This is a genomic window from Curvibacter sp. GW821-FHT09D12, assembly GCF_059416245.1.
Genome location: NZ_JBWKOU010000003.1, coordinates 1 through 57,671, shown reverse-complemented (window position 1 = coordinate 57,671; position 57,671 = coordinate 1). Strand labels below are relative to the sequence as shown.

Annotated in this window: 48 protein-coding genes and 1 pseudogene (1 of these 49 running past the window's edge); 6 read left to right on the top strand and 43 right to left on the bottom strand. The window is 66.1% G+C overall.

The annotated features are described in order from the left end of the window. Positions 1-2,965, top strand: the 3' portion of a protein-coding gene (locus AC07PT_RS05230; RefSeq protein ID WP_494656007.1) for a PAS domain-containing hybrid sensor histidine kinase/response regulator. 1,406 nt of this gene lie to the left of the window's left edge; 2,965 of the gene's 4,371 nt are visible here — the last part of the coding sequence; the start codon falls outside the window, past its left edge; the stop codon is at positions 2,963-2,965. A 20-nt stretch (positions 2,966-2,985) separates the two neighbouring features. Here the strand turns inward: AC07PT_RS05230 and AC07PT_RS05225 are convergent, their stop codons facing one another. From AC07PT_RS05225 to AC07PT_RS05160, 14 genes are all read right to left on the bottom strand, one after another. Next, positions 2,986-3,366 (bottom strand): response regulator transcription factor, encoded by a 381-nt coding sequence (locus AC07PT_RS05225; protein ID WP_492345411.1) that lies wholly within the window; start codon positions 3,364-3,366, stop codon positions 2,986-2,988. A 12-nt stretch (positions 3,367-3,378) separates the two neighbouring features. Then, positions 3,379-4,890, bottom strand: coding sequence for a sensor histidine kinase (locus AC07PT_RS05220; RefSeq protein ID WP_494656006.1), 1,512 nt, complete (start codon positions 4,888-4,890; stop codon positions 3,379-3,381). Beyond that, positions 4,887-7,493, bottom strand: a complete 2,607-nt coding sequence (locus tag AC07PT_RS05215) for an MHYT domain-containing protein (protein ID WP_492345409.1) — start codon at positions 7,491-7,493, stop codon at positions 4,887-4,889. Before AC07PT_RS05215 ends, AC07PT_RS05220 begins: the two co-directional genes overlap by 4 nt. Further along, positions 7,490-8,896, bottom strand: a complete 1,407-nt coding sequence (locus tag AC07PT_RS05210) for a sensor histidine kinase (RefSeq protein WP_494656005.1) — start codon at positions 8,894-8,896, stop codon at positions 7,490-7,492. The genes AC07PT_RS05215 and AC07PT_RS05210 overlap by 4 nt, the downstream gene beginning before the upstream one ends. Positions 8,897-9,128: 232 nt before the next feature. Continuing rightward, complete coding sequence (locus tag AC07PT_RS05205; RefSeq protein WP_494656004.1) at positions 9,129-9,833, bottom strand: DUF2894 domain-containing protein; 705 nt, start codon at positions 9,831-9,833, stop codon at positions 9,129-9,131. Further along, positions 9,830-10,501 carry an OmpA family protein gene (locus AC07PT_RS05200; RefSeq protein ID WP_492345406.1) on the bottom strand — a complete coding sequence of 224 codons (672 nt, stop codon included), beginning with the start codon at positions 10,499-10,501 and terminating at the stop codon, positions 9,830-9,832. Before AC07PT_RS05200 ends, AC07PT_RS05205 begins: the two co-directional genes overlap by 4 nt. After that, a complete protein-coding gene (locus tag AC07PT_RS05195; RefSeq protein ID WP_494656003.1) occupies positions 10,501-13,482 on the bottom strand; it encodes a DUF802 domain-containing protein in 2,982 nt (993 codons plus the stop codon). Before AC07PT_RS05195 ends, AC07PT_RS05200 begins: the two co-directional genes overlap by 1 nt. Further along, a complete protein-coding gene (locus AC07PT_RS05190; RefSeq protein ID WP_492345404.1) occupies positions 13,479-14,306 on the bottom strand; it encodes a DUF3348 family protein in 828 nt (275 codons plus the stop codon). The genes AC07PT_RS05195 and AC07PT_RS05190 overlap by 4 nt, the downstream gene beginning before the upstream one ends. Positions 14,307-14,475: 169 nt before the next feature. Beyond that, positions 14,476-16,041, bottom strand: coding sequence for a methyl-accepting chemotaxis protein (locus AC07PT_RS05185; RefSeq protein WP_494656002.1), 1,566 nt, complete (start codon positions 16,039-16,041; stop codon positions 14,476-14,478). Positions 16,042-16,187: 146 nt separating this feature from the next. Continuing rightward, on the bottom strand, positions 16,188-16,412 hold the full coding sequence (locus AC07PT_RS05180; RefSeq protein WP_492345402.1) for an HNH endonuclease: 225 nt from the start codon (positions 16,410-16,412) through the stop codon (positions 16,188-16,190). 63 nt (positions 16,413-16,475) lie between these two features. Then, complete coding sequence (gene ilvD / locus AC07PT_RS05175) at positions 16,476-18,227, bottom strand: dihydroxy-acid dehydratase (protein ID WP_494656001.1); 1,752 nt, start codon at positions 18,225-18,227, stop codon at positions 16,476-16,478. Positions 18,228-18,344: 117 nt separating this feature from the next. Then, positions 18,345-20,081: an ABC transporter ATP-binding protein gene (locus AC07PT_RS05170; protein ID WP_494656000.1), complete on the bottom strand. Its 1,737-nt coding sequence runs from the start codon at positions 20,079-20,081 to the stop codon at positions 18,345-18,347. A 25-nt stretch (positions 20,082-20,106) separates the two neighbouring features. Next, positions 20,107-20,967: an ABC transporter permease gene (locus AC07PT_RS05165; RefSeq protein WP_494656272.1), complete on the bottom strand. Its 861-nt coding sequence runs from the start codon at positions 20,965-20,967 to the stop codon at positions 20,107-20,109. A gap of 130 nt (positions 20,968-21,097) precedes the next feature. Further along, on the bottom strand, positions 21,098-22,096 hold the full coding sequence (locus AC07PT_RS05160; RefSeq protein WP_494655999.1) for an ABC transporter permease: 999 nt from the start codon (positions 22,094-22,096) through the stop codon (positions 21,098-21,100). A gap of 282 nt (positions 22,097-22,378) precedes the next feature. Here AC07PT_RS05160 and AC07PT_RS05155 point away from each other — a divergent pair, with 282 nt between their 5' ends. Together AC07PT_RS05155 and ssuD are read left to right on the top strand one after the other, a co-directional pair. Then, positions 22,379-23,992: an ABC transporter substrate-binding protein gene (locus AC07PT_RS05155; RefSeq protein ID WP_494655998.1), complete on the top strand. Its 1,614-nt coding sequence runs from the start codon at positions 22,379-22,381 to the stop codon at positions 23,990-23,992. Between the two features lie 121 nt (positions 23,993-24,113). Continuing rightward, positions 24,114-25,241, top strand: coding sequence for an FMNH2-dependent alkanesulfonate monooxygenase (ssuD, locus tag AC07PT_RS05150; RefSeq protein ID WP_494655997.1), 1,128 nt, complete (start codon positions 24,114-24,116; stop codon positions 25,239-25,241). A 79-nt stretch (positions 25,242-25,320) separates the two neighbouring features. Here the strand turns inward: ssuD and AC07PT_RS05145 are convergent, their stop codons facing one another. The 20 genes and pseudogenes from AC07PT_RS05145 to AC07PT_RS05050 form a co-directional block, all read right to left on the bottom strand. Beyond that, positions 25,321-25,764 (bottom strand): lysozyme inhibitor LprI family protein, encoded by a 444-nt coding sequence (locus AC07PT_RS05145; RefSeq protein WP_494655996.1) that lies wholly within the window; start codon positions 25,762-25,764, stop codon positions 25,321-25,323. Next, positions 25,752-26,495, bottom strand: coding sequence for a LysM peptidoglycan-binding domain-containing protein (locus AC07PT_RS05140; protein WP_494655995.1), 744 nt, complete (start codon positions 26,493-26,495; stop codon positions 25,752-25,754). Before AC07PT_RS05140 ends, AC07PT_RS05145 begins: the two co-directional genes overlap by 13 nt. Before the next feature lie 349 nt (positions 26,496-26,844). Continuing rightward, on the bottom strand, positions 26,845-27,111 hold the full coding sequence (locus AC07PT_RS05135; protein WP_494655994.1) for a hypothetical protein: 267 nt from the start codon (positions 27,109-27,111) through the stop codon (positions 26,845-26,847). Next, on the bottom strand, positions 27,098-27,373 hold the full coding sequence (locus AC07PT_RS05130) for a hypothetical protein (protein WP_494655993.1): 276 nt from the start codon (positions 27,371-27,373) through the stop codon (positions 27,098-27,100). The genes AC07PT_RS05135 and AC07PT_RS05130 overlap by 14 nt, the downstream gene beginning before the upstream one ends. After that, positions 27,363-28,070 (bottom strand): helix-turn-helix transcriptional regulator, encoded by a 708-nt coding sequence (locus AC07PT_RS05125; RefSeq protein WP_494655992.1) that lies wholly within the window; start codon positions 28,068-28,070, stop codon positions 27,363-27,365. Before AC07PT_RS05125 ends, AC07PT_RS05130 begins: the two co-directional genes overlap by 11 nt. A 177-nt stretch (positions 28,071-28,247) precedes the next feature. Beyond that, positions 28,248-28,522, bottom strand: a pseudogene (locus AC07PT_RS05120) (ribbon-helix-helix domain-containing protein). Continuing rightward, the gene (locus AC07PT_RS05115; protein WP_494655990.1) at positions 28,519-28,929 is read right to left on the bottom strand and encodes a hypothetical protein; all 411 of its coding nucleotides are present in this window, start codon (positions 28,927-28,929) and stop codon (positions 28,519-28,521) included. The pseudogene AC07PT_RS05120 and the gene AC07PT_RS05115 overlap by 4 nt, the downstream one beginning before the upstream one ends. A gap of 212 nt (positions 28,930-29,141) precedes the next feature. Next, a complete protein-coding gene (locus tag AC07PT_RS05110; RefSeq protein ID WP_494655989.1) occupies positions 29,142-30,026 on the bottom strand; it encodes a F0F1 ATP synthase subunit gamma in 885 nt (294 codons plus the stop codon). Next, entirely contained in the window at positions 30,023-31,588 is a 1,566-nt protein-coding gene (locus AC07PT_RS05105; RefSeq protein WP_494655988.1) for a F0F1 ATP synthase subunit alpha, read from the bottom strand. Before AC07PT_RS05105 ends, AC07PT_RS05110 begins: the two co-directional genes overlap by 4 nt. Beyond that, on the bottom strand, positions 31,585-32,376 hold the full coding sequence (locus tag AC07PT_RS05100) for a F0F1 ATP synthase subunit B family protein (protein WP_494655987.1): 792 nt from the start codon (positions 32,374-32,376) through the stop codon (positions 31,585-31,587). The genes AC07PT_RS05105 and AC07PT_RS05100 overlap by 4 nt, the downstream gene beginning before the upstream one ends. A gap of 9 nt (positions 32,377-32,385) precedes the next feature. After that, complete coding sequence (locus AC07PT_RS05095) at positions 32,386-32,637, bottom strand: F0F1 ATP synthase subunit C (RefSeq protein ID WP_494655986.1); 252 nt, start codon at positions 32,635-32,637, stop codon at positions 32,386-32,388. 23 nt (positions 32,638-32,660) lie between these two features. Continuing rightward, entirely contained in the window at positions 32,661-33,332 is a 672-nt protein-coding gene (gene atpB, locus AC07PT_RS05090; protein ID WP_494655985.1) for a F0F1 ATP synthase subunit A, read from the bottom strand. After that, positions 33,329-33,625, bottom strand: coding sequence for an N-ATPase subunit AtpR (locus AC07PT_RS05085; protein ID WP_492345388.1), 297 nt, complete (start codon positions 33,623-33,625; stop codon positions 33,329-33,331). Before AC07PT_RS05085 ends, atpB begins: the two co-directional genes overlap by 4 nt. A 13-nt stretch (positions 33,626-33,638) precedes the next feature. Beyond that, on the bottom strand, positions 33,639-33,941 hold the full coding sequence (locus AC07PT_RS05080; protein WP_492345387.1) for an AtpZ/AtpI family protein: 303 nt from the start codon (positions 33,939-33,941) through the stop codon (positions 33,639-33,641). Beyond that, positions 33,938-34,414, bottom strand: coding sequence for a F0F1 ATP synthase subunit epsilon (locus tag AC07PT_RS05075; RefSeq protein WP_492345386.1), 477 nt, complete (start codon positions 34,412-34,414; stop codon positions 33,938-33,940). Before AC07PT_RS05075 ends, AC07PT_RS05080 begins: the two co-directional genes overlap by 4 nt. Then, a complete protein-coding gene (atpD, locus tag AC07PT_RS05070; protein WP_494655983.1) occupies positions 34,411-35,832 on the bottom strand; it encodes a F0F1 ATP synthase subunit beta in 1,422 nt (473 codons plus the stop codon). The genes AC07PT_RS05075 and atpD overlap by 4 nt, the downstream gene beginning before the upstream one ends. Before the next feature lie 173 nt (positions 35,833-36,005). Continuing rightward, complete coding sequence (locus AC07PT_RS05065; RefSeq protein WP_494655982.1) at positions 36,006-36,602, bottom strand: 1,2-dihydroxy-3-keto-5-methylthiopentene dioxygenase; 597 nt, start codon at positions 36,600-36,602, stop codon at positions 36,006-36,008. Positions 36,603-36,618: 16 nt separating this feature from the next. Then, positions 36,619-37,458: a MetQ/NlpA family ABC transporter substrate-binding protein gene (locus tag AC07PT_RS05060; protein ID WP_494655981.1), complete on the bottom strand. Its 840-nt coding sequence runs from the start codon at positions 37,456-37,458 to the stop codon at positions 36,619-36,621. A gap of 41 nt (positions 37,459-37,499) precedes the next feature. Continuing rightward, complete coding sequence (locus tag AC07PT_RS05055) at positions 37,500-38,162, bottom strand: methionine ABC transporter permease (protein ID WP_492345382.1); 663 nt, start codon at positions 38,160-38,162, stop codon at positions 37,500-37,502. Continuing rightward, positions 38,155-39,042, bottom strand: coding sequence for a methionine ABC transporter ATP-binding protein (locus AC07PT_RS05050; protein WP_494655980.1), 888 nt, complete (start codon positions 39,040-39,042; stop codon positions 38,155-38,157). Before AC07PT_RS05050 ends, AC07PT_RS05055 begins: the two co-directional genes overlap by 8 nt. A gap of 231 nt (positions 39,043-39,273) precedes the next feature. Here AC07PT_RS05050 and AC07PT_RS05045 point away from each other — a divergent pair, with 231 nt between their 5' ends. Beyond that, the gene (locus AC07PT_RS05045) at positions 39,274-40,101 is read left to right on the top strand and encodes a MetQ/NlpA family ABC transporter substrate-binding protein (RefSeq protein WP_494655979.1); all 828 of its coding nucleotides are present in this window, start codon (positions 39,274-39,276) and stop codon (positions 40,099-40,101) included. A gap of 10 nt (positions 40,102-40,111) precedes the next feature. After that, the gene (locus AC07PT_RS05040) at positions 40,112-41,356 is read left to right on the top strand and encodes an acyl-CoA dehydrogenase family protein (RefSeq protein WP_494655978.1); all 1,245 of its coding nucleotides are present in this window, start codon (positions 40,112-40,114) and stop codon (positions 41,354-41,356) included. Positions 41,357-41,467: 111 nt separating this feature from the next. Here AC07PT_RS05040 and AC07PT_RS05035 read toward each other — a convergent pair whose 3' ends face one another. The 9 genes from AC07PT_RS05035 to AC07PT_RS04995 all read right to left on the bottom strand — a co-directional run bounded on the left by AC07PT_RS05035 (position 41,468) and on the right by AC07PT_RS04995 (position 56,881). After that, positions 41,468-41,845 (bottom strand): hypothetical protein, encoded by a 378-nt coding sequence (locus AC07PT_RS05035; RefSeq protein ID WP_494655977.1) that lies wholly within the window; start codon positions 41,843-41,845, stop codon positions 41,468-41,470. Between the two features lie 374 nt (positions 41,846-42,219). Beyond that, entirely contained in the window at positions 42,220-42,756 is a 537-nt protein-coding gene (locus AC07PT_RS05030; RefSeq protein ID WP_494655976.1) for a hypothetical protein, read from the bottom strand. 17 nt (positions 42,757-42,773) lie between these two features. Continuing rightward, a complete protein-coding gene (locus tag AC07PT_RS05025; RefSeq protein WP_494655975.1) occupies positions 42,774-43,196 on the bottom strand; it encodes a glucosaminidase domain-containing protein in 423 nt (140 codons plus the stop codon). A 212-nt stretch (positions 43,197-43,408) separates the two neighbouring features. Next, positions 43,409-43,864, bottom strand: coding sequence for a hypothetical protein (locus tag AC07PT_RS05020; RefSeq protein ID WP_494655974.1), 456 nt, complete (start codon positions 43,862-43,864; stop codon positions 43,409-43,411). A 394-nt stretch (positions 43,865-44,258) separates the two neighbouring features. Then, on the bottom strand, positions 44,259-45,923 hold the full coding sequence (locus tag AC07PT_RS05015) for an ABC transporter substrate-binding protein (protein WP_494655973.1): 1,665 nt from the start codon (positions 45,921-45,923) through the stop codon (positions 44,259-44,261). Positions 45,924-46,029: 106 nt separating this feature from the next. After that, the gene (locus AC07PT_RS05010) at positions 46,030-47,385 is read right to left on the bottom strand and encodes an LLM class flavin-dependent oxidoreductase (RefSeq protein ID WP_494655972.1); all 1,356 of its coding nucleotides are present in this window, start codon (positions 47,383-47,385) and stop codon (positions 46,030-46,032) included. Positions 47,386-47,516: 131 nt separating this feature from the next. Further along, positions 47,517-52,172: a response regulator gene (locus tag AC07PT_RS05005; RefSeq protein ID WP_494655971.1), complete on the bottom strand. Its 4,656-nt coding sequence runs from the start codon at positions 52,170-52,172 to the stop codon at positions 47,517-47,519. An 84-nt stretch (positions 52,173-52,256) separates the two neighbouring features. Continuing rightward, positions 52,257-55,736 carry a PAS domain-containing hybrid sensor histidine kinase/response regulator gene (locus tag AC07PT_RS05000; protein WP_494655970.1) on the bottom strand — a complete coding sequence of 1,160 codons (3,480 nt, stop codon included), beginning with the start codon at positions 55,734-55,736 and terminating at the stop codon, positions 52,257-52,259. Beyond that, the gene (locus tag AC07PT_RS04995) at positions 55,736-56,881 is read right to left on the bottom strand and encodes an FIST signal transduction protein (protein WP_494655969.1); all 1,146 of its coding nucleotides are present in this window, start codon (positions 56,879-56,881) and stop codon (positions 55,736-55,738) included. Before AC07PT_RS04995 ends, AC07PT_RS05000 begins: the two co-directional genes overlap by 1 nt. 389 nt (positions 56,882-57,270) lie before the next feature. On the opposite strand from AC07PT_RS04995, the gene AC07PT_RS04990 reads away from it, so the two are divergent. Continuing rightward, positions 57,271-57,582 (top strand): hypothetical protein, encoded by a 312-nt coding sequence (locus tag AC07PT_RS04990; protein WP_494655968.1) that lies wholly within the window; start codon positions 57,271-57,273, stop codon positions 57,580-57,582. Positions 57,583-57,671: the final 89 nt, after the last annotated feature.

Below are 57,671 nucleotides of genomic sequence, written 5' to 3'. Positions count from 1 at the left end.
GAGCCCCGCGCAAGTCGACGCCGTCGTGCAGCGCATCGTGTCCGAGAACGGCCTGGAGTTCGAAAACCAGCGCCGCAACAAACAGGGCGAGGTGCGTGAATTCTGGATCTCCATGCGCCCCCTGCAACTGGACGGGCGGGCCTGCCTCACCGGCGTCTGGATGGACGTGACCGAGCGCAAGAACACCGAGCGGGAACTGCAACGCCATCGTGAGCAATTGGAACAGCGGGTGATCGAGCGCACGGCCAGCCTGGAGGAGGCCAGCCGGCGCCTGTCAGAGCAGACCTTGCAATTGCGCTCGGCCAACAGCGAGCTGCGCGGCATCTTCGACCACGCCACCGCGGGCATCGTGATCCTGCAGTCGCGCCGGGTGTTGCGCTGCAACCGCAAGGTCGAAGAGATTTTCGGCTACCCCCCGGGGGCGCTGCTCAACCAGAGCACCCGGTTGTGGTACGGCAGCGATGCCGACTACGAAGCGGCAGGCCAGTTGATCGAGCGCCAGCTTGATCAACTGGGCCCCCATGTGCGCGAGCAGGAAATGCGCCGGCGCGACGGCAGCCGTTTCTGGGCCCGCCTGACCAATGCGCGCATCGACATTCCCGAGTTCCCCAACGCCATCATCGGCATCATCGAAGACGTGACGGCCGAGCACCGCCATGCCGAAGAGCTGCGCCGCGCCCGCGACATGGCCGAAAGTGCCAACCGCGCCAAGAGCAGCTTCCTGGCCAACATGAGCCACGAGATCCGCACGCCCATGAACGCGATCATCGGCCTGGCCCACCTGGTGCGCCGCGCCCCCTTGAGCGAACGCCAGGCGCAGCAGCTGGACAAGCTGTCGGATGCGGCCATGCACCTGCTGTCCATCATCAATGACATCCTCGACTTCTCGAAGATCGAGGCCGGCAAGATGACCCTGGACCCGACCGACTTCCAGCTCGAACGCGTGGTCTCCAACGTGTTTGCGCTGGTCACCGAAAAAGCCGAGGCCAAGGGGCTGGAGCTGGTGGCCGAAATCGGCAGCCTGCCCCGCATGCTGCATGGTGACGGTGTGCGCCTGGGCCAGGTGCTGCTCAACTTTGCCAACAACGCCGTCAAGTTCACCGAGCATGGCAGCGTGCGCCTGCGCGGCAGCGTGCTGCCCGACCGGGGCGATGGCCACCAGTGGCTGCGCTTCGAGGTGAGAGACACCGGCATCGGCATCACCGCCGATCAGCAAACCCGCCTGTTCAACGCCTTCCAGCAGGCCGACGTTTCCACCACGCGGCTGTATGGCGGGACCGGCCTGGGCCTGGCCATCAGCCGGCGCCTGGCCGATTTGCTGGGCGGCCAGGTCGGTGTCAGCAGTCAACCGGGCCAGGGCAGCACCTTCTGGCTCGAAGCGCCCTTCGAATCAGCCCCCGACAGCCCTGTCAACGGCATCATGCCCCTGCCACCGCGCAGCCGCGTGCTGGTGCTTGATGACATGGAAGAGGCCCGCGAAGCCCTGGGCGACCTGTTGCAGGGCTTGTCCGCCCGGGTCGATCGGGCCAGCTCGGGCGCCCTGGCCCTGGAGATGGTGGCCCAGGCCGACGCGCAAGGCGACCCCTACCTGATGGTGTTCTCCGACTGGCTCATGCCCGGCCTCAATGGATCGCAAACCTGCGAACGCATCCAGCAACTGCCCTTGCGCCAGCAGCCCGTGTGCATCCTGGTCAGCGGCAGCAGCGGCTGCCCCAGCGAGGTCAAGGATGACGGCATCTTTGCCGCCTTCATCCCCAAACCGGTGTTGCCCGCCTTGCTGGCCGACACCATCTCGGCCACCCTGGCCCAGGGTCGTGGCAACCTGGGCACAGCGCCTCACCCGGCCCAGGCCCAGCCCCGGTTCGCCCCCGGCCACCGCCTGCTGCTGGCTGAAGACAATGCCATGAACCAGGAAGTGGCCCTGGAACTGCTCAAGGACCTGGGCTTTGCCGTGGACCTGGCCTGCGATGGCCTGCAGGCCCTCGAGCAGGCCCGGCACCAGGCCTACGAACTGGTGCTGATGGATGTGCAGATGCCGGTCATGGATGGCCTGGAGGCCACGCGCCAGATCCGCCAGTTGCCCGGCTGGGCCAGCACCCCCATCCTGGCCATGACGGCCAATGCCTTTGCCGAAGACCGTGCCGTGGCGCTGGCCGCCGGCATGAACGACCACATCCCCAAACCCGTGGACCCGACCCTGCTGGCCCAGACCCTGGCCAAGTGGCTGCCCGCAGCCCTGCGGGCGCCAGACAAGGCAGACACGCCGCCCGTGTCCAGCCCCGGCACCGCCTCGATGCCGGCGCTGGGCGATACCGAGTTGCGCCAGCGCCTGCACCTGGTCGAAGGCCTGCAACTGGACGCCGGCCTGCGCTCGATGCGCGGTGACCAGCAGCGCCTGCGCAACTTCCTGCTGCGTTTTGCCACCGAACATGGCCAGGACCTGCTGAAGCTGCGCGACGAAATTCAGCAAGGCGAGCACGAGGCAGGCCAGCGCAGGCTGCACACGCTCAAGGGGCTGGGGGGCATGCTCGGACTGGAGCGGGTCCAGCGCCTGGCCCAGGCTGCCGAGCAAGCGTTCAAACATTCGCCCGAAGCCGCCCCGGACATTGATGCGGCCAACACCCAGGCCGTGCTCCTGGCACTGCAACAGGCCCTTGATGAAAGCTGCCAATCCATTCTGCAACGCCTGGGCCCGGACGGGACGGCCAGCACGCCAGCCCCCAGTCCGCTGCCCCAGGCCCCCGCCGGCTCGCTGACCCATCTGGCGGAGCCATTGGCCCATTGGCGCCGACAACTGGCCAGCGACGACCTGGACGCGGCCGAAGCCTTCGAGGCCCTGCGCCCTGCCCTGCAGCAAGCCGATCCGGCCCTGACACGGCAGTTGGCGCAAGCCATGGAGGCCTTTGACCTGGCCGAAGCCCTGGCCCTGCTGGAGCGCCACCCCAAGCCGCCGCCACCGGGCTGAAACCCACCGGGGCCGCCGCCTCAGCCCAGGGCCAGCACCCGCTGCACCCGCGCCAGCATGTCGTCCGGATCGAAGGGTTTGGTGGCGTAGTCGTCCGCCCCGGCCTCCAGGCCGCGCAAGCGATCGGCCTCCTGCCCCTTGGCCGTCAGCATCAGGATGTAGACCCCGGCCAGCGCCGGGTTGGCACGCACCTGCTGGCACACCTCGTAGCCACTGAGCTCGGGCATCATCACATCCAGCAGCACCAGGCGCGGCCGATGCGCCTCGATCAAGTCCAGCGCCTCGCGCCCATTGCACGCGCTCAACAGGCCGATCCCCTGGTCCTCCAGATCGACCAGGCTCTCCTCCAGCAGCATGCGGATATGGGGCTCGTCATCCACAATCAATACGGTGGTTTCCATCGTGTTCCTTGTTCAATTCGCGGCCTCGTGGCCAGGCCATTCCATCCCGACCCGAAACCAGAAACGGCTGCCCTGGCCCGGCACACTGTCCACGCCCAGTTCGCCCCCCATGCGCTCCACCAGGTACTTGCAGACGGTCAGGCCCAGGCCCACGCCTTCGTGGCGACGCCCGCGCTCGCCATCGCCCTGCTCGAAGCTGGCGAAAATGCGCGCCATGTGTTCGGCCGGAATGCCCTCGCCCTGATCCTGGACGCTGAACACCAGCCGGGGGGCACCGGCCGCGCCGTCTTGCAGGGCGGCCTCCACCGTGATCAGCCCCTGACTGGAGAACTTGACGGCATTGCCCAGCAGGTGGCGCAGCACCTGACGCAGGCGATTGACCTCCCCGAGGGCCCCCGCCTCCAGCTCCGGATCGATCCGGGTTTGCAACTGCAGGCCCTTGGCCTGTGCCGCCGGCCGCTCGGCCGCCACCACCGCCTGCAGCAGGTCAACCACGCTGAAGGCACTCAGGCGCCGCGGCCCGTCGTCGTCGCCACGCGATATTTCCAGGATGTCATTGAGCATGCCGTGCAAATGACGGCCTGAGTTCTGGATGCTGCGCGCAAACTCCAGGCTATCGGGTTCCTGCAAGCGCAGCGCCAGCAGGTCCGAAAACCCCAGGATCGCGTTCATCGGGGTGCGCAGTTCGTGGCCCATGTTGCGCAAGAAAGCGTTCTTCGATCGGTTGGCGCTCTCGGCCCGGTCCAGGGCCCCACGCAGTTGGTCGGTCAGCAGCGCGTTCTCCAGCACCACGGCGCCATGGGCCGCCAGGGTGACCAGCAGTTTGAGGTGGTTGGCCTGAAACACCACCGCCTGGCGGCTGCCCACCAGCAAGGCGCCCAGTTCTGCGCGCGGGGTGACCATGGGGGCCACCATCAGACTCCCCTCGCCCAGGGCCGCGGGCAAGGCTTCGCCCGCGTTCACGATGTCGGCCTGGCGCATGGCACAGGCGCGCTGCGCCACCTCGCCGCCCCAGGGCGCGGCCGCGGGCGTGTGCAGGCCTTGCTCGGGGCCCAGGCCCTGCGCCAGCAGGTTGGCATCGGTGCTCAGCAGCAAGACCTCCAGCGGCAGGCCCGGGATCAGGCGCGCAGCCTCGTGGCGCAGCGCCTGCAACACCTCACGAGCCGGCATGTGGTGGTTGATCACCTCGTGCACCCGGAACAGCAGATTGATCTCGCGGTACTTGGCCAGCGCCTCCTCCACCAGCAGCCGGCGCTCTTCCTCCTGCATCAGCAAACCATTCATGGCCGCGGCGAGCGCGGGCGCATGCAAAGGGGCCGCCAGCCACAAGCGCTCGGGCAGCAGGCTGTCCAGCGGCACCCGTGGCCAGGCGCAGGCCGGCTCAGCCTGGCCGATCTGTCCTGCAACGGCTTCGCCCTGCTCATCCATCACGCACCAGGCGCTGTCCAGTGCCTGGGCCACACGGCCCAGCGCCTGGCCCAGCGCCGGCCGGTTCAGGGCGCGGCGGGTGGCGCGGGCGATCATGCGTCAGGCAGGGCCGGCACAGAACCGGTCACCACGAGGTACACCCGCTCGCCCTCCCGCGCCGCCTGCATCGACGAGGCCACATGCAGGGGGTCTTCAGAGGACGAGAACACCACCATCATCTCCGGCAAGGCCGCCGCCCGCTCACCACGCTGCACCTCGGGGCCCAGCACCTCCACCTGGTAACCCTTGGCCCGCAGCATCTGGGTCACGGCCACCACGGGTGCTTCGCCATCGTCCACCAGCAACATGCGCTTGGTGGATTCGCGCCGTCGCAGCAGGCCATCGATTTCGGGCAGCAGCACTTCCATGTTGATGGGCTTGGACAAGTAGCTGTCCGCCCCCACCGCACGGCCACGGGCGCGGTCATCCACGATGCTGAGGATGATGATGGGGATCTTGTTGGCCTCAGGCATGGAGCGCAACACCGCGGCCACCTCGAAGCCGCTCATGCCGGGCATCATCACGTCGAGCAGAATCAGATCGGGCGGCGCCTGCTTCACCTGCCGAATGGCCTGCAGGCCATCGGCGGCCTCGTGCACCCCGTAGCCCACGGCCTCCAGCTCCAGCCTCAGCAAGGCACGGATGTTGGTCTCATCGTCCACCACCAAAATGGTGCGCGGGCCCTCGCTCAGGGCAGCCAGGGCGCTGGCCGGCGGGGCGTCGGGTGCCTGCGCCGCGCCCCCAGCCAAGGCCTCATCGGGCAGGGGCAACGCAAAGTAGAAGGTGCTGCCCTGGCCGATCTGGCTTTCCACCCAGATCTCGCCCCGGTGGTGTTCGATCACCTGCTTGCTGATGGCCAGGCCCAGCCCGGTGCCTCGTGGTTTGTCGGTCAGGGTATTGCCGACCTGGCGGAAGCGCTCGAACAGCTGCTGTTGATCAAAATCGCTGATGCCGCAGCCCTGATCGGCCACCGCCACCGTGAGGCGCCCGCCCTCCAGGCGCGCCCAGCAACGCACCTCGCCGTGTTCAGTGAACTTGGCGGCATTGGACAGCAGGTTGATGATCACCTGCAGCAGGCGATCCGGATCGCCGCGCAGCAGCGGCAAGGGGCGGGCCACCTCCAGTTGCAGGGGCAGCGCCCGCGGCTGGTAGAGGGCGGCCGTGGCATCCACCGCCCGTTGCAACAAGGCGCCCATGTCCACGGGTTCATCACGCCATTCGATCTTGCCCGCTTCGATCTTGGTCAGGTCAAGCACGTCGTTGATCAGATTGGTCAGACGCTCGCCCTCGGACACGATGATGTCGAGCTGCGACTGGATCTTCTCGACCACCGAGATCACCTTGCTGTCCTCGGGGTTCAGCGCCGGCAGCACGCTGCGCTGGAACTGCTTGCGGATCACCTTGGCAAAGCCCAGCACCGAGGTGAGCGGGGTGCGCAGTTCGTGCGACACATTGGCGATGAAATCGGTCTTCATGCGCGACACCTCCACCTCATGGGTGATGTCACGGAAGGTGATGACCAGACCTTGCGGCCCCGGCTGGGCCAGGCCGCTGTCCTGGCCCAACACGGTGGCAACCACCCGTGCAACCCGGCTGTCCAACACCGCCACCTCGGCCGTCAGGGAGGCACTGGCGCGCGGCGTGTCCAAGGCCCGCCCCACAAAATCGGCCACTTCGTCGCCAAACAGGGCGCTCACGGGCTGGCCCGCCACGGGTGAGCCGCTCTCATCGTCCAGGCCATACAAGGCCAGCAGGGCCGGGTTCACCTGGGTGATGCGGCCCTGGCCGTCGGTCACCAGCAGGCCATCGCCCATGTTGTCGAGCACCGCGGTCACCTTGCGCAGCATGGCCTGCATGGCCTCCGCACGCTGACGGGCCATCGAGATGCGGGCCGAGGCCACCAGAAAGGCCAGGCCGCCGAGCAGCAGCAGCACGGTCAACAAGCCCACCACCGTGGCCAGGGCGGTCGGGTCGGTGAACCCGGAGACACCCGAGGCCCCCGCCGGGCCGGGCAGAAAATATGCACCCGCCATGGCGGTGTAATGCATGGCCGAGATGGCCAGGCCAAGCACCGCCCCGCCGGCCAAGGAGCCCAGGAAAGGGTGCCGCCCCAGACGCGTGCCCAGCAGCCGCTGGCGCAGCCACAGCGCCCCGATGGCCAGCAACACCGCCGCCACGATCGACAGCATGAACAGCCCGCTGTCATAGCGCAGCACCCCGTCCAGGCGCATCGCGGCCATGCCCAGGTAGTGCATCAGGCCCACGCCTGCCCCCATCACGCTGCCCGCCAGCCATAAAGTGGCCGGGCCCGCACGGTCGCGTGCGGCAACCTGCAGGGCCACGGCCGCAGCCGCCACCCCCGGCAGCACCGACAGTGCCGTCAACCAGGGCTCATACTGAATACCGCAGGCCAGGCGCAGGGCCGTCATGCCGATGAAATGCATGGCCCAGGTGCCCAGGCCCAGCATCAGCGCCCCCAGGGCGATCCACCGAGGGCGGTGAGTCTTCTGGTTGGCCATCTCCAGCGCGCAGCAGGCCGCAAAGACTGCCAGCAGCACCGAGACCAGCACCTGGGTGGGCTGGAAGTGCATGTCGTAGGCCCGCAGCACCTCGTCGGGTGAGGTGATGAAGCTCAGGGGCAAGACGGTAGACAGGTTCATGAGACGCCTTCGGTGTGAAGCTGTACGGGAGTGGTCTGGCCGAGGGCGTCGGCGCGTGGGCCGCCTTCTGCCGGCTCAGCCTGTGGATCCAGCGGCAATTGCAGGACAAAGCAAGCACCGCCCTGCTCGCGGTTGTGCGCCGTCAGCTGGCCCGCATGCCGGTGCACGATGCCCCAGCTGATCGACAGGCCCAGGCCCATGCCCTGCCCCACCGCCTGGGTGGTGAAAAAGGGGTCGAAGATGCGGCCCAGGTGCTCGGCCGCGATGCCGGGCCCGGTGTCCTCAAAACGCAGTTCGACACGCGCCTCGTCCAGCCGGCGTGTGGCAATGCGGATGCAGCCAGGCCCCTGCAAGGCCTGCACGGCATTGGTCAGCAGGTTCATAAACACCTGATTCAGCTGCGGGGCGATGCAATGGACCAGCGGCATCTCGGGTGCGGGTTCCAGCTGCACCTCGCAGCCCGGCGGAAACTGGCCGGCCATCAGGCGCAGGGTGGCCTGCAGGCCTTCGTGCAGGTCGGCCCAGGCCCAGTCCTCGCGACCGAAGCGCGAGAAGTTCTTCAGGTCGGCCACGATGCGGCTCACCCGGTCAAGCCCGTCGCGGCTTTCGTCCAGCATCAGCGCCAGATCCTCGCGCAGGTAGGGCAAATCCTTGTCTTGGCACAGGCGCAGGTAGTCGGCCCGGGCCGGGCTCGCCGCGGCCTGCTGGCACACCGCATCACCGGCCTGCAACAGGGCCAGCACATCGTCGACATAGCCCTTGAGCGTGCCCAGGTTGGAGCGCACAAAGCTGATCGGGTTGTTTATTTCGTGCGCCACACCGGCCGCAAACTGCCCCAGCGAGGCCATTTTTTCGGACTGCAGCAACTGCAGCTGCGCCTGCTCCAGGCGCTGGTTGAGTTCACGCTGGCGGGCCAGGGCTTCGGACAGGCTTTGCGTGCGCTGCTGCACGGCGGCCTCCAGGCTGTCGTTGCGCAACTGCAGTTCGTCGCGGCCCTGCTTGAGCTCCAGCTGGGTGCGCACCCGGGCCATCAGGATGGGCGAGCGAAAGGGCTTGGTCAGGTAGTCAACCGCCCCCAGCGTCAGGCCCACCCGCTCGTCGTTCTCGTCGGTCATGGCGGTCACGAAGATGACCGGGATCTCACAGGTTGCCGGGTCGGAGCGCAGGCGCCGCAACACCTCGTAGCCATCCATGTCGGGCATCATGATGTCGAGCAGGATCAGGTCGGGCCGCGGGCTGGCGGCAGCCAGTGTCAGCGCCAGGGCGCCGGAATCGGCCTCCAGCACCTGGTAGGCCGGGCTCAGCAGGCCACGCAGCAGGATCAGGTTGACGCGCTGGTCGTCCACCAGCAGAACCACCGGGGCAGCAGGTCGCGTCGCAGGCTCACAGGTGCTCGAGGTCATCAGGGTCTCCGTGGGCTGGCAGCCCAGGGCCAGCGGATGCACAGGGTCAATTGCAGCCCCCCAACCAGTCTGGCGGGACGGCCTCAAAGGACCAAATGAACACGTTCATCAAAGAACGCATTTCACAGAGCGTGTTTATACCTCACAAACCCTTTTTTGCCACATTGAAACGGCATAAATAATTTCAGAAAATCATTTATGCAATTTTAAAATCTGCAAAACCTGGGTCAAGCTACGTGCGTTTGACCCGACGCTGTGCAGCCCCGGGCTTGCCTTTGCCCTTGGGCGGCTGGGGCTTCTGGCCGGCAGCGTCCAGCCACAGCAAGGCATCGACGTGCGTCACAAAGCGGCGCAGGTAGTCGGGCGACAGGCCCCGCATCAGGTCCAGCGAGCGCAGCAACAGCGCGTGCGAATTGAGCGGGCCGGCGTTCTCTGGCTTGCGGCCCAAGGCTTCCGTGACGCGGGTCTCGGCGCGCAGGCGCGACCAACCCTCGCGAAACCGGGTCACGCTCTTCATCTCGGGTCGGCCGGCCGGGCTGCGCACGGGCGCCGACACCGCCTCCTCGCCATCGGCCAAGGGGGCCGGCGCACTGGCCTCACGCAGCAGGCGGTTCAGCTCGGCCAGCACCGCGGCCGGTGCGGGGCGGGTCAAGGCCGGGTCGCCGGGCGCCGGACGGGGCTCGTTCACAGCCCGGGCCAGGGCCTGCTCAAAGCGGTCCAGCGCCTCACCCAGGCGCCGCTGCAAGCGGGCCCGCAAGGGCCCATAGTGCGCCTGCGCCTGCGCCTGGCGGGCCAGGCTTTCCAGATAGGCCAACCCGATGGGGTCGGCCTGCCCCGCCCCGGCCTCGTGCAAGGCCTGCAAGCGGGCCAGGGCCCTAGCCAGTTCGTCTGCGTCGGCCAGGGCGGGCTCCATCGCTGGGGGCACAAGCGACATCATGGACGTGGGTCGCGGCCGTCAGTCACGGCCGCCGGGGCCGGGGCCGATTTGGGCACAGGCGCCATCTCGACACGCCGGTTCAGCACCCGGCCGGCCTCGTTGGCGTTCGAGGCCACGGGCTGCTCGGCCCCGAAAGCGGCGGCAAAGGTCTGCGACGAGGGCATGCCCTCGTCCACCAGCGCCCGGGTCACGGTCAAGGCCCGCTGGGCCGACAGCTCCAGGTTGTCGGCAAAGCGTCGGTTGCCTTCCTGGATCGGGCGGTCATCGGTGAAACCACTGACCATCAGCATCTCGTCACGCTCGGCCAGGTACACCTTGAGGGGCTGCACCAGGCTTTTGAGCAAGGCCCGGCCTTCGGGCCGCAACTGGTCTGAGTTGAACGGAAACAGCACGCTGCCGCTGATGCCGATGCGCCCGTTGTTCAGCGTCACCCGCCCTGCCGCCAGCGGGCCCGCCAGCGCCTTTTCCAGGCTGATGCGACGCCGTTCCTCGACCTGGCGCTTCTGCACCTCGACCTGAAGGTGGTCCACCAGGTCCATCTGCACCACCAGCACGCCCAGCAGCACCAGCACAAAGGCCCCCAGCAGGCCGGTCATCAGGTCGCCGAACACGGCCCACACCGGAGCGGTCTGCTCCAGGCCCTCGTCCATCTCCTCCAGCTGGCTCATCAGGCGCTCCCGGCCGCCGTGGCCTGGGCCTGCAGGCGGCGCAGATCATCCACGATGCCGCGCTGCGCGCTGATGCTCAGGTCGATCACCTCGCGGGCCTGGGCCACGTAGTAGGCCAGTTGCTCGTCGCTGCGCGCCATCGACTGGGTGATGGCGGTCTCGACCCGTTGCAGGCCCTCGGCCAGCTTTTCATTGCTGCTGCTGAACAACTGCACCCCTTGATGGAAGGCCTCGCCCAGGCTGGACAGCTCGATGGCGCCGCCGCGCAGGTGCACGGCCAGGTCCTCGGCACGCACGGCATGGCTGCTCAGGGTCTCGGTGAACTGGGTGCCAGCCTGGCCCAAGGTGCCCAGCGCCTGGCCCAGCAGGGCCTGCACGCTGTCGCGCTGCTCGGCCGAGGCCTGCTCCAGGCTCAGCAGCAGTTGGTTCAGGCGCTCCATCAGGCCGCTGCGTTCTTGCAAGGCGGCCTGGTCACGCAGGTCCAGCGCGCCCATTTGTTCGCGCACCTGGGCCAGCAGCGCGGTGGCGGCCTGCGGCACCTCGGCGGCACTTTGCATCAGGCGCGCCATCGGCGCCTCCAGGGTCTGGCCCAGGGTGGCCAACTGGCTGGCCAGTGCCGCCTGCAGATCGCCCAGGCGCTGCACGGCAGCGTCGCCGCGGCGCGCTTCATCGTCGCGCAAGGCGCCCAGCTCCTGGCGCCACAAAGCGGCCAGCTGGTCCATGCGTTCGCCCTGTTGCTGCAACCAGCGCTCCTCGGCGGTGCTGCGGGCCTGGGTCAATTCGTCCTGGCGGGCCACCAGGGCGGCCATGTCGGCCAGGGTGCGGCGCGCCTGCTCGGCACTGCGCTCGCCCAACTCACCCGCCGTCTTCTCCAAGGTCTGGCACAGCTGCTGCTGACCGGCCAGGGCCTGCTGGCCCACGCGCTGCCACTCGACCTGCAAGGTGCCGGCCATGCTGCCCAGGGCCTGTGACCAATCGGCCAGGCGCTGTCGGTCTGCCGCCTCCTGTGCGGCCTGTGAGCGGATCTCGGCCTCGGAACGGGCCTGGGCCAAGGCATCCAGGCGGCTGAGCAGCTGGCGGGTCTCGGTCAGGGTCTGCCGCGCCTGCTCGGCGCTGTGCTCGCTGATGGTGGCCGCCGTCTGCTCCAGGGTCTGACTCAGGGCCTGCTGCTGGGCCAGGGCCTGCTCGCCCACACGCTGCCATTCGCCCTGCAGGCTTTGGGCGACCGAACCCAGGGCCTGGCCCCAGGCTTCCAGGCGCTGGCGGTCAGCCGCCACTTGCTCGGTCTGGGCCTGGGCCTCGGCATCGAGCCGGGCCTGGGCCAGTTGTTCGAAGCGGGTCACCAGTTGGTCCAGGTCGGCCCGGGTGCGGGCCGCTTGCTCGGCGCTGCGCTCACCGATGGCGGCGGCCGTCTGCTCCAGCGTGCGGCTCAGGGTTTGCTGCTGCGCCAGGGCCTGCTCGCCCACACGCTGCCACTCGCCCTGCAGGCTTTGCGCCACCGAGCCCAGGGCCTGGCCCCAGGCTTCCAGGCGCTGGCGGTCAGCCGCCACTTGCTCGGCCTGGGCCTGGGCCTCGGCATCGAGCCGGGCCTGGGCCAGTTGTTCGAAGCGGGCCACCAGTTGGTCCAGGTCACTTCGGACGCGGCTGGCCTGTTGGGCGTTGCGCTCATCCAGGGTGGCGGCCGTGGTCTCCAGCGCGGTGCAGACCGCCTGCTGCTGAGCCAGTTGCTGGGCCCCCAGTTGCCGCCATTCGGCCTGCAAGGCCTGGGTCATGCCCCCCAACCCCTGCGTCCAGGCCTGCAGGCGCTGCTGGTCGGCCTGGGCCTGTTCGGTGCGTGACTGGCGCAGCGCGTCGTGCACGCCCTCCACCAGGTGCAAGGAGCGCTGCTCGAAGCCGGTCGTGAAGGCGCTCAGGCTCTGGTCCAGGCCCTGCATCAACTGGGCCCCGGTCTGCGACTGCTCTTGCAAGGCCTGCTGCCAGTGGGCGGCCACCTGGCCCACGGTGGCACTGAATTGAGCCGACAGGCCCTCGGCCTGGCTTTGCGCCACCTCACCCAGACGCTGGTGCAGTTGCCCAGCCTGCTGTGCGATGTCAGCCATGGCGGCCTGCACCACCGGCTGGATGCTTTCGCCCGCGGCCCGGGCCCCGGCGCTCAGGCTGTCCTGCAACGAACGGCCCACGGCCGTGGCCAGGTCGGTGTAGGCCACGCCGGCCTGTTGATGGAACTGGTCCTGGCGGGCCAGCAATTGTTCGTTCAGGCGTTCGCTGCGCTGCTCCAGCTGTTCCATCAAGGTCTGCAGGCGTTCGGCCACCACCGGCAAGGCTTGTGACTGACCTTGCAAGGCCTTGTAGGTCTGTTCGCGCTGGTGGCTGAGCGAGAAGGGCCGAAGCACACCGGCCACGCGGCTGTCCAGCAGGCGCGAGACCTGCAGCCGTTCGCGCCGGCTCAGGGCCGACAGCAACCCCAGCACGGCCGATGCGGCCACGCCGGCCACCGAGGTGCCAAACGACAGGCCCAGGCCCTTGATGGGCGCAGCCAGCGCGCTGCGGATGGCCTGCAGATCGGTCGACCCCTCCAGGGCAAACACGGCGCCCTTGAAGGTGATCACCATGCCCAGAAAGGTGCCCAGCATGCCCAGCATCACCAGCAAACCCACCAGGTAGGGGGTGAGCGCCAGGCCCGGCAAGGCGGCCCGCTCGCCCTCGACCCGCAGGCGCACGGGGTGGCGCAACGCCGATGGCAGCTGTTGCAGCCAGGTGGCCAACTCGGCCGGTGGCTGGCTCAAGCCCTCCAGCGCCTCTTGCAAAGCCTGCGTCGCCGCCCTGAAACGGCGGACCTCGAAGGCGCCCAACAGGTACACCCCGGCAATCACGCCGGTCATCAACAAGGCCACCCAGCTCGACCCGACAAAACCCCAGGCCACCCAGCCCACGCTCAGCAGCCCCGTGGCAAAGGCCAACGCAAAAACAAACCTGTTCATTGAATTCTTTTCTCGATCTCGTTGCCGAAAGCTTCCATCAACCCCACCACCGGCTGCAGCCGGACCTCCAACTCGGCCACCAGGGCCTCCTGCCACTCGCGGCTGAAGCCATGCAGCCAGCCGCCTGGCCGCCAGTCAGCGCCCGGTGCAGCCGCTGCCTCTGGCGCTTGGGCCGCCCGGGCGGCCTCGTGGGCCTGGCGCAGCTGCTCGAAGCGCCGCTCCAACAGCGGACTGACCCGACCCAGCAGTTGCTGCCGCCGGGCGTCAATCATCTTGTCCATCGCAGCGTCCAGGGCGGCCAACTGCTGCAGGCGCGGCGTAGCCGCCCCCAGCACCTGGCGCACATGGCCACGCAGGGACGCGATTTTCGTCTCCATCTGGCGCTGCTGATCGAGGTAACGCTGCTGAAATGCGGCATAAGTCCCCTCCCCGCCCGGCAATTCGGTCTGGTCGACGTACTTGCTCATGCCCGCAGGCAGGCGCATGCCGGGCAGCGAGGCCGGCCCCTGCCCGGCCGCAGCCGAGGCCACGGCGGCCGCATTCACATCGGCCAGGCCACGCAGCAGGCTGCCGCGCACGCGCTCCAGCAGCTTTTTCAGGGCGGCCAACTGGGCCTCGGTGGGCGGTGTCGCCGGCGCCGCCCCGTCGGCCAGGGCCTGGAGCTGCTGCTGCACACCGCGCAGGGTGATGGCGTCGAACGCACTGAGCCACTGGCTCAGACGCTCGGCGAAATCGCGCTCTGCCCCCCCGGAAACAGGCCCTGGCACACCGGCGCGCTCGGCCAGCAGGCGGACCAGCGCAGAGCTGGTGAAATTCGTTTGCAACTGAAAAAATCTCGTCTTCTGATAAAAGCCCGCGCGCGGCAAGCCGCCCCGCAGCACAGCCCGCATGCCCCCCGAACACAGCCCCGGACCGGGGTGCCAAAGGGTGAGATTGTCTTACAGACTGCGCCCTACCCTGTCGAGCAGGGTCCGGGCAGGTCAGCAGCGAGGTTCAGGCAGCCGCCAGACGGAAGCGGTCCACCGCCTCGGCCAGGTGACTGGCCTCATGTTGCAAGGCCTGGGCCGCGGCTGTGCTGTCCTGCACCCGGCGGGTGTTTTCGCGGGTCACCGCATCGAGCTGACCGATGGCACCATTGACGCTCTCAATGCCCTGGCTTTGCGAGGCCGTCGAGTCGCTGATCTGGCGGATGGCCTCGGACACCTGGGCCACGCCAGCCACGATCTCGCGCATGGTCTGGCCGGCATCGGTGACCAGCCGGGAGCCAGCCTCGACCCGCTCCACACTGCCGCCGATCAGGGTCTTGATCTCGCGCGCGGCGGCGGCCGAGCGCTGGGCCAGGGTGCGCACCTCGCCGGCCACCACCGCGAATCCGCGCCCCTCCTCACCGGCACGGGCTGCCTCGACGGCGGCGTTCAAGGCCAGGATGTTGGTCTGGAAGGCAATGCCGTCGATCACGCCCACAATGTCGGCGATGCGGCGGCTGGCCTGCGAGATCTGATCCATGGTGCTGACCACCTCGCCCACCACCGCACCGCCCCGACCGGCCACCTCAGAGGTCTGTTCGGCCAGATGCCGGGCCGTGACCGCGGCATTGGCCGCCTGTTGCATGCCCTGATGGATCTCGCCCATGGCATCGGCCGTGGTCTTGAGCTCATCGGCGGCCTGTTCGCTGCGCTGGTGCAGGTCCTGGTTGCCGCTGGCGATCTCACGGGTGGCGGTGGCCATCTGGCCCACCGAATGCTGGATGTCGCGCAAGGTGCCCCCCAGGCGCTGACGCATGCGCTCCAGGGCGCGCACCAGGTCACCGAGTTCATCCCGGCGTTGCGACTGCACCGACTGCCCCAGATCGCCCGCGGCGATCGCCTCGGCGGTGCGCAGGCCCGCTTCGATGTCGCGCGCGATCCGGCGGCTGATGCGCAGGCTCAAGCCCAGGCCCAGCGCCACGGCCACGGCAGCACCGGCCAGAGCCAACCACAGCACGTCGCGACGTTGGGTTTCATAGGCCTTGGCCTGATCGGCCGTGGCCTGGGCCACCTGGGCGCTGTAGGCCTGCAGCGATTTCAGCTGCGCCTCGACCAAGGGTTTGAGTTCGCGGTTCACGCCCAGCACGGCCCGGGCGAGTTCGCCCGCCGCCTTGGTCTGCTGCAGCTTGGCAATGGCCGCCGCGACCTGGGTGCCCTGCTGCTGCACCTGGGCCATGGCCTGCTTTTCGGCCTCGCTGGCCTGGGCCCGGCCCAGCTGGGCGCTGAGCTCGGCAATGGCGGCCGAGCCGGCCTGAACCCGCTGGTCCAGCACGCCCTGGGACACCGGGTTGGTGTTCATCACGGACGACAGTGCGGCATCGTTGGTGATGCGGATCTCGGCCTGCCAGCGCAGCACCAGTTGATGGCGCTCGGCCAGCGCCTGCTGGGCCTGCAGGGCCTCGCCGTCGATCCAGGTCACGGCCGTCAGGGCCAGGCCCCCGACGGTCATGCATCCCAGAACCAGCGCCCCCATGAGGCCGGACAAGGTGTGGGCGAGCTTGTGGCCCGAGGAGGCGGAGGCAGTGTGGTTCATGACAGGGGTACAGGACAGGGTGCGAACAATGGCGCGGCCAGGACCAAAGGCCCCAGGGGGGCCATGTTAGTTTCTAAATGTAACCACTTGACCCAAGATGCTGGTCTCGGGCGCCATCAACTTGATGAAGATCAAGAATTCATGACTCAGCCTGCCGCCCCTTTGGCATGGCGCTGGCTGTTGCAATGGCCGTGGCTGATGGCGAGGTTCTCCAGGTGGCTGTTGCCCCCCTCGCTCAAGGGCTGGATGTGCTCCAGCGTGGCCTCGGCATGGGGCACATGCTGGCCGCACACCCAGCACGGCACCTGACCGTGCAGCTGGCGGGCCACAGTTTTGTAGATTTTTTCGCGGGTCAGGCCCAGTTTGCTCATGTCAGGTTCCAGCAGTGGCCCCGGCGTCTGCTGGGCCGCCGGATCATACGGAAAGCGCCGGCATCAGCTGTCGTCACGCAGCCACACCACGCCCCCAGAATGGGTGACCGCGCCCTGGTGCGCCGGGCGCACGGTGGCGGCGTACTTCTCCAGCACGCCGCCCAGCGGCGGGCGCTGGTGGCGGGCTGCAGCAGCGGCGCGCCGGGCCAGTTCGGCCTCGCTCAAGTCCACGCTGATGCTTCGCGCCTCGGGCCGGGCATCGATGCGCACGATGTCGCCGTCCTGCAGCAACCCGATCGGGCCCCCGGCCACGGCCTCGGGCCCGGCATAGCCGATGCACAGGCCGCGGGTGGCGCCTGAAAAGCGACCGTCGGTCAACAAGGCCACCCTGTCGCCCACCCCCTGACCGTACAGCAAGGCGGTGATGCCCAGCATCTCACGCATGCCAGGGCTGCCCTGGGGGCCTTCGTTGCGGATCACGATCACATCGCCCACCTGGTAGCGCAGGCCCTGCACGGCGGCCTGGGCCTCTTCCTCGCTCTCGAACACCCGCGCGGGGCCGGTGTGCACCAGGGTTTTGAGGCCGGCCGTCTTGAGCAGGGCCCCATCGGGGCACAGATTGCCCTTGAGCACGGCGACGCCACCGTCGCGGCTCAGGGCCTGGTCGATGGGCCGCACCACGCGCCCATCGGGGGCGCCCGCCGTGGCCAGTTCTTCGGCCAGGGTGCGCCCGGTGTAGGTCAGGGCCTGACCATGCAGGTAGCCGCCCGCCAGCAACTCGCGCAGGATCACCCCGGCCCCGCCGATGTAGTGCACATCGCGCGCCAGGTAACGGCCACCGGGGCGCAGGTCGGCGATCAGCGGGGTGCGGGCGAAGACCTCGGCCACGTCGTCGAGGTGAAAGCGGATGCCGGCCTCGTGTGCGATGGCCGGGATGTGCAGGGCCGCATTCGTCGAGCCCCCCGTGGCCGACACCACGGCGCAGGCGTTCTCCAGCGCCTCACGCGTGATCACCTCGCGCGGCAGGGGCCCGCCGCCGGTCAAAGAGGCCTGCACCGCCGCCATCAACTGGCGTGCCGTGCGCCGCATCAAGGGCGCGCGCTCGCTGAACACGGCGGGCAGCATGCTGGAGCCGATGGGCGCCAGGCCCAGGGCCTCGCTGACCATGCCCATGGTGTTGGCCGTGAACTGGCCGGCACAAGCCCCGGCCGTGGGCAGGCAGGCGTGGCTGACCTGGGCCAGTTCCTCGGTGCTGGCCTGGCCGGCCAACACCTGGCCGATGGTCTCGTAGGTATCGACCACATTGAGGTCGCGCCCGTCGGGCCCGGGCATCTGCCCCGGCAACGCCGAGCCGCCATGCACGAACACGCCGGGCACGTTGCAGCGCACGATGCCCATCATCAGGCCCGGCAGGTTCTTGTCGCAGGCCCCGATGGCAAAGATGCCGTCCCATTGGTGGCCGCGCACCGAGGCCTCGACGCTGTCGGCAATCAGCTCGCGCGAGACCAGCGAAAAGCGCATGCCCGAGTGGGCCATGGTCAGGCCGTCGCTCACCGACACCACCGGGCATTCGTGCGGTGTGCCGCCCGCGGCGTAGATGCCGGTCTTGGCGTGTTGGGCCTGCTCGCGCAGGTTGAGGTTGCAGGGGCTCATTTCACCGCCGGTGTGAAACACACCGATGTGGGGCCGGGCGATGTCCTCATCGTCCTGCCCCAGGGCGTACAGAAAGCTGCGCGTGGTGGCGCGGATGGTGCCTTCGACCAGGGTGGCCGAACGGTAGCGGGGCGGCTTGGCCGCAGAGGAATCGTCACTCATGGGGTACAGGTCTCCTGGCCCCGTTCTGAGGGCGGCGCCCTGCGGGGTGAGGGGCACTTTAGCACCCCATTCGCCAGCCTGCAGGGCGCTCACCGCGCCCGTCTTGCCGGGTCCAGGTCAGGCCGCGCGGCGTCGGTCCGCGTGCGGTGCCGCCTGGATCAGGCTGCGGGTGTACGGGTGTTGCGGTCGCTCCCAGATCTCGCGGTGGTGGCCGGCCTCGACGATGCGGCCCTGGTTCATCACCATCACCCGGTCGGCGATGTGGCGCACCACCGACAGGTCGTGCGAGATGAACAGGTAGGACAGGCCGAAATTCTGCTTGAGATCGACCAGCAGGTTCAGGATCTGCGCCTGGATGGACACGTCGAGCGCCGACACCGGCTCGTCGAGCACCACCAGGGCGGGCCGCACCACCAGCGCCCGGGCTATGCCGATGCGCTGGCGCTGGCCGCCCGAGAATTCATTGGGGTAGCGGCTGGCGGCCGAGGCGGGCAGGCCCACACGCTCCAGGATCTCACCGATGCGGCGGCGGCGCTCATCGCGTGAGGCCACGTCATGCACCTTGAGCACCGTGTCCAGGATGTCCTGCACGCTGCGCCGGGGGTTGAGCGAGGCGTAGGGGTCCTGGAACACCATCTGGATGCGGCGCCGCCAGGGCTTGAGCGCTCGCTCAGGCAGCCCGGCGATGTCGGTGCCGTCGAGCACGATGCGGCCCTCGGCCGGGTCGAGCAGGCGCAGCAGGGTCTTGGACAGGGTGGACTTGCCGCAGCCCGACTCGCCCACCAGGCCCAGCGTCTCGCCGGCCCGCAGTTCGAACGACACCCCATCCACCGCATGCACCAGGGCCCCGTCGCGCCCCCGGTAGGCGGTGCGCAGGTCCTGCACCTGCAGCAGGGGCTGGCCGGTGGGCAGCACGGCGGGCTGCGGGGCCCGGCGCGCCGGCTGCACCAGCTCGAAGCGGCGCTGGCCCGTGGCCAGGTCGATGGCGGTGTTGATCTCGGGCAGGCGGCGTTCGCTGCTGTGCGGCACCTGGCCGGCGTGCAGCGAGGCCCCCAGCAGGCCGCGGGTGTAGGCGTGGCGGGGCTGGGCAAACAGGGTGGCCGTGTCAGCCTCTTCGACTTTTTCGCCACCGAACATCACGGCCACGCGATCGGCCCATTGCGAGACCACGCCCAGGTCGTGGGTGATCAGCAGCAAGGCCATGTCCAGCTCGCGGCGCAGCCCGTCCAGCAGCTCCAGGATCTGGGCCTGGATGGTGACATCGAGCGCGGTGGTCGGCTCATCGGCCACCAGCAGGCGCGGGCGGCAGGCCACGGCCATGGCGATCATCACGCGCTGGCGCTGCCCGCCCGACAGCTTGTGCGGGTGGTCATCGATGCGGCGCTGCGGCTCGGGAATGCGCACCAGGTCCAGCAGTTCGATGGCCCGGCGCCGGGCCGCCAGGGCCGACAGGCCTTCGTGCAGGCGCAGGGTCTCGGCGATCTGGTCCCCGATGGTATGCACCGGGTTGAGCGAGGTCATGGGCTCCTGGAAGATCATCGAGATCTCGCGCCCGCGCAGGGCCCGCAGCTCGGGCGGGCGCAGTTGCAGGATGTCGCGCCCCTCGAACAGCAGCCGGCCTGTCACCTCGGCCCCGGGGGCCAGCAGGCGCAGCAGCGACAGGGCCGTGGTCGATTTGCCGCAACCCGACTCGCCCACCAGGGCCAGGGTTTCGCCGCGCTGCAGGCTGAGGTTCAGATGGCTGACGGCATGGACCCAACCCTGGGAGCCGCGAAACGCGATGCTCAGGTCCTGGATGTCGAGCAGGGGAGCCTGGGCCTGGGCGGCCTGCTGGGATGCAATGGAGAGGGTCATGGTGAGCACGCGGTGAGGTTCAGTGTCAACGGCCACGCAGGCGCGGGTTGAAGGCGTCGTTCAGGCCGTCGCCCAGCAGGTTCAGGGCCAGCACGGTCAACACAATGGCCGCGCCGGGCAAGGCGGTCAGAAACCAGGCGGTGCGCAGCAGCTCGCGCCCCTCGCCGATCATGCTGCCCCACGAGACGGCATTCGGGTCGCCCATGCCGAGAAAGGACAAGGCCGATTCGATCAGGATGGCGCTGGCCACCAGCACCGAGGTGGTGACGATCACCGGCGGCAAGGCGTTGGGCAGCATCTCCTGCGCCATGATGCGCAGGTGGCTGAAACCCTGGCTGCGCGCCGCCAGCACAAACTCGGCCTCGCGCAGGGTGCGGAACTCGGCCCGCACCAGACGCGCAATCACGGGCCATGAAGCCAGGCCGATGGCCAGCACGATCACACCCACCGAGGGGCGACCGATGGCCACCACCACGATCACCAGCAAAAAGGTGGGCACGGTCTGCACCAGCTCGGTCAGGCGCACCAGCACGTCATCCACCACACCGCCCAGGTAACCCGCCGTAGCGCCCACCGCGATGCCGATGGCCAGGCTGAGCACGGCCGCCACCACGCCCACCGCCAGCGACACGCGGGCGCCATGGGCCATCCCGGCCAGCACATCGCGGCCCAGTGAGTCGCTGCCCAGCGGGTAGGCCGCGTCCTGCCCCGGCCACAGCAGGGGCTGGGCCACCATGTCGAGCGGGTCGCCCGGGAACAGCCAGGGCGCCAGCAGCGCCAGGGCGGTCATGCCCAGCAGGATCACCGCCCCCAGCACGGCCGCCGGGTTGCGCAGCAAGGTCTTCAGGGCCACGAAGCGACGGGGGCCGGGTTCTGGTACGAGCAGAGCGGGCGCAGGCTGCAGGGCCACGCCAGGCACGTGGGCGGCCACGCCGGTGCTGGCAGAAAGAGGAACAGACGACACGTTGGCGTTCTCCGAGTGACAGATTCAAGAGGTGAGGTTCCGCGGGCGCGCCTCAGCGCAAACCGATGCGCGGGTCCAGCGCGGCATGCAGCAGATCGACCAGCAGATTGGCCAGGATCACCAGCAGCGAAGACATCAGCAAAATGCCCAGCAGCACGGTGTAGTCACGCGCCATCACCGACTCGAAGGCCAGCCGTCCCAGCCCGGGCCAGCTGAACACGGTCTCGACCACCACGGCACCGCCCAGCAAGGTGCCGAAGTGCATGCCGGCCACGGTGGTGACGGGGATCAGCGCGTTGCGCAGCACATGGCGCAGCGTGACCGCCCAGGGGTGCAGGCCCTTGGCGATGGCCGTGCGCACAAAGTCCTGCTGGCTGACCTCGAGCATGGCGGCCCGGGTCAGGCGCGAGAAGATCGCCACATAGAAGCCCGCCATGGCCAGGGCCGGCAGCACCAGATGGCGCAGGGTGTCGAGCACCCGGTCCAGCCCGCTCAAGCCGGCGTCGATGCTGCCGCTGCCGCCGGTGGGCAACCAGCCCAGCTTGACCGAGAACAGCACGATGGCCATCAGCCCCAGCCAGAAGCCCGGGGTGGAATACAGAAGCAGGGCCAGCACCGACAGCACCCGGTCGGGCCAGCGCCCGACCTGGCTGGCCATCACGGTGCCCAGCGCAATGCCCAGGGCCAGGGCCAGGCTGAGGGCCGCCACCATCAACAACAAGGTGTTGCCCAGGCGCGCGCCGATCAGCTCGGTCACCGGCAGGTTGTAGCGCGGTGAGGTGCCCAGGCTGAAGTGCGCCAGGTGGCTGAGGTAGTTGGCCAGTTGGTGCAGCACCGGCAGGTCCAGCCCGAAATGGTGGCGCAGCTGCGCCATGGTCTCGGCCGTGGCCGAGCCCGATTCAGCGGCCACCACGTCGGCGGCATCGCCCGGCACCAGTTGCATCAAAAAGAAGTTGAGCACCACCACGCCCAGCACGGTCGGCAGAGCCTGCCAGGCCGTGCGGCGCAGGGTCCGCCCGATGGCACGCCAACGCTCAGCGCTCAGGCTCATGGCACGCTCCGGTGGGGGGCCTGAAAGGCATGAAACAACATGAGAGGGGCCTTGGAAGGTCTGAAAGTGGGCGATGCTAGCCAGCCCCTCCCCCGTGGCCAACGAACAAATCGTTCTATGCATGCACGTTTCATGAACGCGCGCCGCAGGCCCGCCCCCAACGCCACCCCACACCCAGGCAGCAGAAAAGTAGTTAGCAAGCGACCAAAGATTCGTTGTCAGGGGGGCGGCCGGGCCGGACCATGCGCAGGTCCAAGACTTTTGCAACCCGAGAACACGCGCATGTCCGCAAGCACCCTGCCCTTCTTCCCAACCGCCTTGAACCGCCGCCGGGTCCTGGCCCTGTCCACGGCCGGCCTGCTGGCCTTGAGCGGCCAGGCCGCCCTGGCCCAGGCCAAGCCGGGTGGCACCCTCAACTGGGCGATCAGCCCGGTGCCCGCGTCCATCGTGCCCCTGACCACCACGGCCGGCGGCAACACCGAGATCGGCCCCAAGATCGTGGAAGGCCTGCTCACCTACGACGAAGAGCTGCGCCCCAAACCCCTGCTGGCCACGGCCTGGACCGTCAGCAAGGATGGCCTGCAGTACAGGTTCGAGCTGCGCCGAGGCGTGAAATGGCACGACGGCAAGGATTTCACCGCCGCCGACGTGGCCTTCTCGATCAACACCTTGAAACAGGTGCACCCACGCGGCCGCGCCACCTTTGCCAACGTGACCGAGGTGCGCACCCCGGATGCCCACACCGCGGTGATCGTGCTCAGCAAGCCCTCGCCCTTTCTGCTGACCGCCCTGGCCGCGGCCGAATCGCCCATCGTGCCCAAGCACCTGTACGAAGGCGGCGACGTGGCCACCAGCAAATACAACAGCGCCCCCGTGGGCACCGGGCCTTTTGTGTTCAAGGAGTGGGTGCAAGGCAGCCACATCATCCTGGAGCGCAACCCCCACTACTGGGACAAGCCCAAGCCTTACCTGGACCGCGTGGTGGTGCGCTTTGTCACCGATTCGGCCGCACGCGCCGCCGCGCTGGAGTCCGGCAGCCTGGACCTGGGCGCCGGCGGGGGCGGCATTCCGATCACCGACGTGGAGCGCTTCAAGAAGCTGCCCAACGTGAATGTGGAATCGCGCAACTGGGCCTATGTGGGCGACCACCAGCAGATCTACTTCAACCTGGACACCCCGGCGCTGCAGAAGATCGAGGTGCGCCGCGCCCTGGCCCAGGCCCTCGACCTGAATGCCTTCAACCGCACCGTCTGGCTGGGCCTGGGCAAGTTGTCGGCCTCGCCCATCGGCACCTTGCAAAGCCGCTACCACGACAAGAGCATCCAGCCCTACCCCTTCAACCCCAAGCAGGCCGAGGCTGATCTGGACACCGTCGGCTACAAGCGCGACGCCCAAGGCACGCGCCTGAAGCTGCGCCTGCTGTTCAACCCCTTTGTCGACCGCCGGGCGGTTGACTTTGTGCGCCAGTCACTGGGCCGCATCGGCGTGGACGCCAACATCGAGGCCTACGACTTTGCCACCTACGTGACCAAAGCCTACACCGACCGCGCTTTTGACGTCACCTTCGAATCGCTGACCAACATCTTCGACCCCTCGGTGGGCGTGCAGCGCATCTTCTGGTCCAAGAACTTCAAGGTCGGCCTGCCGTTCTCGAACGCACCGCACTACGTCAACCCCGAGGTGGACCGCCTGCTGGAGGCCGCCGCTGTCGAGGTGGACGAGGCCAAGCGGCGCGACCTGTTCGTGGCCTTCCAGCAGCAGGTGCACAAGGACATCCCGTCGATCGAGGTGGGTGCCAACCCGAACGTGACCGTGAGCAGCAAGCGCGTTCACCAATACGCGCCCACCGGCGAGGGCATCCGCGGCAGCTTCTCCGAGCTGTACCTGGCGCCCTGATGCCAAGGCGGCCCTGGGCCGCCCTTGTCCACCCTTGCCCGCGTTCCAAACAAACATCCACACCACGCAGTAGCTTCACCCCTTTCCCTCATTTTTCAAACACAAGGAAAAAGAGAACACCATGAGCCTCGACATCTTCTGGTTCCTGCCCACCTCGGGCGACACGCGCTACCTGGGCAAGTCCGACTTCGGCCGCCCCGCCACCAACGCCTACATGCGCCAGATCGCGGTGACCGCCGAGCAACTGGGCTATGACGGCTTGCTGATCCCCACCGGCAGTTCCTGCCTGGACCCTTGGGTGACGGCCTCCAGCCTGGTCGGTGCCACACAACGCATCAAGCTGCTGGTGGCGCTGCGCACCTCGCTGTCGGGCCCGACCGCCTCGGCCCGCCAGGCCGCCACGCTGGACCAGGCCCTGGGCGGCCGCCTGCTGCTCAACGTGGTGCCCGGTGGGGATGCCACCGAACTGGCCGCCGACGGCGTGTTTCTGGACCACGACGCCCGCTACGATGCAGCGGACGAATTTCTGACCGTGTGGAAGCGCCTGCTGCAGGGCGAAACCGTGGACTTCAAGGGCCAGCACCTGCAGGTGCAAGGGGCCAGGAACCACTTCCCGCCGGTCAGCCAGCCCTACCCGCCGCTGTACTTTGGCGGCTCGTCACCGGCCGCGCACGAGCTGGCGGCCAAGCATGTCGACGCCTACCTGAGCTGGGGCGAACCGCCCGCTCAAGTGGCCGAAAAGATCGCCGATGTGCGCGCCCGGGCCGCCCAGCATGGCCGCACCGTGCGCTTTGGCGTGCGCCTTCAGGTGATCGTGCGCGAAACCCGGGCCGAGGCCTGGGCCGAAGCCGAGCGCCTGATCAGCCGACTGAGCGATGCCGACATCGCCGCGGCCCAGCAGAACTTCAAGCGCATGGATTCGGTCGGCCAGCGCCGCATGGCCGAACTGCATGGCGGCCAGCGCGACAAGCTCGAGATCAGCCCCGATCTGTGGGCCGGCGTGGGCCTGGTGCGCGGTGGCGCCGGCACCGCCCTGGTGGGCGACCCCGAAACCGTCGCCAAGCGCCTGAAGGAATACGCCGACCTGGGCGTGGACAGCTTTGTGCTGTCAGGCTACCCCCACCTCGAAGAAGCCATCCGCTTCGCGGAGCTGGTCTTCCCGCTGCTGCCCGGCAAGAAACCGGTCACCCTGCGCGATCAGGTGCTGACGGGCGGGGCCTTTGATGGGCGGGCGGTGGCGGCATCGTGACAGAGCTTCGGGTTGTCACGCAGGCGGACTGCCCTCATCGAGCAGAACGTTCATGGGATGGCCCAACGCTCGCGAGGCGCTATTTCACAGGCAAATCAGACAGCGCCTCACGCAGTTGTTCGGCGCGTCTGTTGTTCAACGTTGCAAGGCAAGCCAAGCGGCCCATCTCATGGCCATTGCCCGCCCCGCCACCGCTGAGCGAAGCCGAAAATTGACATTGGGTTTCGCGGTACTTGGCGAAGGCCGCGTTGGCGGCCACCAGCTTGGCTTTGGCGCCCTTGACATATTGAACGTCCTCATCCCACCGCAATAGCATTCGAGCACCCATCTCTTCAGCTTGCCGCAATGCGCTCTGACTGGCTTCGGCCTTCGCGGCAAGGCAGTCCCGCATTCCTGCTTGAGAAAATGCGCCACACTCCTCCAGCAGCCCTCGTTCACTGCGAATCGGATCTGCTGGGGCAGCAGATACCGAAAGAGCGAAAGGTACAGCCAGACAGAAAACCATGCGATTCAGGGTGTGCATCGACCGGACTCCCCTTGACGCATCAACAACAAAGCATGATCCAACTTTTTGGCGTAATTGATATCTCGTCGCATGGAGTTGTAATTCAGGGCCACCGACAAGGTCGAAAAATTCTTCCAACCAGTAATGACCTTTTGAATCGATGCTTTTTTGTAATTCAACACCTGCCCCGGCCGAAGAATGCCGGATGAGGGATTTAATTTTTTGAGCATATCGACGGTTGTTCCATGCGCCTTCGCCACTTTTTCAAAACTGTCACCCGGCATGATCACAACCTGATAGGTTCTGGTGTCTGCGCTCGGCTGACTTTGGTATTCAAAATTGGCCATGCGCATGAGCAAGTACCCGATCCCAGCCCGGATATTGAGAGCCGGAACAGCACGGATGCCTACCGGGGTCAACCTGCCTTTCAAAGCCGGTGGAATGATCAAATGCCCCCCTTCTCTGTCAGAGAGAAGCGCAGTCATCCCTGGATCGCCAACGACACCAATTTGCATGGGTTTGATTTTCCATTCTGAAGCATGCGCGCCAGTTTCAACCCACAGGATGGCTTTGATGAGTTGCCAGTCCAACGGAAGAAAACCTGGGGTACGGGAAAGGTGGCGGTTGTACTCATTGACTGCCGTCTGAACTTCGCAATCCCATTCGTTCCAACGGGCATCGCCAAGGGCCTTGCTGATGCCGTCCTGCCAAAGCTGGAGGCCCGTCTTCACAGGTGCCTGCACGGTCATACATCTCCTTTCAAGTGAGGGGCACAATCGGGTGCCTATGCTGCGGCAAGCCATTCAGAAGATGGGGGCAATCCAAAAGATCTCGGTATCGGTGGAGTCCTGCGGCATACAAGCGACCAGCGCACCAGCATCCGGCCATGGCACTTCAGCCGCAAAACTGCCCAGGCGCCCATCAAGCCGTACGCGGCAACCTCAACATGACCATCTGCCTTATTGACGGGTCTTCCCGCTGCTGGCCGGCAAGAAACCGGGCACCCTGCGCGATCAGGTGCTGACGGGCAGGGCCTTTGATGGGCGGGCGGTGGCGGCGTCGTGACACAGAGCTTGAACAGCGCACCCAACCGTCTCCTCAGATTGAGGCCCAGCGTCTGATACGCGAGCGCAGCGTGCGCTGCTGTGAGACGTCCAAGGGCATGGTGCTCACCAAGGCCATGGCGGCAGACAAGCTGACATGCTGGTGAACCAGCAACGCGGTGCAAAACACCCTGTCCTTCTCGCGCCCAGCCGTGGCTTTGGCAAGAAACAGGTCCAAAACATCGAGGCAGTACCCCACCCGCCCGCCGGTGTTCAGGTTTTGTACACGGTGCACACGGTTCATCCAGTCATGCGGCAGCACGGCGGTTTCTGGCCCCCACAGCCTGGGCGTAGTAACCAAACTGATCGTGAAACATCGACCCTTCGCCGATGGCCCCTTCAATCAGATCGGCCAACTCTGGCGCCGTAAGGGGATAGATGTCGGCTTCCATCGAAACGGTCAAAGCAGCATCAGGCTCGCTGATGGACCCCAATATGGACTGGCTGCCGATGATCACGAACTCGTATTGATCCGTGATCTGGGCGCTGGCCCGAATGATGTGCTCAAGGTCTTCACGATTCATGGAGGGTGACCGGTTTTGCTGGCTCAGCAGGGCTTGCCAAATCACTGCTGATCTCCATGCCCTCTCTGAGGGCTCTCACTTGCTGAAGAACCTGCTGGCGACAGGGTTCTGTGAGAACCGTCACCAGCGGCGATGCCTGCCTCAATTGCTGAGCGCGGCGACTGCGACCCAAGACCTTGCGCCAAGCTCCCGCATCCAGAATTTCGATCCACTCACACCACAAGCCTCTGGATCGTGACTCGCCCCGATCCAGCCAACACTCTGCCGTCTGGCGAGCCTGGGCCAACAAGTCGGGGTTGGTCTTGACTTGCCGGACCGCTTCTTCATGCAGGGCCAGACTTTGCAGATCCTGGAGTTGGTGCTTTGTCGGATCAACAGAAATCCGCACCTGGACGGCGGGCGCAATTCGACTTGATCTTCCGGCAGCCGACCTGGCTGAAGCGGGATGCAGCGTATCGCCACACAACAAAGCCAGATCCGCTGCGACACCTAGAACCGACATGACCCGCAAGTAATTGCCCATCGCCGGGCCGGGATCACCTGCCTCAATGGCTCTCAAGGTATTGCGAGAAATGCCGGCAAGCGCCGCCATCTCCACAGTGCCCAATCGCTTGTCTTGACGCAGGCGCGACAAGCGCTCCCCTAATTGCAAAAGCAACTGACGCTCGATGACTGCACTCAGAGTAGAAGTGTTCATTTGGTCGTTATTTTTAGCAAAAGCTATATTTTTTGGTCATTTTATTGACCAGTTCAAGCCCTCCCCCGCCATTGTCAGATCGCCCCGCGCTGCCCATCAAGTCACGCAACGCCAAGTGGCGCTTGGTCAACCAGCTTCCCTTCGGTATCACGCCGACAAGGAAACTGAGAGATGGGTCTAGGGAGACAGGAGCTTGGCATGCATTGCAGCCAGGTACACACGCACCTGCTCGGCGGTGACAAGCTGTGATGGGTTGGCCTTCAGCTCGTCATGGCCTGGGCCCACCTGCTGATGCAACCAGTCGTCCACCGCTCGATCCCAGGCCGTCAACGCTGGCAAGCCGTCGCGGACCACTTCGCTTTCGCTGGCGTACTCGCCCGCACTGACCTTGGCTTTGACCACGTCAGCCATGTCCTTGGCCGGGTGATCCTCATTTGTTGAGTGGTCCTCATGGCGCATTCTCCACCGCATAACGCTGCCGCACGAAAAAGCCATTGATCCGGTGCGGCGCCTCGGCCTCGATGCTGAGGTCGAGGGCCTGGATGCCCCGCTCGCAGCGCAGCAGCACGCTGGCCGAGCTGGGTGTCGGCCCCGGGGCCTGGGCCAGAGGCCGACAAGGGCCCAGGCGGCTGCGCAGGTCGGCCAGCAGGGCCTCCAGGGACGAGGCACTGACCTGCTCGCGGAACACGGGGGCAAAAATGGCCATCAGCTCGGGCTGGGGCTGGTTGATGCGGCTGACCAGCTCGGCCAAGCTTTGCTGCAGCGGGGCCTGCAGGCCCTGGCCCTGGGCCTCGGCGGGTGCCTGGGCCAGACCGGCGCAAGCCATCAACAGGATCGACAAGGGTTTGAACAAGCGCATGGGGTGCCTCCGGTGGATCGGTCAGTCTAGCCATCGGGGCGCTGCAAAATGGCCCGCCCATCCGGCCCCCAAGGCCGCCGTCGGGCGAAGAACCGAACCGAACCGAACCGGACCGAACCGAGCCGATCGGCTGGCTGGCACAGCACCCGCGCAGGCGGCCACCAGAGACCCCAGGCACGCCGACCAACACGGCGGTCTGGCGGTCTGGCCGCTCAGCCTGGGTGGGGCAGGCTGCGCAGGCCGGCGGCCAGTTCGACCACCTCGGCCGTGATGGCTTCCTGGCGCAGGCGGCGTTCGTCGGCCTGCAGGCTCTCTTTCAGGTGCCCGATGTTCTCTTGCGCGGCCGCCATGGCCTGCAGGCGCGACAGGTTCTCGCTGGCGTGGCTGTGCAGCACGGCCTGGGCCAGGCGGGCGGCCACGTACTCGCCAGCCAGGCCCTGCAGCAGGCGCTCGGGGCTTTCATGCACCACCGGGGCCACGCGCGCTGCCTCGGGCAGGGCCTGCCAGTCCAGCGGCAGCAGGCGGCGGCACACCACCTGAAAGTGCTGGCCCGGCCCCAGTTCGGCATAGACCATCTCGACCGCGTTCGCCGGCTGGCGGTGCAAGGACTCCAGCAACAAGGCATGGAGGCGTTCGCCGGCCGCCAAGGCTGATTCGGCGTGGGCCACCAAAGGCGCACCGCCCTCCACCGCCAGGCCGCGGGCGGCTGCCAGCCGCTGGGTCTGCGAACCCAGCACCAGACAACGGAGACCGGGCGCCCCTGGGGCCGCTCGGGGGAGGGCAGCCAGCACCTGTTCGGAAAACCCGCCGTTGAAGCCTTGCTCGGCCCCAAACACCAGGCACAGGCCCTGCGCCCGAGCGGTGGCGCTGCCCGGCAGGCCGGCCCGGGCGTCGGGGGCCTGGTCGGTCGGCAGCAGGCTCAGCACCTGGCCCATGGCCTGGGCCACGGTGTCGGCATAGGTGTTGACCCCGACGATCAAGCTGCGGGCCTGTTGCGCCCGGGCCGCCGCCATGCCCCGCATGGCATTGACCAGCCCGCCAAAGCCCGTCACGGTGGCCAGGCGGGCCTGCACCTCGGCCGGACCGGTCTGACTCATGCCGGGCCTCGGGCGGGCACGTCAGCCACCTGGCTGAACCAGTGGCCCAGGTCTTGCTGCAAGCCCTTCAAGGCCGGGGCATCGAGGGCCTCGCGAGAAGCCAGCCGTGCGGCCAACTCAGGCACACCGGGCAAGGCCCCGCGCAAGCGCTCCAGCAAGGCCGGTAGACCGGCCAGGTTCTGGCCATCCAACCAACCGGACTGCAGCGCCATCAGCAAGGCCAGCTGCAGCGCCGCGGGCTGGGGCGCCAGCCGGGGCTGGGCCAGCACCGCACGGATGCATCGGCCCCGCGCCATCTGCTGCTGCACCCGGGTGTCCAGCTCGGTGCCGAAGCGGGTGAACATCTCCAACTCCTGGAACACCGCGTAGTCCAGGCGCAGCGAGTTCACCGCCTCGCGCATCAGAGGCGCCTGGGTCTTGCCGCCCACACGGCTCACGCTGAGGCCGGTGTCCACCGCCGGCAACTGGCCCAGGTCGAACAGGCGGCTGTCCAGCACGATCTGACCGTCGGTGATGGAGATCAGGTTGGTGGGAATGTAGGCCGACAGGTTGCCGGCCTCGGTCTGGGCAATGGGCAAGGCGGTCAGCGAGCCCCCGCCCCGTGCGGCCGAAAGTTTGGCCGCGCGCTCCAGCAAACGGGCATGCACATAGAAGATGTCGCCCGGGTAGGCCTCGCGGCCCGGGGGCTGTTGCATCAGCAGGGCCAATTCGCGGTGGGTGGCGGCGTGCTGGCTGAGGTCGTCGACCACCACCAGGGCATGGCCGCCGCGGTCGCGAAAATACTCGGCCATCGAAAAGCCGGCAAACGGCGCCAGCCACTGCAGGCCCGGTGCGTCGGTGCCGCTGGCCACCACCACGATGCTGCGCGCCAGGCTGCCCTGGCGCCTCAAAGCCTCGATCACGGCAGCGGCCGACTCGCTTTTCTGTCCCACCGAGATGTAGACGCAGACCAGATCGGTGTCGCGCTGGGCCAGCAAGGCGTCCAGCGCCAAGGCGGTCTTGCCGGTGCCTCGGTCGCCAATGATCAGCTCGCGCTGGCCGCGGCCCAGCGGGAACAGCGCATCCACGGCCAGGGTGCCGGTGTGCACCGGCTCATGCACCAGGTCGCGGTCAAGGATGCCCGGGGCCGGGCGCTCGGCCGGCAACCAGTCACTGGCCTCGATGGGGCCAGCGCCGTCCAACGGGCGGCCCAGCGGGTCCACCACCCGGCCCAGCAGCGCGGGGCCCACCGGCACGCGCACCACGTCGCCACTGCGCAACACGGCTTCGCCGGCCCGCAGGCGGCGGCTGTCGTCCAGCAGCACGCAGGCCAGGCTGTCGGCCTGCAGGCCGGCCACATAGCCCAGGCGCCCATCGTCAAAATGCAGCAATTCATTGAGCCGTGCACCGCGCAGGCCCGTGACCCGGGCAATGCCGTCGGCCGCACTGAGCACCCGGCCCCGCTCCTCAAAGCGCGCCTGCGGCTGCAGACGGCCCAGTTGTGCGCTGGCGCGCTCACGCCAAGCGGCCAGGCCCAGGGTCAGGTCGGTGTTCGGTTCCGAGCTCAGTTCTGCGGCCGTCATGCCCCCTGCTCCGGTGCAGGCTGGTCCGCCAGTTGTTGCAACTCGGCCCGGGCCGCCTGCAACTCGGCCGCCCAGTTCAGGCCCAGCACACCATGGGCGAAGCGCAACTCCAGGCCGCACAGCAAGGTGGCATCGGGCTTGAACACGCAGCTCAGCTCAGCGCCCTCCCCGGGGTCGCCGTCGGGGCTCAAGACGCCCTGCAGGTCCAGGGTCAGCCGCGCCTGCACCGGCTGTGGCAAGGGATGGGCACTGGCCACCTCCAGCACCGGGGCACTGTGGCCCGTGGCCAGCCACTGCGCCCGTTGCGCGGCCGGGGTGGCCTGCAGGCGGGCCAGCAGGGCCGGCCAGAAGGCCTCGTCGGGCACGGGGGTGAGGCTCAGCAGGCGCTGCGCCAGTTCGGTGGCCAAGGTGGCCGAGGCCTGGTACAGGGCCGTGCCGGCCTGCACGCGCTCGCGCCCGATCTGGGCCTGGGCCTCTTGCAGGCATTGGCGCACGGCGACCCGGGCCGCCTCCAGGCGGGCCGCGCTGTCTTTCTCGGCTTGCTCACGGGCCGTCTGCAGCACCGCCTGGGCCGCCAGGTCGGCGGTCTGGCGCTGCTGATCGAGCGCGCTCAGTTGGGCACGGGCCTGATCGCGAGCGGCCTGGGCCTCAGACAGGGTCTGCTGCACAGCCTGGCGTCGCGCCTCGATCACGGCCAACAAGGGGCGGTAGAACAGCCAGCGCAGCAACAGCAGCAACACCACCAGGTTGCAGGCCTGCAGCAACAGCGTCCAGAGATCGATGTGCATGGGCGGGCTTCAGTGCACAAAGGGGTTGGCAAACAGCAGCAGCAAGGCGATCACCAGGCAGTAGATGGCCATGGTCTCGATCATGGCCAGGCCCACGAACAAGGTGCGCGAGATGGTGCTCGCGGCCTCGGGCTGGCGGGCCAGCGCGTCCATGGCCGCAGCCACCGCCCGGCCCTCGGCCAGCGCGGGCCCAATGGCCCCAAAGGCCACCGCCAGGGCGGCGCAGACGATGCTCACAAATTGAATCCAGCCAGTGTCCATGGGAATACTCCAGTAGAAAGACGTCAGCCGCCGTGGTCGCCCGCCGCCGCAGCGATGAAGACCATGGCGAGCACGGTGAAGATGTAGGCCTGGATCACCCCGGTGAGCAGTTCCAGCGCCATGAAGGGCACGGGCACGAGCAGCCCGGCCAGCCCCAGCACCACGGCCGAGATGAACATGCCGCTCATGATGTTGCCGAACAGGCGCACGGTCATGGAGACCACCCGGGTCAGGGCCTCGATCAGGTTCAGGGGCAGCATCAGCAGGTTGGGCTCGGTGTAGGTCTTGAGGTAGCCCCACAGGCCGTGGCGCCGCACGCCCCAGCCCAGCACCGCGGCAAACACGGCCAGCGCCAGGGCCAGATCGGTCTCCAGCGCGCCGGTGGGCGGCTCAACGCCCGGCACCAGGGAGCACAGATTGGCGCCCAGGATGTAGATGAACAGCGTGGCGATCGGCGGCAGAAAAGGCGCCGGGTCGGCGTTCATGGTGGATCGCATCTCGGCCTGCAGGGTGTCCAAGGCCATCTCTGCCAGCAACTGCAGGCGCCCGGGGCTGTGCACCGACAGGCGCCGGCGCAGCCAGGCGGCCAGCACGGCCAGCACCGCGATCAAGGCCCAGGTGGTGATCACCGGGCCGGTGATGCCGACCGGGCCCAGTTGCCAGACCACCTCGTGCAGAAAAGGCTGGGCCTTCATGGTGCCGCCTCCGCCGAGCCGGCCAGGCCGCGCCGGACCCTGCGGACCCACCACTGGCGGGCCAGCAGCACGCCCAGGCCCAGGGCCAGCAAGGCCGGTGCACCCTGACGCGCCGTGGCCCAGCAAACACCCCCCAGCACCCCCAGGCGCAGCAGGTGCAGACCCAGCAGAAGGCCCCAGCGGGGCTGGGCCCCGGGTTCGACCAGTTGCCGGCTGAGCCAGCGCAGTGAACCGAAATGCCAACCCCCCAGGGCCAACCCCAGTGCAAAAAACAAGACCATCAACAGGCTCATACAGCGTGTGTCCTCATCGTTGGTGCATCCAGCGCCACGCACCCCAGGCCCCCACAACCACACCCAGCAGCAACAAGGCGGCACTGAAGGTGATGCCCGTGCCCAGTCGGTGGTCCAGCCAGCGGCCGCCCGCCAAGCCCAGCAACATGGGCAGCACGATCACCCAGCCCAACACCCCCAGCGTGGAGAGCTGACGCAGCAGCGTGGGCTCGCCCTCGCGCAGGCTGCGCTGGCGCCGACCGGCCTGGCGCTGGACTTCTTCGAGCAGGGCGGGCTTGTCGGTGCCGAGGCCTTCGCCGGGACGGGGTTCACTCATGGCGTGCTCCAGGGCACCTGGGGCCGGCGCTGCAGCGGACGGATCAACTCGCGCAGCACTTGCACCTCCAGGTGCCGGCTTTGGCGGCGCGCCGCCTGTTCGACCTGTTCGCGCTCACGCAGCCGGGCCAGCACCTGGTGCTCCAGGTGATCCAGGTCCTCGCCCAGCACGGCTTCGCGGGTGGCCACCTGCAATTCGCACCCCCGCTGCAGTGTCAACACCCCGCCGCTCACGGCGCAGTAATGCCAGTGCTGTTGCGCGTCGCGCCAGCTCAGCACCCCCACGCCGAGCAGCGACAGCAGATCCGCATGGCCGGGCCAGAGACCAAAGCCGCCGCTGGCGTCCTGGGCCCGCACCGAGCGCACACCGGCCTCGTCCACCAGCACCGAGCCGAGGCTGCTCAACACCAAATGCAGGCCGTCCACCTGGGGCCAGGCCGGCAAGCGGCCGTCAACGGTGCCGGGCTCGCTCATGCGACCCCTTTCTGCCGGGCTTCTTCGAAACTGCCCACCATGTAGAAGGCACTTTCGGGCAAGGCATCGCCGGCTCCGTCCAGGATGGCGCGACAGCCCTTGAGCGTATCGGCCAGGCGCACCTGGCGGCCCGGCTTGCCGGTGAACGCCTGGGTGACGGCAAAGGGCTGGGTCAGAAAGCGCTGCAGGCGCCGGGCCCGCGCCACACGTTGCTGGTCTTCGGGGCTGAGTTCGGCCACCCCCAGCAAGGCAATGATGTCTTGCAGCTCGCGGTAACGGGCCAGGGTCTCGCGCACCTCGCGGGCCAGGGCACAGTGCTCGGCCCCGACCACGGCCGGGTCGAGCAGGCGCGACTGCGAGGCCAGCGGGTCTACCGCCGGGTACATGCCCTCGGCGGCCAGGCTGCGCGACAACACGATGCGGCTGTCCAGGTGGGTGGCGATGGCGGCCACGGCCGGGTCGGTGAAATCGTCGGCCGGCACGTACACGGCCTCGATGGCGGTGATGGCCGCGTGCTCGCCACAGGCGATGCGCTCTTGCACTGCGGCCACCTCGGTGGCCAGGGTGGGTTGGTAGCCCACGCGCGAGGGCAGCCGCCCCAGCAGGCCCGACACCTCGGCACCCGCCTGCACAAAACGGAACACGTTGTCCATCAGCAGCAGCACATTGCGCTGCTGTTCGTCACGGAAATACTCGGCCAGGGTGAGCGCAGCCAAGGGAGTGCGCCAGCGCGCGCCCGAGGGCTCGTTCATCTGCCCAAACACCAGCACGCTTTTGGCCAGCATGCCCGAGTCGCGCATGTCCGTCAGCAGCTCATGCCCCTCGCGGCTGCGCTCGCCCACGCCGGCAAACACCGACAGGCCCTGGTAGGTGTCGGCCATGGCGTGGATCAGCTCCATCACCAGCACGGTCTTGCCCACGCCGGCCCCCCCGAACATGGCCGCCTTGCTGCCCAGGGCCAGCGGGGCCAGCAGGTCGATGACCTTGATGCCGGTCTCGAAGACCTCGGCCACGGCCCGGCGGCGCGACAGCGGTAGCGGCTCGGCATGGATGGGGCGGCGTGGCACCTGCGGCCCCAGGGCCGGGCCGCCGTCGCCAGGCTCGCCCAGCACATTGATCAGGCGCCCCAGCAGGGCCTCGCCCACCGGCACCATGACGGGCGCCCCCGTGTCGAGCACCGCGGTATCACGGGCCAGCCCTTGGGTGTCTTGCAGGGCCACCGTGCGCACGGTGTCGGCATCGAGTTGCGCCTCGACCTCCAGGGTCAGGGTCTGGGGCTGATCCCACAACACCAGCAAGGCGGTGGCCGGGGCCGGCAACTGCCCGTCTTCAAAACGAACATCCACCACCCCGCCCTGCACGGCAAGCACACGACCACGGGCCTGGACGGGAGAGGCTGAAGACACAACGATGGGCATGGGTGACTGGAACGAGGCAAGCCCGATGCCCCATCGTCGCCCAACCGCATGGCGCGGCGATGACAAACGGCGATTGATAAGGCTTGATCGGTCAGCTCATTGAAGCCCAGTGGACCTCAGGAACACTTGACCCAGGTCAACCCGAAGCGCAGCCCCCGGGTAAAGAACTTGTTTCAGCAGACCAGATCGTCGGGGCTGGCGTAGCCGGTCTGCTCCAGCAGCTGGCTGACAAAGGCGTCAAAGTCAGGCAGCTCGGGGCGCTGCAAACCGCTGGGCTGGGCCACCCAGCCTTCGGCCTGTCCCAATAGACGCAAGGCATCGAAATGGGGCTCGGCCCCAGCATCAAAGCTGTGGGCGAGGCCGGATGGCAAGGCCACCCAGTCGCCCGCCTCGCACAGCAGGCCCACAAAGCCCTCGGGATGGCGCACGGTGAACAGGCCGGCACCGGCCAGGAACACGCGCAACTCGGCCTCGCTGTGGCGATGCTCCTGGGTGAACTGCTGGCGCAGCGCGGGCCAGCCGGGCTGGCCGGGGGTCACCCGCACCCGGTCGATGCGGTGCAGGCCCAAGCCCTGGCCCAGCGTGGCCAGCCGGCCCTGCTGGACCTGCAACCAGGCCTCGGCGCCGGGTTCATCGGGCTCGGGCGCCGGGCCCAGGTGCAGCACGCCCCACCCCACCCCCAGGCCTTGCAGCCAGGGGGCCATGCGGTGCTCGCACACCAGGGTGTCCTGCCAATGCCCGGCAGCATCAAAGAGTGCCAATGCAGCCATGCCCTGCCCCGTCCGTTTACTGCAGGAAGGCCGGTTTGGCGTAACCGGCAAAGCGGCTGTCCACCACGGCCTTGAACTCTTTCGATCGGTAGGCCTCGGCGATGTCGCGCGCCCAGGGCGTGTCTTGGTCGGCACGCTTGACGGCCACCACGTTCAGGTAGTGGTCGGGGGTCTTTTCCAGGGCCACGGCTTCGGTCAGCTTGAGGCCCGAGGAGATGGCAAAGTTGCCGTTGACGATGGCGTACTCGGCATCGCCCAGCGAGCGCGGCAACTGAGCCGCCTCCAGCGGGATCAGCTTGAGCTTCAAGGGGTTGGCCTCCAGGTCTTTTTCGCTGGCGCGCAGCGGGTCGATGCCGGGCTTGAGCTTGACCAGGTGGTTCTGCTCCAGCAGCACCAGGGCGCGGGCCAGGTTGCTGGGATCATTGGGTAGGGTCACGCGGTCACCCTCACGGGCTTCAGCCAGGGTCTTGCGGCGGGTGGAGTACACGCCCAGGGGCGCGATGGGGCCTTGCACCAGCTCGACCAGATCGAGCTTCTGGTCGGCCGCGAACTTGCGCAGGTACACGCGGTGCTGGAAGAAGTTGGCATCGAGCGAACCCTGGGCCAGGGCCAGGTTGGGCTGCACGTAGTCGTTGAATTCGACCAGCTTGACCTGGTAGCCCTTTTTTTCGAGCAGCGGCACGATGCCGGCCTTGAGCTGGTCGATGTTGGAGCCGGCGGTGCCACCGATCACCAGTTCTTTCTTGCTGGCGCTCTGGGCCAGCGCGGCGCCCGGGCCCAGCAAGGCCAGGGCGGTGGTGGCGGCCAGGGCCGACAGCCAGGCACGGCGGGGAAGAAGGCGTTGGAATGCGGTCATGGGGAGGCTTTCAAAAACGAGGGGTGGGAGGGGTGAAGGGTTCAGCGCTTGTCGAGGCGACGCGCCACGGTGTTGCCGGTGAACTGCACGGCCTGCACCAGCAGCACCAGCAGGGCCACGGTGAGCACCATCACATCGGTCTGGAACCGGTAGTAGCCGTAGCGGATGGCCAGGTCGCCGATGCCGCCACCACCCACCACCCCGGCAATCGCCGAGTACGACAGAAAGCTCACGGCCAGCACGGTCAGGGCCAGCACCAGGCCCGAGCGGGCCTCGACCAGCAGCACGCGCCAGACGATCTGCAGCTCGCTCGCGCCCATCGCATGGGCGGCTTCGATCACGCCCCGCGGCACATCGCGCAGGCACTGGTCCACCAGGCGGGCCAGGTAGGGGATGGCCGCAAACGACAGGGGCACGGCGGCCGCCAGCGGCCCGATCGAGGTGCCGACAATCGAGCGTGTGAACGGCACCAGGGCCACCAGCAGGATGATGAAGGGGAAGGAGCGCACGGTGTTGACCAGCCAGTTCAACACCAGAAAGGCCGGCTTGTTGTCGAGCGACTGCCCCGGGCCCAACAGGAACAGCAGGACGCCAAGCGGCCCGCCGATCAGCACGGCGGCCGACAGGCCGATGGCCAGCATCAGAAAGGTCTGGGCGGTGGCCAACCACAGCTCGGGCAGGATGGCGGCGATGTTCTCAGGCATAGGCCAACTCCTTGGCGGGGACAGAGGTCAGGGCGGGACGGGCGGTGTCACGAGAGGTGTCACGAGAAGTACCCCGGGCCGCATCGCGGGCCGGGCGGGTGCGCACCTGCTCGGCCAGTTCGCGGCCCAGCACGGTCTGGCGCGCCACGCCCAATTCGTCGACCGCAAACTGCTCGACCAGGCTGCCTTGCTCCAGGATGGCGACGTGGCGGCACAGCAGCTCGACCACCGAGAGTTCATGGGTGACGATGACGAGGGTCACGCCCACCTTCTGGTTGATGTCGCGCAGGGTTTCGAGCAGCGAGCGGGTGGTCTCGCTGTCGAGCGCCGAGGTGGGCTCGTCGCACAGCAGCACCTGGGGGCGCGGCGCCAGCGCGCGGGCAATCGCCACACGCTGCTTCTGGCCGCCCGACAGTTGGGCCGGGTAGCTTTGGGCCTTTTCGGGCAGGCCCACCAGGGCCAGGCACTCATGCACGCGCTCGGCGATCTCGGCGCGGCTGTGGCGGCCGTGGATCTTCAGCGCAAAGGCCACGTTGTCGAACACGGTGGCGTTCTGCAGCAGGTTGAACTGCTGGAAGATCATGCCGATGTTCTGCCGGGTGTCGCGCAGTTCCCGGCGCGTCAGCGCGGTCAGGTCCCGTCCGGCCACCAGCACGCGGCCGCCATCGGGCTTTTCAAGCAGGTTGATCAGGCGCAGCAGGGTGGATTTGCCGGCGCCGCTCTTGCCGATCAGGCCGAACACGTCACCGGCCTGGATGCTCAAAGACACCTCACGCACCGCGTCGAAGGCGGCGCCGCCGGGCAGGGCAAACGATTTGCGCACCGCCTCCAGCCGGATCACGGGGGCCGCCTCGGCGGCCTTGGAAGTCAAACCAGTCATGGGTTGGGGGGTGATGAAGAAAGCCCGCAGTATCCGCAGGCCCCCGCCGAAGCGGAACGAATGAAACAGCCGACGCTTATCCGGTTTACGCATAAGGCCAACCCAGCGGCCATCGCCTCACCCACACCCGATAAGCACATGCGAATTGCTTCCTTGGCAGCACGCGCCAAGGCTTGCACAGTGGGCCGCCTGTCTGAAATGAACCGGCGGCCCGCGCCGCCCAAACTTGCCATGTCCCTGTTTTCTGCACGCCCCACCCGTCGCCACCTCGCCCTGGGCCTCAGCGCCCTGGCCCTATCGCTGGCCGCGCTGAGCCCCGCCCAGGCCCAGGACAAAAAAACCCTCAAAGTGGGCATCTCGGTCGGCCACGCCGAAGAGATCTTTGCCGTGGTCAAGAAGGTGGCGGCCCGCGACGGCCTGAACATCGAGGTGATCCCCTTCAACGACTACCAGTTGCCCAATGCGGCCCTGGCCGCTGGCGACCTGGACGCCAACGCCTTCCAGCACAAGCCCTTTCTCGACAACCAGATCAAGGCCCGCGGCTTTGACCTGGTACCGGTGGGCCTGACCATCACCGCGCCGCTGGGCTTCTACTCGCGCAAGATCAAGTCCATCGCCGACCTGCCCGAGGGCGCCTCAGTGGGCATCCAGAACGACCCCAGCAACGGCAACCGTGCGTTGCTGCTGCTGCAGTCGGCCGGCCTGATCACCCTGAAGCCCGAAGCCGTGAAGAACAACACGGCCTCCCCGCTGGACGTGGTGAGCAATCCGCGCAAACTCAAGCTGGTGGCGCTGGACGCCGCCCAACTGCCGCGCTCGCTGGATGACCTGGCGATCGCCTCGATCAACAACGACTACGCCTCACAGGCCGGGCTCTCGCTGCAGCGCGACGCCGTGATCAAGGAAGCCCCCCAGGGCCCCTACGCCAACCTGATCGCCGTGCGCCGCGCTGATCAAAACCAGCCCTGGGTGAAGCGCCTGGTGGCGGCCTACCAGTCGCCCGAGGTGAAGCAGTTCATTGAAAGCAAGTTCAACGGCGCCCTGGTGCCGGCCTTCTGAAGGATGTCCCATGAGCACCGCCACCGCTGAGCACAACGACACCCAGGTCAACCCCCACCCGGCCCCACTGGGCCGCGCCCTGCCCCCGGCGGCCGATGCCGCCATCCTGCACGCCCGCGCCCAGGCCCTGCTGCCCGAGATCGCCGCCAGCGCCGCCGAACGCGAGCGCCAACGCGAACTGCCCTATGGCCTGGTGCGCCGCATCGCCGAGGCCGGCCTGCTGACCTGGCGCATCCCCAAGGCCCAGGGCGGGCCAGGCGCCTCGGTGCACGATGTGATCCGCTTCGTGATCGACCTGGCGGCGGCGGATTCGAACGTGGCCCAGGCCTTGCGACCCAATTTCGGCACCGTCGACAGCCTGCTCTATGGCGGGACCGAGGCCGAGCAGCGGCGCTGGTTCCCGCGCCTGCTGGCTGGCGAGATTTTCGGCAATGCCGGGCTGGAGCGCGGGGGCGCCCATGGCGCCAACACCGCCCAGTTGCGCCGCGAGGGTGAGCATTACCGCATCAGCGGCAGCAAGTACTACAGCACCGGCGCCCTGTACGCCGACTGGATCGGCTCGCTGGCCCTCAACGAGGAAGGCCGCGAGGTGGCCTTCACGGTGCCGCGGCACCGCCCTGGGCTGGAGATGGTGGACGACTTCGACACCACCGGCCAGCGCCTGACGGCCAGCGGCAGCACGCATTTTCACGACGTGCTGGTGCGCGCCGAAGAGCTGCGGGTGAACTCGTTCCCCCGCGACCGGCGCAGCCCGATTGCACCGCTGTTCCAACTGTTCTTGGCCGCCGTGCAGGCCGGCATCGCGCGCAACGCCCTGAATGATGCCGTGGCCTTTGCCCGCCACAAGGCCCGCCCCATCCGCCACAGCACCGCCACCCGTTCGGTGGACGACCCCTATGTGCAAGAGACCGTGGGCCAGATGGCCGCCCAGGCCTATGCCGCCGAGGCCACCGTGCTGCGCGCCGCCGACGCGATTGACGCCGCCTGGGCCGACCAACTCAGCAACAGCACCCTGACCCAGGCCTCGATCGAAGTCGCCCAGGCCCAGTACTTTGCGGCTGATGCGGCCTTGAAGGCCTCCGAGTTGGCCTTTGACGTGGGCGGCGCCTCGGCCACCGACCGCAACGTCAACCTGGATCGCCACTGGCGCAATGCCCGCACCGTGGCCAACCACAACCCGCGCCAATGGAAGGCCGCCGCCAGTGGGGCCTGGCATCTGAGCGGGACGGCGCCGCCGACGACCGGGTTGTTTTGAGGCAGCCTTGAAAAGGGCAGCACCAAGCTCACGGGCTTGGCCTGCACCTGCGTCACTGTGCTTTGGCGATCGGTGTAGGAAGCCAATCACGCAGTGATTCTGAGCACACCTCTATTTCCCGGCTTCAGGCCGTTGAATCAGTCGATTTATTTCTGCAGTCACGCAAATCGAAAAAGCTGTCAACTTCATCGATCCATGGCCAAACTCTCTTTTTTCAGATTTCTCGCACGCTGAATCTCGTCTCTTTTCCCAGTCCGAAATCACATGCTTAAGAGTGATTTCTGCAGCAATGCGGTCACGGTCAGCACAAAAATTTGTGTTGACCTGGCTGGCATCACAATCCTCTAGACGCTGTTTCAAATCGGCCTCAGACAAGTGACTGCGACGCGAGAGCTCCCTGATCATTTGGCTCTCTGGCGGGGCCTGATGGCTAGCCCCTATCGCCAGGCCTGTGGCACCCATCAGGATCCAAAACAAGTATTTCTTCATTTTTCAAATGCCGCATCCTCTTGTTGGCGTCGAATCATCAAGCCCGGAACACGAACGGTGGGCAGTCTCTTGCCTTTTTCATCGATCGGGTACAAATACACTTTTCTTTTCATATGAATCACCACACTGGTGGCATCCCCTTGGCTTGCTTCATTGCCTCACCTGAATAACAGTGGATCAGATTTTTGAATAATCTGTGGCTCAACTATGAAGTGATCCACGAGTGGACCAAATTCTCAGGCAACTAATTAATTTGATTGACGCTCCCCACAGGGGGCCAAGCCTCCGTGAGAGTTCATACACCAAGAAGTCAGGCTTTCTTTTTCGTGCTACAGAAATTCTCCACGCAGTGCAAAAAACTAACCCACTCTCATTCATTGCGGGACACCTTGCAATGAAAATTTGCTTGCTATTTTTCTAAAGATAGCCAAATCATCTTCTTGATGAATTCTATCGGTTTGCAACACCAGATAATAGAGTATGCCACCACTTTCATTTCTGTATTGGAGAATCGCATAAACAGGCTCATCCGCAACCCTACCCTTGAGTAGGCTGGCTACAGAATTAGCTAACAGGTATTTTTGGAAGAAGGCCCCTTTGACACCCCACTCATCAATGAATGACTTTTTCTGCCCCGCCAACCCCCCCAGCAGGAGGGCATCATGATCAGCCCATATCGAAACCCGTCGACGATTCCCCAATAGATAAAAAATACCATGATCCGGGTTAGGAGATCTTGCTCCATACGCAACCAGTCCTGGTAAATTTTGAACACTAAAACCAAAACTTTCATTGTGGTAGTTGCCAGCCACCACCTCCGAAGTAGAGATTTGTTTTTGCAACCAACCAGCATCAGCTGATGACGCCGATGCGGAAAGGGATAGCTGAACACCGATGAGCGCCAGCGCCATCCATTTTATTAAACACCTCATTTTATCGCCACACATTGCGCCTTGCGCGCCAAAACCGATCTATATACTGCCTGAAAATTTTCATAATATTTTGGATTGACTGTGTTGTAGCCTATCTTCTTCATGGCCTCGATAAATTGAGACATTGTTCTACAACCAAACAAAAAAGATCGGTATGTGCTTTCAAAATATAAAACACAAGCTTCATAGCTGACAAAGCTCATATTTGCCTTGCCAGCATGAGTCAATCCAAATATATTATGCAAGCACTTGTTATGCTCATCTCGACCCCATGCATTCTCAAATGCAACAAGTGCCAATAGAAAATTCTCATCCACATCAAGTCGATTTGAAAGAGGTCTTATCAAAGGAATGAAAGTCTCAAAAAAATATTGAAAATCCGCATTGCAAATACCTTTCTTATGAACAACCACCGGCATTTAACCCCCCTGAATGCATGAGCAAATAGATATCAAATAAGTTTTTAATTACAGCCAACACCACTGCACAAATTGGTCATTTTTTGACACTAGCGACATCCCAGGAGCAGGATAAATTTTAATATCGAGCAAGATCCTTTGACCAAGACGCTGCTCATCTTTGTTGCACTTCGTCCTTGAATATACCAGCGCCAAAAAATATTTCTAGCACTTTATTTTTCACGTAACTCGTATTTGCCAATATCAATGAGTTTGATTGAAAAGTGGTGGAGCAGGTTTTTCTCATCGTGCTCATACAAAGCCTTTACAGTGACATACACACCAACCCCTTTCTTTTCACAATCAGCAGTCTGAATCAGGTATTGCGAGTGATCGTCATTCAACTCAGAAAACGCCAACGTCTTGATCAACTTTGATTTTTGTTCCAACGTCGGATTTGCGATCCATTGCACATAGACCTCACTGCCTGCCCCATCATCAACATCAGCAACGACAAGGCGGTAATAGCCATGCGTGTTTTTTACCTTCCAGTCTCCACAGGTTTTTATGATTCTGTAATTAAGCGGCAAAGCTTGAACGCGCTCCAGCAGGATGGATTCAAGAGAGGCCGCGCAGCCAGAGATTGAAATCAATATGAAAAATATTATTTTTCTCATGTTAACGAGCATTCAGCAACTCTGCGCTGGCTCCCTCGCTCTATTGCTTGCAAGAGACATCAGAGTGTCTGAATATTTCTGCGTGACTAACATGCTATTCCTTTGATTGCAGTCACGATTGACCGGTTGGCTATACGTTCGCCGTCGAGACGGGAACAAGCATAGAAATAAAGCATTGATCGCCTCCGCAATTTAGAAACCGATAAACCAAGCATGTCCAAAAAACACAACAGGCCTCTAAATAGGCGTGCGTTTTGATTGATGCGTGATTTCAAATTCTAAAATTCAACAAAAGCGATTCGAGCCCATCAAAGATGGGCGGCCGCTCCTAAATGCTGAGCGCTGAAGCCGATGGCCAGGGGCTTATCCGGAAATGCCCCTGGATGGCACTGGCAATGCAGCCGCCCTACTTGCCCGCCACCGGCTGCAACCAGGCATCGGCATACGAGGCAAACAGGCCATCCCCTTGCGCCACGGTCTTGTGGAAGCGCGCGGTGGAGACGGTGACCCAGGTCTGTTCGATCAGGTCGAGCACGGGCAGGTCTTCTTGCACGATCTGTTGCCACTGGGTGATCAGGGCCTTGCGGCGGGCCGGGTTGGCTTCGTCGGCGGCGGCTTCCATGATCTTGTCCAGGGCGGGGTTGGAGTAACCCGAGCCATTGGTCCAGGGGGCGCCCTTGATGATGTTGCGGGTCCAGAACAAGCGCTGCACGCCCAGGGTGGGGTCGGGCAGGCGGTGCAGGCTGGAGATCATCAGGTCGTAGTCCTGGTCGGTGAAGATGCGGCGCAGGTAGCTGACCGTGTCGCCGCCGCGCAGCACCACCTCGACGCCGATGCGGGCCAGCGACTGGCGGATGAATTCGGCCTCACGGGCACCGCCACCGCCGTCGTAATCGAGCGTGACCCTGAGCCGCTTGCCATCGGCCGCCTTGCGAAAGCCCGCCTCATCGAGCAAGGCCTCGGCCTTTTTGAGGTCATAGGGGTACTGGCGGGTGTCGGGCGAGTAGTAGTTGACCACCGACGAGGGCACGGGTCCGGTGGCGGGCTTGCCATAGCCCCAGAACACCACCTTGAGCAGCGCGTTCTTGTCGATGGCATGGGCGAAGGCCTGACGCACGCGTTTGTCGCTCAGGTAGGGCCGGCGCACATTGAACTGGGTCAGGAAGATGGTCGACAGGTAGCGGCCATCGTCCAGGTTGATGGTCCATTTGGCCGTGTCGCTGAAGCGCTCCAGGTTGGACAGCGGGATGCTGGAGCCCAGGGCCACGTCGATCTCACCCGCCTCCAGGGCCACGGCGCGGGCCGCGGCGTCGGGGATGAACTTGAACACGATGCCCTGCAGGTAGGGCTGGCCCTTTTGCCAGTAGTTGGGGTTGCGTTCCAGCCGCACATGGCTGCCCTTGACCCATTCCTTGAACACAAAGGGGCCTGTACCGACGGGGGCCAGGTTGGCCGGATTGTTCAGCACATCGGTGCCCGCGTACAGGTGTTTGGGCAGGATCTGGGCACCGTAGCTGTTGATGTAGTTCAGCAGGTAGGGGGCCGGCGAAGACAGGTGGATCACCACGGTGTGCCTGTCAGGCGTATCGACCTTCTCGACGTTGGCAAAGGCGGCCCGGCCGAAGGGGTGCAGCTTCTTCCAGACATTGAGCAGGGTGTATTCGACGTCGGCCGAGGTGAAATCCTTGCCGTCGTGCCATTTCACGTTCTCACGCAGCTTGAAGCGCAGGGTCAGGCCGTCTTCCGACAATTGCCACGAGGTGGCCAGCGCCGGCACGGGTTGCAGATTCAGGTCAAAGCTGACCAGGCCTTCAAGCACCTTGCTGGAGACCTGTCCGATGTTCATGGTGGTGATGAAGGCCGAAGTCAACAGCGTGGGCTCGGGCGACACGGCCACGTTGAGCACACCGCCGCTGACGGGGGTCAGTTCGGCGGGCTTGGCCGCGTTCGCGGCTTTGGGAGTCTGGGCCTGCACCGGGCCCTGAAGGATGCCCATCAAGGCCAAAGAGGATGCCAATGGAACGGCGAGGCGGCTCAAGGCGCCGCGGGCAAGAAGGGTTCTGCGCTTCATGTGGGATAGGTGGGGTGGGTTGAAAATGCGTGGCCAAGCCAACAGCGGAGCCCAAGGCTCCGCTGCGGTCAAAAAATTGCAGGGGAACCCCCTGCCGAGCGAGATCTCAGGCGGCTTGCAGGCGCGGGTCGCGCGCCACAGCCGGCCGGGCCAGGCCCAGGTGCTCGCGCAGGGTGCGGCCTTCGTAGGCGTGGCGGAAGATGCCGCGCTGGCGCAGCAGCGGCACCACGCCATCGACAAAATCCTGCAGGCCGCCGGGCAGCACATCGGGCATCAGGTTGAAGCCATCGGCGGCCCCGGCGCGGAACCAGTGCTCGATGTCATCGGCAATCTGCTCAGGCGTGCCCACGATCACGCGGTGACCGCCGCCGCCGGCCAGGGCCCGGATCAGCTCGCGCACGGTGTAGTTGTGGCGGGTGGCCAGGGCGCGCACGAAGTTGAAGAAGGTGTGGTTGCCGTTGCCGCCACCGGGCAGCGGCAGGTTGTCGGGCAGGCGCTCGTCGAGCTTGAGGCGGTCGGCGCTGATGCCCAGTGTGCCTGCCAGGCGGTTCAGGCTGTAGCGCCAGGGGATCAGGTCGACCAGTTCATCGCGACGGCGCAGGGCTTCGGCCTCGGTGCTGCCGATGATGGTGGTCAGGCCGGCCAGCACTTTCACAGCGTCTGGGCCACGACCCAGGGCCTCGGCACGGCTTTTGAGCTCGCGACCGTAGGCCAGGGATTCTTCAAACGATTGCGAGGCCGAGAACACCGCCTCGGCATGCCGGGCCGCCAGTTCGCGCCCGTCGGCCGATCCGCCGGCCTGCACCAGCACCGGGCGACCTTGCGGGCTGCGCGGCAGGTTCAGCGCACCTTGCACCGAGTAGAACTCGCCCTGGTGGTGGATCGGGTGCACCTTGTCAGTGTCGACAAAGCGGCCCGAAGCCTTGTCACCCACGAAGGCGTCGTCGTCCCAGCTGTCCCACAAGGCCTTGACCACCTCGGTGAATTCAGCAGCCCTGCGGTAGCGCTGGGCGTGCTCGGGCACTGCATCGCGCCCGAAATTGCGGGCCGACGGCAGGTCGGCCGTGGTGACGATGTTCCAGCCGGCGCGGCCAGCGCTCACGTGGTCCAGCGTGGCAAAGCGGCGGGCGATGTTGTAGGGTTCGTTGTAACTGGTGGAGGCGGTGCCGATCACGCCGATGCGGCGCGTGGCCGCCGCCACGCTGGCCAGCAGCACGGTGGGCTCGAGTGCGGTGATGGGGCGGAAATCGATCTGGTCGACGATGGCCGCGTTGTCGGCCAGGAAGATGGCGTCAAAGGTGCCCAGTTCCGCCAGTTGCGCGGCACGGATGTAATGCTGCACATCGATGAAGGCCTTGGGGTCGGCCTCGGCCACGCGCCAGGCCGAGGGCAGAAAGCCCGAGTGCAGGGCATTGAGGTTGAGGTGCAGTTGACGGGGCGGTGGGGCGGCAGGTGCGCTCATGGTGGGTTCCGATGCAGGTGGCGGCCAGCGGCCGAAGTCCTGATTGCACCGGAGGCCCGCACTCAGGCCAACAAAGCTTTCCGAATTTGCATCCTCAGAAAACGCACCCGCCCTGCCCTGCCTCGCTGCGGTCAGTGATCCTCGTCCGACAGGCTGATGGCAATGCGACGGAAGTCAGACTCGACGTCCAGAAAGACATCGAAGACCTCGGGATCGAAGTGCGTGCCTCGCCCCTGGCGCAGGATGATCATGGCCTCTTCGTGGCTCATGGCCCCCTTGTAGACGCGCCGGCTGATCAACGCGTCATACACATCGGCAATCGCCATCAGTCGCGCCGACAGCGGGATCGCCTCGCCCACCAGGCCCTCGGGGTAGCCCGAACCGTCCCACTTCTCCTGGTGGTAGAGGGCGATTTCCTTGGCTGGCTGCAGGAAAGGCAGGTGCATGTCCATGGATTTCTCGGCGCGTTCGATGGCCTGATAACCCAGCGTGGTGTGGGTTTTCATGATCTCGAACTCTTCCGGGGTCAGCTTGCCAGGCTTGAGCAGGATGCGGTCTGGAATACCAACCTTGCCAATGTCATGCAAGGGCGCCGACTTGTACAGCAGGTGGATGTAGGCGTCGGTCAGGACGGTGGCGTACTTGGGCAGAGACTGCAGCTTCTGGGCCAGGCAGCGCACATAACGCTGGGTGCGCAGGATGTGGTTGCCGGTCTCGTTGTCACGGGTCTCGGCCATCGAGGACATGGCCAGGATGGTGACGTCCTGCATGGCCGACAGTTCGCGGGTTCGCTTGCCCACTTCTTCTTCGAGAAAGCCGTTCTTGTCACGCAGAAAATCCGCCATGCGCTTGAGCTGCAACTGCGCCTGCACCCGCGCCAGCACCACCGGAGGGCTGATGGGCTTGGCGATGTAGTCCACACCGCCGACCTTGAAGCCCGCAGACTCCGATTCGATGTCGGTCTTGGCCGTGAGGAACAGCACCGGGATGTGGGCACTGCGCGGGTCTTGCTTGAGGCGGCGACAGACCTCGTAGCCATCCATCTCGGGCATCATCACATCCAGCAGGATGATGTCGGGGGCTGGCGTGGCTTGGGCGATCTGCAAGGCGCGCTCGCCCTTGCTGGCCACACGCACCTTGTAGTGGTCCTTGAGCACGGCGCTCATCAACGACAGGTTCTCGGGCGTGTCGTCCACCACCAGCACCACGGGGCGCTCTTGATTCGTGTCGGGGCTGGCGAGCAATGCACCGGCAGCGGTCTCTGAGGCAGACAGCGGGGTCCTTGGCGCCGGTGCCACCTGGGTGGCGGCGCCCGCCGCTGCCGCCAGCGGCTGCGGGTTCAGTTGGGCCTCGATGCCGGCAATCAACTCGGCCAGCTGGCGAGCCAGCAGCGCGGCCTGAGCATGCGCATCCGGGCGCCGGGCCGGCTCACGCAAGGCCTCTTCGAGGCGGCCGGCCTGCGCCTGCAGCCCATGCGCGCCAATGTTGCCGGCCACGCCCTTGAGGGTGTGGGCCACCATTTCGGCGGCACTCCAGTCCTGGACCTGCACCAGGGCCTGGATCTCGCTGCCCACGCTGCGCTGGCCGGCCACGAAACGACGCAACAGGGACAGGTACAGAGGGATGTTGCCGATGGCACGTCGCAGGCCTTGCGCCACATCGAGGCCCGGGATCTGCAGCACGGCACTTCCCACCAGGCCGCCGCGGCTTTCGGTGACCTCGGCGGGGCGCGTGCCCTCGGCCTCGCCTCGGCTCGGAATCCAGCGCAGCAGGGCTCGCCAAAGCTCATCGGGCTCGATGGGCTTGGTGATGAAGTCGACCATGCCGGCGGTCAGGCACAGTTCGCGGTCGGTCTGCCGGGCGTTGGCCGTCATGGCAACGATGGGCACGTGCTGGTACTCGTCGAGCTTGCGGATCTCCTGGGTGGCGGTCACGCCGTCCATGACCGGCATCTGCATGTCCATCAGCACGATGTCGTACTCGCTGCGGCGGATCTGGTCGATGGCCTCCTGGCCATTCTCGGCAATGTCCACCAGCAGACCCGACAGGCGCAACATGCCTGCCGCCACCTCCTGGTTGATGTCGTTGTCTTCGACCAGCAGCACCCGGGCACCGCGCAGGCGCTCAAGGGCTTGCGGCTGCGGGCTCTGCCCCATCTCGCGCGAGGCAGCCACGGCGGAGGCGACCTTGCGAAGTGTGCGGCTGCCCAGCACCTGCATGACCGTATCAAACAGCACCGAAGGGTTGACGGGCTTGAGCATCACGGCGTTCACACCTGCACCGAAGGCCTCCATGCGGATGTCATCGCTGTTGTCGGCTGCCACCAGCACGCAAGGCGGTACCTTGCGCAGCGCCTGACGGCGCAACTGGTCGGCGACTGCCAGGCCATTGAGACCGGGCATCTTCCAGTCGAGAAAGACCAGCTCGAAGGGAGTCGTGTTGTCGTCGTGCTCCTGAATGAGCTGCAGCGCCACTTCGCCCGAGGCGGCCTCGTGCACCACGAAGGTCTGCTGGCGCAGCATCTGGCACAGGATTTCGCGGGCACGGGCGTTGTCGTCCACCACCAGCATCTTCTTGCCGCGCAGATCGGGCTCTGGCTGAGGCAGGCTGCGTTGCTCGCTGCTCTTGCCCAAGCGGGCGGTGAACCAGAACGTGGCGCCCTGGCCCAGCTCGCTCTCCACCCCCACCTCGCCGCCCATCAGCGCCGCCAGCCGCTTGCTGATCGCCAGCCCCAGCCCCGTACCACCGTACTTGCGCGTCGTCGACGAATCCGCCTGCTGGAAGCTCTCGAACAACCTGTCCTTCTGCTCCTCGCTCAGCCCGATGCCCGTGTCCCGCACCGCCAGGTACAGCAACACCTCGCCTTCGCTCTCCTCGCGCTTTCTCACCTGGATCGTCACCTCGCCACGCTCCGTGAACTTCACCGCGTTGTTGGCATAGTTGATCAGCACCTGCCCCAGCCGCAGCGGGTCGCCCACCAGCAGCGTGGGCACATCCGGCGCCACATCAAACAGCAACTCCAGATCCTTGGCCTGCGCCTTCTCCCCCACCAGGTTGGCCACGTTCTCCAGCACCTTCTCCAGGTCCATCTCGATGTGCTCCACATCGAGCTTGCCCGCTTCCACCTTCGAAAAATCAAGAATGTCGTTGATGATCCCCAGCAGGTGCTGCCCCGAGTGCTGGATCTTGCTCACGTAGTCCGTCTGCTTGCGGTCCAGCGGCGTCTGCAGCAGCAGGTGCGACATCCCCAGCACCGCGTTCATCGGCGTTCGGATCTCATGGCTCATGTTCGCCAAGAACTCGCTCTTCGAGCGGTTCGCCGCCTCCGCCTCGGTGCGGGCCTGGATCAGGGCCTGCTCGTCGCGCTTGCTCTCGGTGATGTCGGTCTCAATGGCCATGAAGCCCTGCAAGACCCCGGCGCTGTCGCGCAGATCGTTGCAGCTGATGTCGATCCAGTAGGGCGCGCCCGATTTCGCATAGTTGAGCAGATCGACCCGAAAGCCATGCCCGGCCCGCAGCGAGCGGCGCATGTGGGCCACCGTGCCCAGGTCGGTGTCAGCCCCTTGCAGGAAATGCCCCGGTCGCAGGCCGCGCACCTCCTCCAGGCGGTAGCCGGTGATGCGGGTGAAACCATCGTTGACCCAGTCGATCTCGCCCCGGGCGTTGGTGATGATCACGCCATTGGTGGTTTCACTCGCGACCCGGGACAAGCGGGTCAGTTCGCGCTGGATGCGCGTGTTCTCGGCCTGGATGCGAGCCGCTTCGATGAGCTGGCCGATGGTCACCAGCAAGGGCCGCAAAAAATCCGTCAGACCTGCCTCATAGGTGCTGCGAAGCTTGCCCACCCCCAGCAGCGCCACCAGGTCTCCGCCATGGTGGATGGGCACGGCCAGAAAAGCACTGAGCCGGGCGTCGCCCCAGACCAGTTCATCCGCGGCTGTGGTCCCTTGCTCCTGCAGCAGGGGTTGACCGTCCGACAGCACGCTGGCAAACACCCGCTGCAGGCTCTTCAGGTCTTCACTGAAGGGGTCGGCCTCCAGGGCGACGTCCATGGACTGAGTGGACGGCGCGTGGCTTTGCAGGCCATGGATGGCCTGGATCTGCAGGCTCGGGAAGTCATCGCCCAGCTTGTAGACCTCGCCCAGAAAGCCGACATCGCTTTCGGTGAGTTCCAGCAACTGGCTCAGCAGGTTCTCAAACACCGAAGAGCGGTCGGCATCGCGGATGAACAAGGCCTGGGTGTCAACCAGGACCTCGCCCAGATAGCGCGCGCGCTGCAAGGCCTCGGTGCGTTCGCGCAAGACCTGCTGATTGACCTCTTGCTCCACCAGGTCGGCCAGATCGCGCAGGGTGCGCCGCTGCTCGGGGTTGAGCAGGCGAGGCTCATCGTGGATCACGCACAGCGAGCCCAGGCGCAGGCCCTCGGGCGAATGCAGGGGAGCCCCTGCGTAGAAGCGGACGTGCGGCGGCCCCAGCACCAGGGGGTTGTCGGCGAAACGCGGGTCCAGCAAGGCGTCGGGCACTTCAAAGATGTCAGACTGCAAAATGGTGTGCCCGCAGAAGGACACGTCACGCGACGTGGCGCTGGCATCCAGCCCATCGCAGGATTTGAACCATTGGCGGTCACTGTCGACCAGCGACACCACGGCGATCTTCACGCCCAGCAACAGGCGGGCCAGGCGGGTGAGCCGGTCAAAACGCTCTTCGCGGGGCGTGTCGAGCAGGCCCGTGTCGCGCAGGGCAGCCAGCCGCAAGGTCTCGTCAGGGGGTAAGGCAGGAGCTTGCATGGAAACAACCAGTCATGTCGGGACGCGCGCACCTGGCCACCAGGTCGCGTTGAAAAGGCGTCGAAGCCGGAGCGCAGGACAGCATCATGATTCCGCCGCGCCGCGCAAGGCCTGCAAGGCCGCCGGAAAATCAAAGCCACGGATGCCCGCCTCCAGGGCACGGTAAGCGCTGCCAAGCTCGCGCTTGAACACTTCGGTGTGCTGCGCCAGCAGCTCGGCCGCGTCGGGATCGTCGTCGGCCAGCAGCGCGTCGAGTTGCTGCAGGAGTTGAAGGCGCTGCTGACGGGCCGCTTCGTCAGCGACCGGTGCCGATGCTGGTACGGGTGCGGCAGCCGGCGTCGCCGGCGCCGCTGGCGACAGCTGCGATTCGATCCCGTGCACCACCACGGTCAACTGCGACTTGAGTCGCCCGGTCAGTTCGAGGGCGGCGTCGGGATCCAAACGTTCGCTCACAAGCTCGTCGAGTTCGGTGGCCAGTTGTTGCAACCCGGTCGCGCCAATGTTGCCGGCCACGCCCTTGAGGGTGTGGGCCAGGATTTCGGCCCGCTCCCAGTCGCGCTGATCCAGGGCCTGCAGGATCTGATCAGGCACATCGCGCTGACCACTGACAAACTTGCGCAGCAGCGACAGGTAAAGCGGGATGCTTCCGATCACGCGGCGCAGGCCCTGCCCCACATCGAGGCCCGGGATCTGCAGCACCGCCCGATCCAGCAGCGAAGGGGCTTCGGTGGCACCGCTGCCCCCCGCCGAGGTGGGGGCAGCGGTCGAGGCCCGATCGTCAGTGTCTGTGCCCTCCCCCGCCCCCGATTTGTCTGGAATCCAGCGCAGCAGCACGCGCCCCAGTTCTTCGGGCTCAATGGGTTTGGTCACGAAATCGACCATGCCGGCCTGCAGGCAGCGTTCGCGGTCGCTGTCTCGCGCATTGGCCGTCATGGCCACGATCGGAATGTGCTGCCACTCTTCGCGCTGGCGAATGGCCTGGGTGGCGGTGATGCCATCCATGACCGGCATCTGCATGTCCATGAGCACCAGGTCATAGGGGTTCTGGGCCACCTTGTCGAGGGCGATCTGCCCGTTGCCAGCGATGTCGACCATCAGGCCCGCGAGCCGCAGAATGCCCGCCGCCACCTCCTGGTTGAGGTCGTTGTCCTCGACCAGCAGGACGCGAGCACCGCGCACCGGCAACAGGTCCTGGCTGGTGCCGGCCCAATGGGCCTGGGCCCGGCGCTGGCGCCGACGCGCGCCACCCGGTGAGCCGAGCAGGCTGATCAGGGTGTCAAACAACAGGGACGGATTGATGGGCTTGACGATGAGGGCATCGATGCCGGCCTCGCGCGCAGCGGGCCGCAGATCTTCACGCCCATGCCCACCCACCAGCACCAGGCGGGGCGTGCCGGCACGGCCCTGTGCCCGGATCTGGCGCGCCAGGTCAAGACCGGCCACGTCCGGCATTTTCCAGTCGAGAAAGGCCAGATCGATGTTGCTGTCCGGGCTACTCTGGCCCAACAAGGCCAGGGCCTCGGTGGCCGTGCCCGCCTGAAGCACCTGAAAGCTCAATGTGGTGAGCTGCTGACTGAGCAGCGCGCGGGCGCGGGGGTTGTCGTCCACCACCAGCACCCGCTTGCCACGCACGTCGGGCAGCGGCTCATGCAGCACCGGCAACTGCGTGGATTTGCGCAGGCGGGCGGTGACCCAGAACGTGGCGCCCTGGCCCAGCTCGCTCTCCACCCCCACCTCGCCCCCCATCAGCGCCGCCAGCCGCTTGCTGATCGCCAGCCCCAGCCCCGTGCCACCGTACTTGCGCGTCGTCGACGAATCCGCCTGCTGGAAGCTCTCGAACAACCTGTCCTTCTGCTCCTCGCTCAGCCCGATGCCCGTGTCCCGCACCGCCAGGTACAGCAACACCTCGCCTTCGCTCTCCTCGCGCTTTCTCACCTGGATCGTCACCTCGCCACGCTCCGTGAACTTCACCGCGTTGTTGGCATAGTTGATCAGCACCTGCCCCAGCCGCAGCGGGTCGCCCACCAGCAGCGTGGGCACATCCGGCGCCACATCAAACAGCAACTCCAGATCCTTGGCCTGCGCCTTCTCCCCCACCAGGTTGGCCACGTTCTCCAGCACCTTCTCCAGGTCCATCTCGATGTGCTCCACGTCGAGCTTGCCCGCTTCCACCTTCGAAAAATCAAGAATGTCGTTGATGATCCCCAGCAGGTGCTGCCCCGAGTGCTGGATCTTGCTCACGTAGTCCGTCTGCTTGCGGTCCAGCGGCGTCTGCAGCAGCAGGTGCGACATCCCCAGCACCGCGTTCATCGGCGTTCGGATCTCATGGCTCATGTTCGCCAAGAACTCGCTCTTCGAGCGGTTCGCCGCCTCCGCCTGCTCTTTGGCCGCACGCATCTCCAGCTCGGCCAGCCGCAGACTGGTGATGTCAAAGTCGACGCCGACCATCTGGGCCAATCGCCCGTCGCTGTCGCGTGTGAGGGTGGCGGCACAGCGCAGGTAACGCTCGCTGCCATCGGCCCAGATCACACGGAACTCGATGCGCATGCCCTTGCCATTGCGCAGGGCCTGGGCGAAGGCCTCGGCCACCGCCTCACGGTCGTCGGGATGCAGGCGACGGGCCAGGTCTTTGTAATCGCCGCTGAAATGGTCCAGATCGATCTGGAACAGGCGGGCCATCTGCTGGTCCAGCCACAGTTTGTGGGTGTTGATGTCCCAACCCCAGACCCCGACGCCTGCCGAACTGGTGGCCAGTTCCAGGCGGCTGGCAGCCTCGGCCAGCGAGGCTTCGATCTGCTTGCGGCGCGTGATGTCGGTGCGGATCGCCACGTACTGGTAGGGCATTCCATCGGCATCGAGTGACGGAACAATGGTGGCCGACACCCAGTAGATGGAGCCATCTTTGGCCCGATTGCACAGCTCGCCCTTCCAGACCTGGCCGCCCGAGATGGTGTGCCACAAAGACTCATAGAGCGATGCCGGGTGCAGCCCCGATTTCACGATGCGGTGATTGCGCCCCACCAACTCGTCACGGCGATAGCCGCTGATCTCGCAGAACTTGTCGTTGGCATGCAGGATCACGCCTTTCAGGTCGGTGACACTGACGATGGCATGCTGGTCCACCGCAAATTGCTGGTTGTCGCGCTCACGCCGACTGGCCTCCCGCTGAGAGACCAGGTCCAGCAGCAGCGAGGACAGCGACTCCAGGCTCATGTCCACATTGACCTGATCCGCCACGTCGGGCAGCAGATTGCGCACGGTGGTGTGCAACGATTCAATGGCCCGGTCACGGCTGGCAAGCTCTTGGCGCAGACGCAGGTTGGCGGCGTCCATTTCGTCAGAACTCAGCATCAGGCTGCGGGTGCGCAGCTCAAGATCCCGCTCGTATTGATCATAGGCCTCGTCTACCTGCTGAATCAAAGGCCCCAGCCCCTTCAATACCTGTGCCAGCGGCGCAGGCAAGCCGGTCGCCAAGCCCTGCAACTGGGCCAGACAGGCCTCCCACGACGGCTCGTCATCGATTCCAAGTTGGCGCTTCAGTTGGCGCCGGAGTCCACGGTGCATCAAATCTCCAATGCTTCAGCCATCGTGGTGATGGTCATGGTCTGGTTGTGCAGTTGGCAGGGCCCTGTTTCGCCCACGGGACAGATTTCGCCATTGGAATAGAAACCTGTCAGCACGGGCCGCGGCCCCAGCACATCGCCCACCGCCTCCACTTCATCATCAACGCGGCTGCCCATGACCAGCTTGCGCCCCACACAACTCACCAGAATGGCCAGCTCATCGGCCGGCGGCGTCAGGGCCAGCGCGGCCTCGGCCGCGTGTTCAGCCCCATCGATCAGGCGATCGGTACTGGCCTGCATCAACTTGAGCTGCGCCCCCAACGGCACTTCGCCGGCCAGAATCAAGCTGCCCGTGACCTCGTCCACCCCCAGGATGGTCCGGATCAAACCGCCCGCGCTGGAACTGGTGTCTTCCATCAGAAATGGAAACAGCAGGCCCGAGGCGGGCAGATCCCTGGCATGGTCACCGAGATAGCGTTTGTAGATGGTGAGAGCAGGTTCACCATCCAGCTCTTGCAAGACATTGCCCTGCACGCGTGTCACCCGCCGGGCCGGCCCGAAAGGCAGCCAGCCGCCGTAGGAACCATGCCCCAACAGCAGGCTGCTGCCATACAGGCCCAGCGCCACGGCATTGCGATCGGACACGCCTTCGTCGCCCATCACCCAGGTGCGCTCGAAAGCACCGTCGTCCCCGGCCAAGCCACCCGTGATCGGCACCGGCCGTCCCAGGCCCTGGGTCAAACCGGCCACCAGTGCACTGCCGTTGATGGCCACGCCCGGGCCATAGACCAGCACGGCCTGCAGATCGGGTGCCGCCAGCGCCTGGCCCAGGCCCTGGCCCGTCGGGAAGGAGTCCTCCATGCGGGGCACCGGCAATGTGATGCATCGCAGCCGGGTGCGATCGAACTTCAGGGCCGTGACCACACAGGCCCCCGAGGAGACCCCATCGCGCGAAATTTCACCGGCGGTCGAACAGCCGAGCAAGCGGGCCTGCGGGAAGCGCTCGCGCAGGGCCGGGTACAGGCCGCTTTGCTCAAACCAGGACACTGCACCGAACACCAGCAGGGCGTCCGGGTCCAGCGCGCGCAAAGCCTCCAAGGAGGCCCAATCTTGGGTTGTCGTCAGGATCACCTGCTGTACACGCATCTGCCAACTCCTCGCAATTCAGGGCCGGTGCCGCACGGTCGCGAAGCGAGCCGGCCAACATCAACTGTAACCATAAGAACAAAGAAAAATGCCTTGCACGGCCAGGACGTGCACCCCAATTTCATCGCGGTCTTGCCCCCGTGCGGGAGGTCAATGGCCTCCCTGTGCGGGTCGCGACATGGAATTTCATTTATCGTGTTTTTTTGTATTTTTTGAATCAATTTATTTGATTCATATGATAACCACACACTGTCCCAGCAAACGATCAAAACCGACTTGCGCAGCCTGATTTTCAAACCGCCTGCGCTTTACCGTCCAGCCATCCACAAGCCAACAAGGCGCCACATGACACCGGCAGCATGAGGCCTTCAACACGGAGGACATGCACCTTGAAACCCATCCCCATCTGGCTCCCCATGGCACTCAGCCTGGCCTGCATCAGCACTGTGCAGGCACAACCCTCGGACGGCGCGGGTGGCCCCCCGCGTGGCGGCCCCCCTGCCGAGGCCGTTGCCGCCTGCAAAGGCAAGACCTCAGGCGCCAGTTGCAGCTTCACCGGTCGCCAGAACGAGACCCTGAGCGGCACCTGCGACAGCCCGCCTGAGGGCCCGCCGGGCAGCAGCAATGCCAGCAGCTCCAGCACATCGGGGGCCTTGGCCTGCCGTCCGGCCCGCCCCTCGGGGCCGCCACCGCAGCGCTGAAGACCGGCGCCAGCCATGAAAAAAGCCACCCGAAGGTGGCCTTTTGAGAGCGGCAGGCACCGCTCAAAATCGCTTGAAGATCGCAGCCG

Coding starts and splice junctions, on each gene's coding strand:
- AC07PT_RS05225 (WP_492345411.1), bottom strand. CDS start 3,366: ATGGAAACCACCGTATTGATTGTGGATGACGAGCCCCATATCCGCATG.
- AC07PT_RS05220 (WP_494656006.1), bottom strand. CDS start 4,890: ATGATCGCCCGCGCCACCCGCCGCGCCCTGAACCGGCCGGCGCTGGGC.
- AC07PT_RS05215 (WP_492345409.1), bottom strand. CDS start 7,493: ATGAACCTGTCTACCGTCTTGCCCCTGAGCTTCATCACCTCACCCGAC.
- AC07PT_RS05210 (WP_494656005.1), bottom strand. CDS start 8,896: ATGACCTCGAGCACCTGTGAGCCTGCGACGCGACCTGCTGCCCCGGTG.
- AC07PT_RS05205 (WP_494656004.1), bottom strand. CDS start 9,833: ATGATGTCGCTTGTGCCCCCAGCGATGGAGCCCGCCCTGGCCGACGCA.
- AC07PT_RS05200 (WP_492345406.1), bottom strand. CDS start 10,501: ATGAGCCAGCTGGAGGAGATGGACGAGGGCCTGGAGCAGACCGCTCCG.
- AC07PT_RS05195 (WP_494656003.1), bottom strand. CDS start 13,482: ATGAACAGGTTTGTTTTTGCGTTGGCCTTTGCCACGGGGCTGCTGAGC.
- AC07PT_RS05185 (WP_494656002.1), bottom strand. CDS start 16,041: ATGAACCACACTGCCTCCGCCTCCTCGGGCCACAAGCTCGCCCACACC.
- AC07PT_RS05180 (WP_492345402.1), bottom strand. CDS start 16,412: ATGAGCAAACTGGGCCTGACCCGCGAAAAAATCTACAAAACTGTGGCC.
- ilvD (WP_494656001.1), bottom strand. CDS start 18,227: ATGAGTGACGATTCCTCTGCGGCCAAGCCGCCCCGCTACCGTTCGGCC.
- AC07PT_RS05170 (WP_494656000.1), bottom strand. CDS start 20,081: ATGACCCTCTCCATTGCATCCCAGCAGGCCGCCCAGGCCCAGGCTCCC.
- AC07PT_RS05160 (WP_494655999.1), bottom strand. CDS start 22,096: ATGAGCCTGAGCGCTGAGCGTTGGCGTGCCATCGGGCGGACCCTGCGC.
- AC07PT_RS05155 (WP_494655998.1), top strand. CDS start 22,379: ATGTCCGCAAGCACCCTGCCCTTCTTCCCAACCGCCTTGAACCGCCGC.
- ssuD (WP_494655997.1), top strand. CDS start 24,114: ATGAGCCTCGACATCTTCTGGTTCCTGCCCACCTCGGGCGACACGCGC.
- AC07PT_RS05145 (WP_494655996.1), bottom strand. CDS start 25,764: ATGCACACCCTGAATCGCATGGTTTTCTGTCTGGCTGTACCTTTCGCT.
- AC07PT_RS05140 (WP_494655995.1), bottom strand. CDS start 26,495: ATGACCGTGCAGGCACCTGTGAAGACGGGCCTCCAGCTTTGGCAGGAC.
- AC07PT_RS05130 (WP_494655993.1), bottom strand. CDS start 27,373: ATGAATCGTGAAGACCTTGAGCACATCATTCGGGCCAGCGCCCAGATC.
- AC07PT_RS05125 (WP_494655992.1), bottom strand. CDS start 28,070: ATGAACACTTCTACTCTGAGTGCAGTCATCGAGCGTCAGTTGCTTTTG.
- AC07PT_RS05115 (WP_494655990.1), bottom strand. CDS start 28,929: ATGCGCTTGTTCAAACCCTTGTCGATCCTGTTGATGGCTTGCGCCGGT.
- AC07PT_RS05110 (WP_494655989.1), bottom strand. CDS start 30,026: ATGAGTCAGACCGGTCCGGCCGAGGTGCAGGCCCGCCTGGCCACCGTG.
- AC07PT_RS05105 (WP_494655988.1), bottom strand. CDS start 31,588: ATGACGGCCGCAGAACTGAGCTCGGAACCGAACACCGACCTGACCCTG.
- AC07PT_RS05100 (WP_494655987.1), bottom strand. CDS start 32,376: ATGCACATCGATCTCTGGACGCTGTTGCTGCAGGCCTGCAACCTGGTG.
- AC07PT_RS05095 (WP_494655986.1), bottom strand. CDS start 32,637: ATGGACACTGGCTGGATTCAATTTGTGAGCATCGTCTGCGCCGCCCTG.
- atpB (WP_494655985.1), bottom strand. CDS start 33,332: ATGAAGGCCCAGCCTTTTCTGCACGAGGTGGTCTGGCAACTGGGCCCG.
- AC07PT_RS05085 (WP_492345388.1), bottom strand. CDS start 33,625: ATGAGCCTGTTGATGGTCTTGTTTTTTGCACTGGGGTTGGCCCTGGGG.
- AC07PT_RS05080 (WP_492345387.1), bottom strand. CDS start 33,941: ATGAGTGAACCCCGTCCCGGCGAAGGCCTCGGCACCGACAAGCCCGCC.
- AC07PT_RS05075 (WP_492345386.1), bottom strand. CDS start 34,414: ATGAGCGAGCCCGGCACCGTTGACGGCCGCTTGCCGGCCTGGCCCCAG.
- atpD (WP_494655983.1), bottom strand. CDS start 35,832: ATGCCCATCGTTGTGTCTTCAGCCTCTCCCGTCCAGGCCCGTGGTCGT.
- AC07PT_RS05065 (WP_494655982.1), bottom strand. CDS start 36,602: ATGGCTGCATTGGCACTCTTTGATGCTGCCGGGCATTGGCAGGACACC.
- AC07PT_RS05060 (WP_494655981.1), bottom strand. CDS start 37,458: ATGACCGCATTCCAACGCCTTCTTCCCCGCCGTGCCTGGCTGTCGGCC.
- AC07PT_RS05055 (WP_492345382.1), bottom strand. CDS start 38,162: ATGCCTGAGAACATCGCCGCCATCCTGCCCGAGCTGTGGTTGGCCACC.
- AC07PT_RS05050 (WP_494655980.1), bottom strand. CDS start 39,042: ATGACTGGTTTGACTTCCAAGGCCGCCGAGGCGGCCCCCGTGATCCGG.
- AC07PT_RS05045 (WP_494655979.1), top strand. CDS start 39,274: ATGTCCCTGTTTTCTGCACGCCCCACCCGTCGCCACCTCGCCCTGGGC.
- AC07PT_RS05040 (WP_494655978.1), top strand. CDS start 40,112: ATGAGCACCGCCACCGCTGAGCACAACGACACCCAGGTCAACCCCCAC.
- AC07PT_RS05035 (WP_494655977.1), bottom strand. CDS start 41,845: ATGAAGAAATACTTGTTTTGGATCCTGATGGGTGCCACAGGCCTGGCG.
- AC07PT_RS05030 (WP_494655976.1), bottom strand. CDS start 42,756: ATGGCGCTGGCGCTCATCGGTGTTCAGCTATCCCTTTCCGCATCGGCG.
- AC07PT_RS05025 (WP_494655975.1), bottom strand. CDS start 43,196: ATGCCGGTGGTTGTTCATAAGAAAGGTATTTGCAATGCGGATTTTCAA.
- AC07PT_RS05020 (WP_494655974.1), bottom strand. CDS start 43,864: ATGCTCGTTAACATGAGAAAAATAATATTTTTCATATTGATTTCAATC.
- AC07PT_RS05015 (WP_494655973.1), bottom strand. CDS start 45,923: ATGAAGCGCAGAACCCTTCTTGCCCGCGGCGCCTTGAGCCGCCTCGCC.
- AC07PT_RS05010 (WP_494655972.1), bottom strand. CDS start 47,385: ATGAGCGCACCTGCCGCCCCACCGCCCCGTCAACTGCACCTCAACCTC.
- AC07PT_RS05005 (WP_494655971.1), bottom strand. CDS start 52,172: ATGCAAGCTCCTGCCTTACCCCCTGACGAGACCTTGCGGCTGGCTGCC.
- AC07PT_RS05000 (WP_494655970.1), bottom strand. CDS start 55,736: ATGCACCGTGGACTCCGGCGCCAACTGAAGCGCCAACTTGGAATCGAT.
- AC07PT_RS04995 (WP_494655969.1), bottom strand. CDS start 56,881: ATGCGTGTACAGCAGGTGATCCTGACGACAACCCAAGATTGGGCCTCC.